Origin of the sequence: Elioraea sp. (assembly GCF_051860475.1) — a bacterium.
In the GTDB taxonomy this organism is placed as follows: Bacteria; Pseudomonadota; Alphaproteobacteria; order Acetobacterales; family Acetobacteraceae; genus Elioraea.
On sequence record NZ_JBHYDW010000005.1, the window covers coordinates 1 to 56,027 of the forward strand.

At 72.5% G+C, this 56,027-nt stretch carries 51 protein-coding genes and 1 tRNA gene; 31 read left to right on the plus strand and 21 right to left on the minus strand.

Translation table 11 applies throughout. The features are described 5' to 3' along the window. From ACTIFU_RS01830 to ACTIFU_RS01840, 3 genes are all read left to right on the plus strand, one after another. The coding region (locus tag ACTIFU_RS01830) for a 3-deoxy-D-manno-octulosonic acid transferase (RefSeq protein WP_439576573.1) at positions 1-1,019 on the plus strand (1,019 nt) is incomplete at its 5' end. Between the two features lie 11 nt (positions 1,020-1,030). Further along, positions 1,031-2,029, plus strand: a complete 999-nt coding sequence (lpxK, locus tag ACTIFU_RS01835; protein ID WP_439576639.1) for a tetraacyldisaccharide 4'-kinase — start codon at positions 1,031-1,033, stop codon at positions 2,027-2,029. A gap of 47 nt (positions 2,030-2,076) precedes the next feature. Continuing rightward, positions 2,077-2,982 carry an LpxL/LpxP family acyltransferase gene (locus ACTIFU_RS01840; protein WP_439576640.1) on the plus strand — a complete coding sequence of 302 codons (906 nt, stop codon included), beginning with the start codon at positions 2,077-2,079 and terminating at the stop codon, positions 2,980-2,982. Here ACTIFU_RS01840 and ACTIFU_RS01845 read toward each other — a convergent pair. From ACTIFU_RS01845 to xseA, 3 genes are read right to left on the minus strand one after another with little or no spacing between them, the layout of a single operon-like run. Beyond that, on the minus strand, positions 2,939-3,961 hold the full coding sequence (locus ACTIFU_RS01845; protein ID WP_439576574.1) for an Acg family FMN-binding oxidoreductase: 1,023 nt from the start codon (positions 3,959-3,961) through the stop codon (positions 2,939-2,941). The genes ACTIFU_RS01840 and ACTIFU_RS01845 overlap by 44 nt on opposite strands. Further along, positions 3,958-4,776, minus strand: a complete 819-nt coding sequence (locus ACTIFU_RS01850; RefSeq protein ID WP_439576575.1) for a M23 family metallopeptidase — start codon at positions 4,774-4,776, stop codon at positions 3,958-3,960. Before ACTIFU_RS01850 ends, ACTIFU_RS01845 begins: the two co-directional genes overlap by 4 nt. Next, complete coding sequence (gene xseA, locus ACTIFU_RS01855) at positions 4,773-6,167, minus strand: exodeoxyribonuclease VII large subunit (RefSeq protein WP_439576576.1); 1,395 nt, start codon at positions 6,165-6,167, stop codon at positions 4,773-4,775. The genes ACTIFU_RS01850 and xseA overlap by 4 nt, the downstream gene beginning before the upstream one ends. A 59-nt stretch (positions 6,168-6,226) precedes the next feature. Here xseA and purD point away from each other — a divergent pair, with 59 nt between their 5' ends. Both purD and ACTIFU_RS01865 read left to right on the plus strand, forming a co-directional pair. Beyond that, the gene (purD, locus tag ACTIFU_RS01860; RefSeq protein WP_439576577.1) at positions 6,227-7,498 is read left to right on the plus strand and encodes a phosphoribosylamine--glycine ligase; all 1,272 of its coding nucleotides are present in this window, start codon (positions 6,227-6,229) and stop codon (positions 7,496-7,498) included. 101 nt (positions 7,499-7,599) lie between these two features. Continuing rightward, complete coding sequence (locus tag ACTIFU_RS01865) at positions 7,600-8,565, plus strand: tripartite tricarboxylate transporter substrate binding protein (protein WP_439576578.1); 966 nt, start codon at positions 7,600-7,602, stop codon at positions 8,563-8,565. A gap of 82 nt (positions 8,566-8,647) precedes the next feature. Here ACTIFU_RS01865 and ACTIFU_RS01870 read toward each other — a convergent pair whose 3' ends face one another. Next, entirely contained in the window at positions 8,648-9,661 is a 1,014-nt protein-coding gene (locus tag ACTIFU_RS01870; protein WP_439576579.1) for an NAD-dependent epimerase/dehydratase family protein, read from the minus strand. A 447-nt stretch (positions 9,662-10,108) separates the two neighbouring features. Between ACTIFU_RS01870 and ACTIFU_RS01875 the strand changes: the two genes are divergently transcribed. Both ACTIFU_RS01875 and ACTIFU_RS01880 read left to right on the plus strand, forming a co-directional pair. Next, positions 10,109-10,531 carry a hypothetical protein gene (locus tag ACTIFU_RS01875; RefSeq protein ID WP_439576580.1) on the plus strand — a complete coding sequence of 141 codons (423 nt, stop codon included), beginning with the start codon at positions 10,109-10,111 and terminating at the stop codon, positions 10,529-10,531. A 3-nt stretch (positions 10,532-10,534) separates the two neighbouring features. Continuing rightward, positions 10,535-10,708, plus strand: coding sequence for a hypothetical protein (locus ACTIFU_RS01880; protein ID WP_439576581.1), 174 nt, complete (start codon positions 10,535-10,537; stop codon positions 10,706-10,708). A 464-nt stretch (positions 10,709-11,172) separates the two neighbouring features. On the opposite strand, the gene ACTIFU_RS01885 is transcribed toward ACTIFU_RS01880, so the two are convergent. After that, a protein-coding gene (locus tag ACTIFU_RS01885; RefSeq protein WP_439576582.1) for an IS630 family transposase occupies positions 11,173-12,119 on the minus strand; the annotation gives its coding sequence in 2 pieces (ribosomal slippage) (positions 11,173-11,783 and positions 11,783-12,119; 948 coding nt in all). Between the two features lie 89 nt (positions 12,120-12,208). Further along, on the minus strand, positions 12,209-12,640 hold the full coding sequence (locus ACTIFU_RS01890; protein WP_439576583.1) for a nucleoside deaminase: 432 nt from the start codon (positions 12,638-12,640) through the stop codon (positions 12,209-12,211). A 59-nt stretch (positions 12,641-12,699) separates the two neighbouring features. Here ACTIFU_RS01890 and ACTIFU_RS01895 point away from each other — a divergent pair, with 59 nt between their 5' ends. From ACTIFU_RS01895 to ACTIFU_RS01920, 6 genes are all read left to right on the plus strand, one after another. Next, the gene (locus tag ACTIFU_RS01895; protein ID WP_439576584.1) at positions 12,700-13,452 is read left to right on the plus strand and encodes a pseudouridine synthase; all 753 of its coding nucleotides are present in this window, start codon (positions 12,700-12,702) and stop codon (positions 13,450-13,452) included. Next, positions 13,452-14,012, plus strand: a complete 561-nt coding sequence (gene rsmD / locus ACTIFU_RS01900) for a 16S rRNA (guanine(966)-N(2))-methyltransferase RsmD (RefSeq protein WP_439576585.1) — start codon at positions 13,452-13,454, stop codon at positions 14,010-14,012. The genes ACTIFU_RS01895 and rsmD overlap by 1 nt, the downstream gene beginning before the upstream one ends. 35 nt (positions 14,013-14,047) lie before the next feature. Then, positions 14,048-14,503 (plus strand): hypothetical protein, encoded by a 456-nt coding sequence (locus tag ACTIFU_RS01905; protein ID WP_439576586.1) that lies wholly within the window; start codon positions 14,048-14,050, stop codon positions 14,501-14,503. 124 nt (positions 14,504-14,627) lie between these two features. Continuing rightward, positions 14,628-15,074: a hypothetical protein gene (locus ACTIFU_RS01910; RefSeq protein WP_439576587.1), complete on the plus strand. Its 447-nt coding sequence runs from the start codon at positions 14,628-14,630 to the stop codon at positions 15,072-15,074. 101 nt (positions 15,075-15,175) lie between these two features. After that, on the plus strand, positions 15,176-15,553 hold the full coding sequence (locus ACTIFU_RS01915; protein ID WP_439576588.1) for a PadR family transcriptional regulator: 378 nt from the start codon (positions 15,176-15,178) through the stop codon (positions 15,551-15,553). Positions 15,554-15,612: 59 nt separating this feature from the next. Next, complete coding sequence (locus ACTIFU_RS01920; protein ID WP_439576589.1) at positions 15,613-17,001, plus strand: FAD-dependent oxidoreductase; 1,389 nt, start codon at positions 15,613-15,615, stop codon at positions 16,999-17,001. Between the two features lie 128 nt (positions 17,002-17,129). Here ACTIFU_RS01920 and ACTIFU_RS01925 read toward each other — a convergent pair whose 3' ends face one another. Next, a complete protein-coding gene (locus ACTIFU_RS01925) occupies positions 17,130-17,783 on the minus strand; it encodes a TetR/AcrR family transcriptional regulator (RefSeq protein WP_439576590.1) in 654 nt (217 codons plus the stop codon). 105 nt (positions 17,784-17,888) lie between these two features. Here ACTIFU_RS01925 and ACTIFU_RS01930 point away from each other — a divergent pair, with 105 nt between their 5' ends. The 3 genes from ACTIFU_RS01930 to ACTIFU_RS01940 are packed head-to-tail and all read left to right on the plus strand — an operon-like array spanning position 17,889 to position 20,758. After that, positions 17,889-19,028 carry an ABC transporter permease gene (locus ACTIFU_RS01930; RefSeq protein ID WP_439576591.1) on the plus strand — a complete coding sequence of 380 codons (1,140 nt, stop codon included), beginning with the start codon at positions 17,889-17,891 and terminating at the stop codon, positions 19,026-19,028. Then, positions 19,025-19,744 (plus strand): ABC transporter ATP-binding protein, encoded by a 720-nt coding sequence (locus tag ACTIFU_RS01935; protein ID WP_439576592.1) that lies wholly within the window; start codon positions 19,025-19,027, stop codon positions 19,742-19,744. Before ACTIFU_RS01930 ends, ACTIFU_RS01935 begins: the two co-directional genes overlap by 4 nt. 3 nt (positions 19,745-19,747) lie before the next feature. After that, positions 19,748-20,758, plus strand: a complete 1,011-nt coding sequence (locus ACTIFU_RS01940) for an efflux RND transporter periplasmic adaptor subunit (protein ID WP_439576593.1) — start codon at positions 19,748-19,750, stop codon at positions 20,756-20,758. Between the two features lies 1 nt (position 20,759). On the opposite strand, the gene ACTIFU_RS01945 is transcribed toward ACTIFU_RS01940, so the two are convergent. Then, positions 20,760-21,533: an ABC transporter ATP-binding protein gene (locus ACTIFU_RS01945; RefSeq protein ID WP_439576594.1), complete on the minus strand. Its 774-nt coding sequence runs from the start codon at positions 21,531-21,533 to the stop codon at positions 20,760-20,762. Positions 21,534-21,628: 95 nt separating this feature from the next. On the opposite strand from ACTIFU_RS01945, the gene ACTIFU_RS01950 reads away from it, so the two are divergent. Both ACTIFU_RS01950 and ACTIFU_RS01955 read left to right on the plus strand, forming a co-directional pair. Then, entirely contained in the window at positions 21,629-22,408 is a 780-nt protein-coding gene (locus tag ACTIFU_RS01950) for an ABC transporter permease (protein WP_439576595.1), read from the plus strand. A gap of 19 nt (positions 22,409-22,427) precedes the next feature. Continuing rightward, entirely contained in the window at positions 22,428-23,438 is a 1,011-nt protein-coding gene (locus tag ACTIFU_RS01955; RefSeq protein ID WP_439576596.1) for an ABC transporter substrate-binding protein, read from the plus strand. A 3-nt stretch (positions 23,439-23,441) separates the two neighbouring features. Here ACTIFU_RS01955 and ACTIFU_RS01960 read toward each other — a convergent pair whose 3' ends face one another. From ACTIFU_RS01960 to ACTIFU_RS01970, 3 genes are all read right to left on the minus strand, one after another. Next, the gene (locus ACTIFU_RS01960) at positions 23,442-29,402 is read right to left on the minus strand and encodes a PAS domain-containing protein (protein ID WP_439576597.1); all 5,961 of its coding nucleotides are present in this window, start codon (positions 29,400-29,402) and stop codon (positions 23,442-23,444) included. After that, positions 29,399-29,839 (minus strand): response regulator, encoded by a 441-nt coding sequence (locus ACTIFU_RS01965; protein ID WP_439576598.1) that lies wholly within the window; start codon positions 29,837-29,839, stop codon positions 29,399-29,401. The genes ACTIFU_RS01960 and ACTIFU_RS01965 overlap by 4 nt, the downstream gene beginning before the upstream one ends. Positions 29,840-29,996: 157 nt before the next feature. Continuing rightward, the gene (locus ACTIFU_RS01970) at positions 29,997-31,574 is read right to left on the minus strand and encodes an acetolactate synthase large subunit (RefSeq protein ID WP_439576599.1); all 1,578 of its coding nucleotides are present in this window, start codon (positions 31,572-31,574) and stop codon (positions 29,997-29,999) included. A gap of 87 nt (positions 31,575-31,661) precedes the next feature. On the opposite strand from ACTIFU_RS01970, the gene ACTIFU_RS01975 reads away from it, so the two are divergent. From ACTIFU_RS01975 to ACTIFU_RS01995, 5 genes are read left to right on the plus strand one after another with little or no spacing between them, the layout of a single operon-like run. Beyond that, positions 31,662-32,141: a hypothetical protein gene (locus ACTIFU_RS01975; protein WP_439576600.1), complete on the plus strand. Its 480-nt coding sequence runs from the start codon at positions 31,662-31,664 to the stop codon at positions 32,139-32,141. A gap of 6 nt (positions 32,142-32,147) precedes the next feature. After that, the gene (locus ACTIFU_RS01980) at positions 32,148-33,950 is read left to right on the plus strand and encodes a heavy metal translocating P-type ATPase (protein ID WP_439576641.1); all 1,803 of its coding nucleotides are present in this window, start codon (positions 32,148-32,150) and stop codon (positions 33,948-33,950) included. After that, positions 33,947-34,582, plus strand: coding sequence for an RluA family pseudouridine synthase (locus tag ACTIFU_RS01985; protein ID WP_439576601.1), 636 nt, complete (start codon positions 33,947-33,949; stop codon positions 34,580-34,582). Before ACTIFU_RS01980 ends, ACTIFU_RS01985 begins: the two co-directional genes overlap by 4 nt. Before the next feature lie 27 nt (positions 34,583-34,609). Beyond that, complete coding sequence (locus ACTIFU_RS01990; RefSeq protein ID WP_439576602.1) at positions 34,610-35,572, plus strand: hydroxymethylglutaryl-CoA lyase; 963 nt, start codon at positions 34,610-34,612, stop codon at positions 35,570-35,572. Continuing rightward, positions 35,569-36,765, plus strand: coding sequence for a CaiB/BaiF CoA transferase family protein (locus ACTIFU_RS01995; protein WP_439576603.1), 1,197 nt, complete (start codon positions 35,569-35,571; stop codon positions 36,763-36,765). Before ACTIFU_RS01990 ends, ACTIFU_RS01995 begins: the two co-directional genes overlap by 4 nt. A gap of 8 nt (positions 36,766-36,773) precedes the next feature. On the opposite strand, the gene ACTIFU_RS02000 is transcribed toward ACTIFU_RS01995, so the two are convergent. The 4 genes from ACTIFU_RS02000 to ACTIFU_RS02015 form a co-directional block, all read right to left on the minus strand. After that, positions 36,774-37,043, minus strand: coding sequence for a phosphate-starvation-inducible PsiE family protein (locus tag ACTIFU_RS02000; protein ID WP_439576604.1), 270 nt, complete (start codon positions 37,041-37,043; stop codon positions 36,774-36,776). Continuing rightward, a complete protein-coding gene (locus ACTIFU_RS02005; RefSeq protein WP_439576605.1) occupies positions 37,040-38,167 on the minus strand; it encodes a S1C family serine protease in 1,128 nt (375 codons plus the stop codon). The genes ACTIFU_RS02000 and ACTIFU_RS02005 overlap by 4 nt, the downstream gene beginning before the upstream one ends. Before the next feature lie 74 nt (positions 38,168-38,241). Next, positions 38,242-38,916, minus strand: a complete 675-nt coding sequence (locus tag ACTIFU_RS02010; protein WP_439576606.1) for a MarC family protein — start codon at positions 38,914-38,916, stop codon at positions 38,242-38,244. Positions 38,917-38,919: 3 nt separating this feature from the next. Then, a complete protein-coding gene (locus tag ACTIFU_RS02015; protein ID WP_439576607.1) occupies positions 38,920-42,168 on the minus strand; it encodes an ATP-binding protein in 3,249 nt (1,082 codons plus the stop codon). A 32-nt stretch (positions 42,169-42,200) separates the two neighbouring features. Here ACTIFU_RS02015 and ACTIFU_RS02020 point away from each other — a divergent pair, with 32 nt between their 5' ends. The 5 genes from ACTIFU_RS02020 (at position 42,201) to ACTIFU_RS02040 (ending at position 47,027) form a co-directional block, all read left to right on the plus strand. Then, positions 42,201-44,276 (plus strand): S8 family serine peptidase, encoded by a 2,076-nt coding sequence (locus ACTIFU_RS02020; RefSeq protein WP_439576608.1) that lies wholly within the window; start codon positions 42,201-42,203, stop codon positions 44,274-44,276. After that, positions 44,273-45,298, plus strand: coding sequence for a radical SAM/SPASM domain-containing protein (locus ACTIFU_RS02025; RefSeq protein WP_439576609.1), 1,026 nt, complete (start codon positions 44,273-44,275; stop codon positions 45,296-45,298). The genes ACTIFU_RS02020 and ACTIFU_RS02025 overlap by 4 nt, the downstream gene beginning before the upstream one ends. Then, positions 45,273-45,572, plus strand: a complete 300-nt coding sequence (locus ACTIFU_RS02030) for a hypothetical protein (protein ID WP_439576610.1) — start codon at positions 45,273-45,275, stop codon at positions 45,570-45,572. Before ACTIFU_RS02025 ends, ACTIFU_RS02030 begins: the two co-directional genes overlap by 26 nt. Further along, entirely contained in the window at positions 45,569-46,141 is a 573-nt protein-coding gene (locus ACTIFU_RS02035; protein WP_439576611.1) for a hypothetical protein, read from the plus strand. The genes ACTIFU_RS02030 and ACTIFU_RS02035 overlap by 4 nt, the downstream gene beginning before the upstream one ends. 154 nt (positions 46,142-46,295) lie before the next feature. Beyond that, positions 46,296-47,027, plus strand: a complete 732-nt coding sequence (locus tag ACTIFU_RS02040) for a hypothetical protein (protein ID WP_439576612.1) — start codon at positions 46,296-46,298, stop codon at positions 47,025-47,027. Between the two features lie 89 nt (positions 47,028-47,116). Here ACTIFU_RS02040 and ACTIFU_RS02045 read toward each other — a convergent pair whose 3' ends face one another. The 4 genes from ACTIFU_RS02045 to dapB all read right to left on the minus strand — a co-directional run bounded on the left by ACTIFU_RS02045 (position 47,117) and on the right by dapB (position 50,969). After that, positions 47,117-48,097, minus strand: coding sequence for a DUF3137 domain-containing protein (locus ACTIFU_RS02045; RefSeq protein ID WP_439576613.1), 981 nt, complete (start codon positions 48,095-48,097; stop codon positions 47,117-47,119). A 46-nt stretch (positions 48,098-48,143) separates the two neighbouring features. Next, positions 48,144-48,866: a tRNA (guanine(46)-N(7))-methyltransferase TrmB gene (gene trmB, locus ACTIFU_RS02050; protein ID WP_439576614.1), complete on the minus strand. Its 723-nt coding sequence runs from the start codon at positions 48,864-48,866 to the stop codon at positions 48,144-48,146. Between the two features lies 1 nt (position 48,867). After that, positions 48,868-50,055, minus strand: a complete 1,188-nt coding sequence (metK, locus tag ACTIFU_RS02055) for a methionine adenosyltransferase (protein ID WP_439576615.1) — start codon at positions 50,053-50,055, stop codon at positions 48,868-48,870. A gap of 116 nt (positions 50,056-50,171) precedes the next feature. Then, positions 50,172-50,969, minus strand: coding sequence for a 4-hydroxy-tetrahydrodipicolinate reductase (gene dapB / locus ACTIFU_RS02060; protein WP_439576616.1), 798 nt, complete (start codon positions 50,967-50,969; stop codon positions 50,172-50,174). Positions 50,970-51,125: 156 nt separating this feature from the next. Between dapB and ACTIFU_RS02065 the strand changes: the two genes are divergently transcribed. Continuing rightward, positions 51,126-52,838: a DUF6311 domain-containing protein gene (locus ACTIFU_RS02065; protein WP_439576617.1), complete on the plus strand. Its 1,713-nt coding sequence runs from the start codon at positions 51,126-51,128 to the stop codon at positions 52,836-52,838. Positions 52,839-52,842: 4 nt separating this feature from the next. On the opposite strand, the gene ACTIFU_RS02070 is transcribed toward ACTIFU_RS02065, so the two are convergent. Beyond that, a complete protein-coding gene (locus ACTIFU_RS02070; RefSeq protein ID WP_439576618.1) occupies positions 52,843-53,028 on the minus strand; it encodes a hypothetical protein in 186 nt (61 codons plus the stop codon). Between the two features lie 181 nt (positions 53,029-53,209). Here ACTIFU_RS02070 and ACTIFU_RS02075 point away from each other — a divergent pair. After that, positions 53,210-53,295, plus strand: a tRNA-Leu gene (locus ACTIFU_RS02075). 213 nt (positions 53,296-53,508) lie between these two features. Beyond that, a complete protein-coding gene (locus ACTIFU_RS02080) occupies positions 53,509-54,483 on the plus strand; it encodes a Bug family tripartite tricarboxylate transporter substrate binding protein (RefSeq protein WP_439576619.1) in 975 nt (324 codons plus the stop codon). Positions 54,484-54,492: 9 nt separating this feature from the next. Here the strand turns inward: ACTIFU_RS02080 and ACTIFU_RS02085 are convergent, their stop codons facing one another. Then, positions 54,493-55,860: an LLM class flavin-dependent oxidoreductase gene (locus ACTIFU_RS02085; protein WP_439576620.1), complete on the minus strand. Its 1,368-nt coding sequence runs from the start codon at positions 55,858-55,860 to the stop codon at positions 54,493-54,495. Positions 55,861-56,027: the final 167 nt, after the last annotated feature.

The window sequence follows — 56,027 nt, forward strand, 5'->3', positions numbered from 1 at the left end:
CGGCGGGGGCCGATCCGGAACGATCCGGCCTGCTGCCGGGGCACCCATGGCTGATCCACCAGTTCGCGCCGCTCGACGTGCCCGGCTGGATCGCGCGGTTCCTCGACCACTGGCGCCCGGACGCGGCCGGCTTCGTCGAGAGCGAGCTCTGGCCGAACGCGCTTGCCGCCCTGCGGCTGCGGAACATTCCGGCCGCGCTGATCAATGCCCGACTCTCGGCGCGCTCCTTCGCGCGCTGGCGGCTCGCGCCGGGCCTCGCGCGGCGCCTGCTCGGCGGCTTCGCGCTGGTGCTACCGCAATCCGACGCCGACGCCGCGCGCCTCGCCCGGCTCGGCGCAACGGTGGAGCCGCCCGGGAACCTCAAGCTCGCCGCGCCGCCCTTGCCGGCCGATCAGGCCGAGCGTGTCCGCCTCGCCGCGCGGCTCGGCGCCGACCCGGTCTGGGTCGCCGCCAGCACCCATGCCGGCGAGGAGTCCCAGGTGCTCGCCGCGCACCGGCGCGCCCTGGCCGCAGTGCCGTCGCTCAGGCTGATCCTCGCCCCGCGCCATCCCGAGCGCGGCGCCGAGGTGGCCGAGGCGGCGGCCGCCGCCGGCTTTGCCGCGCCGCGCCGCAGCACCGGCGCCGACCCCGCGGGCCCGGTCTGGATCGCCGACACGCTGGGCGAGCTCGGGCTCCTGTATCGCCTCGGCCTCGGCGCCTTTGTGGGGGGCTCGCTGATCCCGCGCGGCGGACAGAACCCGCTCGAGCCCGCCCGGCTCGGCCTGCCGGTGGCGTTCGGGCCCGACATGGGCAACTTCGCCGAGCTCGCTGCCATGCTGCGCGCGGCGGGTGCGGCGACCGAGGTCCATGACCCCGACTCCCTCGCCGCCTGGGCCGTGCGGCTGGTGACCGAGCCGGCCTGGCGCGCGGCGTCCGGCCGCGCGGCAGAGGCCTCTGCTGCGTCGCATGCCATGGTGCTGGACCGGATGGCCGCCGGGCTGCTAGGGCTATTGCGGGCAGGGGAGCACACGGAAGGGTAGAGGCAAGGATGCTGCGCGCACCCGAGTTCTGGCGCCCTGGCGGAGGCGGACTGCCCGCCCTCCTCCTGTCCCCCTTCTCGGCCCTCTATGCCGGCGCGACCAAGCGGCGGGTCGCGCGCGAGGGCTGGCAAGCCCCGGTCCCGGTGATCTGCTGCGGCAACGTCACCGCGGGCGGCGCCGGCAAGACCACGGTCGCGATCGACCTGCTCGAGCGGCTGAACCGGCACGGCGTCGAGGCGCACGGCCTGCTGCGCGGCTATGGCGGGCGGCTCAAGGGCCCCGTGCGGGTCGAGCCCGACCGCCACGACAGCCGCGAGGTCGGCGACGAGGCGCTGCTGCTCGCCTCGATCGCGCCGACCTGGGTCTCGGTCGACCGCGCCGCCGGCGCGCGCGAGGCGATCGCCGCGGGCGCACGGGCGATCGTGATGGATGACGGGCTGCAGAACCCCACGCTCGCCAAGTCGTTGTCGCTGCTGGTGGTGGACGGCGGCTTCGGCTTCGGCAACGGCCGCGTGATCCCCGCCGGGCCGCTGCGCGAGCCGGTGGCCGCCGCCGCGTCGCGCGCCCATGCCGCCGTGCTGATCGGCCACGACGAGACCGGCGTGCTGGCCGCCCTGCCGCCCGAGCTGCCGGTGCTGCGCGCGCGGCTGACGCCAGGGCCGGAGACGGCGATGCTGGCCGGACGGCCGGTCTTCGCCTTCGCCGGCATCGCCAATCCGCGCAAGTTCTTCGACACGCTGATCGAGGCCGGGGTGATCGTGGTCGGGCGGCAGAGCTTCGCCGATCACTATCCCTACGACGAGACCGACATCCGCACCCTTCTGAAGGAGGCGGAGGCGCTGCACGCCCTGCCGGTGACCACGCGCAAGGACATCGTGCGCGTGCCGCCGGCGTTCCGCGACCGGATCGCGGTGGCGTCGGTCGGCATCGCCTGGGACGACGAGACGGCGCTCGAGGCGCTGCTCGCGCAGCATTTCCCGGCGCCGGTGCCCGAACCCCTGCCGGCGTGACCGGCGCGGCGCGGCTGCTCCGCCTCCGCTGGCGGGTGGAGGCGGGCATGGTGCGCGCGCTGTTCGCGGCCGTGCGCGCGCTGGGCCCCCGCCGGGCCTCCGATCTGGGCGGCTGGGTGGGGCGCGCGCTCGGCCCGCGCCTGCCGGTCAGCCGGATCGCCGAGGTCAACCTCCGCCTCGCCTTCCCCGACCGCGACGCGGCCTGGCGGCGCGCGACGATCCGGGCGATGTGGGACAATCTCGGCCGGGTCGCCGGCGAGCTGCCGACCCTGCCCGCGCTGATGGAGACGCCGGGCGTGATCGAGGTGGAGGGCGCCGAGCCCTTCGACGCGACGGTGCGGGCAGGCGGCCCGGCGATCCTGTTCTCCGGGCATTTCGCCAACTGGGAGATCATGACGCCCACTGCGGCACGGCGTGGCGCGCGGGTGGCCGTGGTCTATCGCGCGATCGGCAACCCGTTGATCGACACGCTGGTCGCGTCGCTGCGCCAGGCGGCGATCGGCGGGACAGCGCTGATGCTGCCCAAGGGCGCGGCCGCGGCGCGCGCGACGCTCGCGCATTTGCGCGACGGCGGGGTGGTCGGGATGCTGATGGACCAGAAGATGAACGACGGGATCGAGGCGCGGCTGTTCGGGATGCCGGCGATGACCGCGCCTGCGCTCGCGCATCTGGCACTCCGCTTCCGCTGCCCGGTGATCCCCACCCGCGCGGAACGTCTCGGTCCCGCGCGGTTCCGCGTCGTCGTCGAGCCGCCCTTGCCCTTGCCGGACACCGGCGACCGCCACGCTGACATCGCCGCGCTGACCCAGGCGGTGAACGACACGCTGGAGCGCTGGATCCGCGACCGCCCCGCCGAGTGGCTCTGGCTGCACCGCCGCTTCGACAAGGCGCTGTATCGGCGGGGCGGGCTCACACCGGGCGCAGCATCGCGTCGAGCGGCCGACGCAGGCTGAACGGCGCCGCTGCGCCGTAGCCGAGCCGGAGCAGCAGCAGCGCCTGCTCGCCCGGGCCGAGGCCGAGCGCCGCATGCAGGTGCGGACGTAGGTCGCGCACCTCGATCGGCTGGTTGATGTGCGCGTGTCGGATGCCGGCGAGCGTCGCGCGCAGCGCGAGGCGCTGGTAGCAGCGCCCGATCTCGATCCAGGCGGGGATGTCGTCACTGACCGCAACGAACGCGGCGAGCATCGGCGTGGTGGCAAGATGTTCGCTGTCGCGCGCGACCTGCGCCGAGGCGGTCAGGACCACCGGCAGCAGCAGCCGCACCAGCCAGCGCGGCAGGGCGGGCTGGCCGGCCGCGAAGGACGACAACCCGTCGCCGGTCGCGATCGCCTCGCCCGCGGTGCAGCGCACCCACGCGAACAGCTCGGCGCGGAACGCCGGATCGCCGAGCTGCGCGCGGTTGCCCGCGGCGACGAGATCACCGATCGCCCCGCGCACTGCGGCGTCCTCGACCAGCGCGACGCGCACGCCCTCGCCCGTTCCCGCCGCCGCGAGGGCTTTGCGCTGCCCCGGCGCGATCGGGCGTCCGTCGAAGCAGCGGCGCGTGCATTGCCGCTGCGGGATCGCCGCGGCGAGCGTTCCGTCGAGCCCCTCCGCAGCGCGGAAGCTGAGCGTGATCGAGCCGCCGGGCTCGATCCGCATGGCGGTCGCGTGGCCTGCCGCGGCGGCGGCCTGCACGATCGTCTCGGCCGCGCAGCCGAGCGACTTGAACAGGTGCGCATCGTCGGGATCGACCACGGGGCAGCGCCGCGTCAGATCGGGCGCGACCTGAATCATCTCGTCACCAATCCGGAACAGCCAGGGCTGGGTGTTGTGGCTCGACGGCGCGAGCGTGCCGAGCCGGGCGAGCGCGCGCAGGTCGAGCGCGCCGCCGGCCGCCGGCCAGGGGATGGCGCGCTGGCGCGCCGCCTCGGCGTCGTAGGCCGCGCTCACGCCTCCGGCATCGGCGGCAGCGCGGTTTGCGGATCGACCGGCGTGCCGCGCCAGCCGATCTCGAAATGCAGGTGCGGCCCGGTGACGCGGCCGGTGGCGCCGATCGCGCCGATGATCTCGCCCTTCGCCACCCGCTGGCCGACCACAACATCGATGCGCGAGAGGTGCATGTAGGTCGAGCTCACCGCGTGGCCGTGATCGAGCACGATGGTCGAGCCGGGGAAGTACATCTCGGGCTGCGCCAGCCGGACGATGCCCGAGCACGGCGCTGCCACCGGCGTCCCGGTCGGGCGCGCGACATCGACGCCGAAATGCGGCTGGCGCGGCTGGCCGTTGAGGATGCGCCGGCTGCCGAACACGCCGCTGATCCGCCCCGTCACCGGCCAGTCGAAGCCCTGCGCGAAGAACGGCTCGGGCGTGTCGTGGCCGCCGCGTGCGGCGCGCAGCATTTCGCGTTCGCGCGCGATGCGCTCGAGCGTCTCGGGCGGCGGGGTGACCATCGCCGGCGGCAATCCGGTGATCGCCTGCTCGATCCAGCGCCGCCGCGCCACCGCGAGCGTGATCGTCTCGCGCGCCCCGCCCGGCCGGGTGAGCGCGAGCGCGGCCTTCTCCGCCGCATCGCGGCCGAAGCCGAAGGCAAAGGCGCCGGAGGCAGCGACGCGCACCGGCCTGCCGTCGAGCGCGAGCCGGGTGCCCGGGGTGGTCGTTCCGGTGACAAAGGCGCCCTGTTCGGTCCGCCCATCGAGCGTGACCGCGCGCGACGGCGCGGCGAGCAGGCAGAACGGACAGGCGAGAAACAGCCGTCGTGCGATCACAAGAGCGTCTCCTGCGTTGGCGTGTCCTTCGTGCGACGCGGCGGCGTGCCCTCGGCGATCGCACGCGCGTCGCCGTCGGCGAAGCGCAGCCCCAGCCGCTTGCCGGGCGTGACCGCGCGCGACGACGTCACGGCGTGGCCCGCAGCGTCCGTGACGAGGGCGAAGCCGCGCGCGAGCACGGACTGGTACGACACAGAATCGAGCCGCGGGCTCAGCCCACCAAGCCGTGCCTCGGCGGCGGCGAGCGCGCGCGCGACCCGGTCATCGAGCCGGTGGCCGAGCAGGGTCAGCGTCGCGCGCCGCGCCGCGATGGTCTCGCGCGGATGCGGCAGGCGCGCGGCGATTCGGTCCAGCGCGTGGCGCCGGGTCGCAAGCAGCGCGCCGATCGCCGCGTCGAGCCGCGCCGCACGGTCGTCCAGCCGCTGCTGCCCGGCCGAGATCAGCGCCGGCAGGTCGGGGATGAACCGCTCGGCGCGCTCCAGCCTGAGCCGACGTTCGTTGACGATCCGTGCGACGCCCGACGAGGCGCGCGCGCGGAGCTGGTCGAGATGCCGCACCAGATCGACGCGCACCGGCACGGCGAGCTCGGCCGCCGCGGTCGGCGTCGGCGCGCGGAGGTCGGCGGCGAAGTCGATCAGCGTCGTGTCGGTCTCATGGCCGACCGCGCTGATCAGCGGGATCGCGCTCGCGGCGGCGGCGCGCACGACCGCCTCGTCGTTGAACGCCATCAGGTCCTCGAGACTGCCGCCGCCGCGCGCGACGATCAGCAGGTCGGGGCGCGGGATGGCACCGCCCTCGGGCAGGGCATTGAAGCCATGGATCGCCGCCGCGATCTGCTCCGCCGCACCGGTGCCCTGCACGGCCACGGGCCAGACCAGCACCTCGCGCGGGAAGCGGTCGGCGAGGCGGTGCAGGATGTCGCGGATCACCGCGCCGCGCGGCGAGGTGACGATGCCGATCACGCGTGGGATGCGGGGGATCGGCCGCTTGCGCGCGGCGTCGAACAGTCCCTCGGCGGCGAGCGCCTTGCGCAGCGCCTCGATGCGCGCGAGCAGGGCGCCCTCGCCCGCGTATTCCAGCCGCTCGATCTGCAACTGGTAGGTCGAGCGGTCGGCATACGTGGTCAGCTTGCCGGTGGCGATCACCTCGACCCCGTTCTCGGGTACCAGGCCCAACCGCGGCACCGCCGACTTCCAGATCACGGCTGCGAGTTTCGCGTTCTCATCCTTGAGCGAGAGATAGACGTGGCCCGAGGGGTAGCGCTTCAGCTCGGTGATCTCGCCGCGCACGCGGATGCGGCCGAACTCGCCCTCGAGGGTGCGACGGATCGCGGTGGCGAGTTCGGAGACCGCGAACTCGGGCAGGTTGTGGCCGGGCGGGGTGTCTTGCATCTCGCGCCACCATAGGCGAGACGGGCCGCGTCGGCGAAGCGCGGCGGAGGGGGCCTCACGTGAAGGTTCTGCTGGTCGGGTCGGGGGGGCGCGAGCACGCGCTGGCCTGGGCGATCGCGGCCTCGCCGCTGGTGGAGCGGCTCTGGTGCGCGCCGGGCAATCCGGGGATCGCCGGGATCGCGACCTGCGTGGAGATCGCCGCGACCGACATCCCGGCCCTGGTGGCCTTCGCGCGACAGAACGCGGTCGACCTGGTGGTGGTGGGTCCCGAGGCGCCGCTGGTCGCCGGCATCGCCGATGCCTGCGCGGCCGCCGGCATCCCCTGCTTCGGCCCGAGTGCGGCGGCCGCCCGGCTCGAGGGCTCGAAGGCGTTCATGAAGGAGGTCTGCGCCGCCGCCCTGGTGCCGACCGCCCCTTCGGCCACGTTCTCCGACGCCGCAGCCGCGAAGGCGCATGTGCGCGAGGCCGGCGCGCCGATCGTGGTGAAGGCCGACGGTCTCGCCGCCGGCAAGGGCGTGGTGGTGGCGGCGACCGTGGCGGAGGCCGAAGCCGCGATCGACGCCTTCATGGCTGCGCGCATCCACGGCGAGGCTGGGGCCACGGTGGTGATCGAGGCCTGCCTGGTCGGCGAGGAGGTGTCCTTCTTCGCGCTCTGCGATGGCGCGCACGCGGTACCGTTCGGTGCGGCGCAGGACCATAAGCGCGTGGGCGAGGGCGACACGGGGCCGAACACCGGCGGTATGGGGGCCTATGCGCCGCCACCCGCCTTCACGCCGGAGCTGGAACGGGAGGTGATGGCGACCGTCGTGCGACCGACCCTCGCCGAGATGGCGCGGCGCGGCGCGCCCTTCCGTGGCGTCCTGTTCTGCGGGCTCATGCTGACCCAGGCCGGGCCGCGCCTGCTGGAGTTCAACGTGCGCTTCGGCGATCCGGAGTGCCAGGTGCTGATGCTGCGGCTGATGAGCGATCTCGTGCCCGCCTTGCAGGCTTCCTGCGACGGCGTGCTCGATCGCTTCGCGGTTCGTTTCCTGCCCGATGCGGCGATCGCGGTGGTGATGGCGGCGCGCGGGTATCCGGGTACACCGGAGGCGGGAAGCGAGATCCGTGGGCTCGAACGTGCCTCGGCGGTGCCGAATGTGCAGGTGTTCCATGCCGGCACGCGCGCCGAAAACGGGCGGATCGTCGCCGCCGGCGGGCGGGTGCTGACCGTCTGCGCGGCGGGCCGAACGCTCGCCGCGGCGCGCGACGCGGCCTATGCCGCCGTCGATGCCATCGACTGGCCGGAGGGGTTCTGCCGGCGGGATATCGGCCACCGCGCGCTTGGTGGCTGAAGGCCGCCTCCGACAGCGACAAACAGCCTTCCCCGGACCGGACGTGGCTGGCACACTCGCGTGGTTAGGCGCGCCGAGACGCGCCTTCAGGGAGGATAGAGATGACCAGCAGGCTCACCCGCCGTTCCATGCTTGCCCTCGGCGCGGCCGCGCTCGCGACCCCCGCGATCGGCCAGCCCCGCTTCCCCGACCGCCCGGTCCGGCTGATCTGCCCCTGGCCGGCCGGCGGCTCGACCGACGGCCAGATGCGCGCCTTCGCCGAGGCAGCCGCCAGGCATCTCGGCCAGCCGGTGGTGATCGAGAACCGCCCCGGCGCCTCAGGGACGCTCGGCGCGATCGCGATGCGCCAGGCGCGGCCCGACGGCTACACGCTGACCCAGTTCCCGATCACGGTGTTCCGCTTCCCGTTCATGCAGGACAACCCGGCCTGGGATCCGCTGACCGACTTCACCTACGTCACGCATCTCACCGGCTACCTGTTCGGCATCACCGTGCGCGCCGACAGCGAGATCAAGACGTTCCAGGACCTGATCGCCTGGGCCAAGGCGAATCCCGGCCGGCTCAGCTACGGCACGCCGGGCGTGGGCACGACGCTGCACATCACGATGGAGCGGTTGGCCCAGACCGCCGGCGTGGAGCTGCTGCACGTGCCGTTCCGCGGCTTCGCCGACAACTCCGCGAGCCTGCTCGGCGGCAACACCATGGCGCTGGCCGACAGCTCCGCCTGGGCGCCGCTGGTCGAGGCCGGGCGGATGCGCGTGCTGTGCATCTGGACCGCCGAGCGCGTGGCGCGCTTTCCCGATGTGCCGACGCTGCGCGAACTCGGCTACGACATCGTCTCGACCTCGCCCTATGGCGTGGGCGGGCCGAAGGGGATGGACCCCGAGGTCGTGCGTACGCTTGATGCGGCGTTCCTGAAGGCGCTCGACGATCCGCAGCATCTCGACGTGCTGAAGCGGTTCGACATGGTGAAGGTCGCGCTCGACCACGCCGCCTACACGGCGGAGGTGAAGAGGCTGGTCGAGGTTGAAGGCGCGATCGTGCGGCGGCTGGGGCTGAAGGTCTGAGGGCAAGCCGCGTCGCGACCGCAAATGCGCCCGGGCCGTCTCCGATCGATCCGACACGGCCCGGGCGAGCGGCGGGCGTCGTCTACCCGGCCTTCGCCTCGTTGCCGTCGAGCCAGGCGATCAGGCGGCGGAGCCCCTCCTCCATCTCCACTTCGGGCACCCAGCCGATCACCCTGAGCGCCTCCTCGTGGGCGATGCGGAAGGCGCCACCCGAGGTCAGCCGCACCTTGCCCGGCGTGTCGCCCACGAACTCCGGCTCAAGATCGGACCCGGCCAGCCGCGTGACCATGCGCACGAGCTCAAGCGTGGTCACGGGGCGCGGCCCGGAGGCGTTCACCGCGACGTCGCTCGCCTCCGCCTCGAACGCCATCCGGTTCGCGCGCGCGAGGTCGCCGACATAGACGAAGTGCTTGGTCTCCGACCCGTCACCATGGACCTGGGGGCGCTCGCCCCCGCGCACGCGCTCCAGGGTCTCGACGATATAGAGCGCGTTGGCGGCGCGGTTGTGCTGGCGCTCGCCGTAGACGGTGGAATAGCGCAGCACGACGTAGTCGAGGCCGAAGCGCCGCCGGTAGTCGCGGCAGAGCTGTTCGCCGATGATCTTGGTCGCGCCATAGAGCACCGCGGCCGGCGGGGCGCCGACGGAATGGAACGGAGTCGATTCGACGAGCTCGCCCATCACGTTCGGGCCGTAGCCATAGACCGCGTTGGACGAGGCGAACACGACCTTCCTCAGCCGGTTGGCACGCGCCGCCTCCAGCGCGTGCTGCACGCCGCGGATGTTGACGTCGAGCCCGCCCCAGGGGTCGCGGTCCATGTTCAGCGTCATGGAGGCGGCGAGCAGCAGCGCGCCGTCGCAGCCCTCCATCGCGCGCAGCAGGTCCGGCAGGCGCAGCGCGTCGCCGCGCACAATCCGAAGTCGCGGATGGCCGCGGAGATGTGCGATCGCCTGTTCGGAGCCCATGGAGAAGTTGTCGAACAGCACGACCTCGGCCGCGCCGGCATCGAGGAGCTCAGCGGCGGTGGCCGAGCCGACCAGGCTCGCCCCACCGACGATAACGAAGCGGTTTCCGGCAACCGGCAGGGCAGCGGTCATGGTGGGTCGATCCTCCAGTGGCGCGCTAGTGGGGAAAGTCAGACGGAAGAATCTGCCGGCGTGGCGGCGTGCGGTTGCGGAACGCTCATTGTGGGGGGCTCCATCCGTCAGATTCCATCGACTGGTGCCTCCCGCGACATGCTGGTCGGGGAACAGGGTTTCCAGGATGCGCCAATCGGCATCGGTCACGTCACTCGCTTAGCGAAGGCTGTCGCGGCTAGGCGTCGCGGGTGGTTGTGGTCCACATTCGCTGCGAATCGGGCTCGTTCTCGACAATCCGTTGGAATCGGAGTGGGCCGCGCCCACTCAACCTATGTTTGAATAGCGTTCCGAGAGGACCTCCGAGGCCGTGATAAAAGACGTTTCGCCGTAACCCAGCGGCGTAAGGGTGAGGATCACTCTTACGAGTTGACGAGACGAAACAAAGTTTCTTTAGTGGTTGGAGCCATGCTGCAGCGGCGAAAATCCAAGCGGGGTCGTGCCACGATGCGGACGGCGCACGAATATCGTCGCGAGGGCTCATGGTATACGGGCCTAGAACACTACATGACTCCCGAAGAAAACCGGGCAGAGATGGAGGCCATTATTGAGGATCTTGCCACCCTCGTCCAGAGTCATTTTCCTAGGACGGGAAACATTGAGTACGCTATACTCAAGTCACATCTCATCATCGAGCACGCCCTAGTACAGCTTATTCGTGTTTACTCAGTAGTGAATGTCCAGCCGAAGGATATTAGGCTAAGTTTTTCTCAAAAGCTTCAAATCGCAGTGCTGCTGGGCTTCGGGATGAATGACCCTACGCTGCTGCCGACCGTCGAGGCACTGAACAGAGTGCGGAACCAAGTCGCCCACTCGTTCAAGCTCGATTAGGTCATGCTCGATGAGCTACTTCGGGTAAATCACGAAGACTATGACGACTGGGTCGCGAAGGACGACCGCGAGCGGATTCGCGCCCTCAAGTGGATCTGCTGGTACGTCTGCGGGCGCGTGGCCGCTATGGTGGACTTGCACGAGTTTCTGACGCTCGAGCCGAAGCGGGTGCCATAGGGCGAACTCTAGGAAGGGCATACGAACGCCGCACAACGTGCAGGCAGGCCGCTCATGACCCCCGGAGCGCTCATTGCAGAAGCTGGTCCCGCCGCGTTGCAGGCCGGCGGCAACGGTGGGGCCTCGATCAAGCTCACGCTTGCAAGCAAGCCCGGGGCGACATGGCGACTGGAGCGGTGGAAGCCGATCTGGCCCTTTTCTCGGCGGCTAAGAGAGTTGCCGCCGCTCTGACCTAGGCGCTAGAGGAGACACGCGAGCTCGCGAAGGATCTGGACAGCGTGGTCGCCGAGAACGGTTCGCGTACCATCGTGACGCAGACCGTGACCGTCACCGCCGGTCACAGCACGGTCGTCTGGTGGGGAACATCGGATAGAAGCGTCTGCCGGCGTGGTGGCGAGCGGTTGCGGTACGCTCGTTGCGGGGGGACGCTTTCGTCAGATTTCATCCGCTAGAGCCCTTTCCGATCAGTCTGGGTCATATCCTGCTGCGGCGAAGTAGTTGGCGCATTCGTTGGGCGTGAAGGCGTCGATGATGCGGCCGATGGTGTTCCAGAGGCTCTCGATGGTGCGCTCGGCGGCCTTGCGCAGCATGGCTTTCAGCTTGGCGAATGCGTTCTCGATCGGATTGAAGTCGGGGCTGTAGGGCGGGAGGTAGAGCAGGCTCGCGCCGGCAGCCTCGATTGCCGCGCGGACGCCAGCGCCCTTGTGGCTGCCGAGGTTGTCCATGACGACGATGTCGCCTGGCTCCAGCTCGGGGATCAGGATCTGGTCGACGTAGGCCTGGAAGGCGGCACCGTTAATCGGCCCGTCGAGCACCATCGGCGCGACCATGCCCGTGTTGCGTAGCCCGGCGACGAAGGTGGTCGTCTTCCAGTGACCATGCGGGATCGGCGAGCGCAGGCGTTCGCCGCGAGGCGCCCGCCCATGCGTTCGGGCCATCTTCGTCGAGGCCAAGGTCTCGTCGATGAACACCAGGCGGTCGGGGTTGAGATCGGGCTGTCCCTCGAACCACGCCCAGCGCTGCTTCAGGATGGCCGGCCTGTCCTGCTCGGCCGCGTGCGCCGTCTTTTTTTGCGCGTGATCCGGTGCCGGTCGAAGAAGCGCCAGATCGTCCCGATGCCCGCCGCGACACCGGTCCTCGCGAGTTCCGCCTGGATCTCCGGCAGCGTGATGTCGGACTCCTGTTCCAGGAGGCCGAGGATGAAAGCCGCATGGGCCTCCAGGCGTGCCGAGCGCCGGTCGCCTCCGAGAGGGCCGGGCGCGACCGATCCCGCCTTCCGTGCCAAGGCGCACCAGCGGATCGCGCTCGAGGCGCTCACCCCGAACCGCGCCGCCGCAGCGCGGCAGGATGCCCCCGCCGAGACCGCAGCTACCACCCGCTCCCGCAGATCAACCGACAGCGCCTTGGACATGCCTGTCGGCCTCCTCGCCGACAGGCGGCTTGAATCAGACCCGCCCCGCGTCGAGGAAGCATCTTGATTCAATCAGGTCGGATGGCGCTCTAGCGGCGCGCGGCGAAGAAGTTGCGCAGCAGGGCGGCGCAGTCGCTCTCCGCTACGCCACCCACCACCTCCGGCCGGTGGTGCGTCGTGGGCTGGTCGAACAGGCGCGGCCCGTGCTCCACCCCGCCGCCCTTCGGGTCGTAGGCGCCGAACACCACGCGGCGGACGCGGAACAGCGCGATCGCCGCGGCGCACATCGCGCAGGGTTCGAGCGTGACCCACAGATCGCAGTCGGGCAGGCGCGGTGCGCCGCGCGCGGCCGCCGCCGCGCGCAGGGCAAGCAGCTCGGCGTGCGCCGTGGGGTCGGCGAGTTCCTCCCCGCGGTTGCCGGCGCGCGCGAGCACGACCCCGCCCGCGTCGGTCACCACGGCGCCGACCGGCACCTCGCCGCGCGCGCCCGCCGCGCGCGCCTCGTCCAGCGCGAGTGCCATGGGGGAGAAACGCCGCTCCATCCGCGCTACATCATACCGATGACGCACGGGAACAACCGATGAAGCGCGCCGGCACCGGCACCGGCGAGCGGATCGCCAAGTGGCTCGCCCATGCCGGCATCGCCAGCCGGCGCGACGCCGAGACGCTGATCGCCGCGGGGCGCGTGGCGGTGAACGGACGGCGCCTCGCCGATCCCGCCGTGCTGGTCGAGCCCGGCGACACGGTGACGGTGGACAAGGTGCCGGTCGAGCCGCCGGGGCGGGCGCGGCTGTTCCGCTACCACAAGCCGCGCGGGCTGCTGGTCACCGCACGCGACCCGCAGGGGCGGCCCACGGTGTTCGAGCGGCTGCCGCCGGACCTGCCCCGCGTGGTCTCGGTCGGGCGGCTCGACCTCAACAGCGAGGGGCTGCTGCTGCTCACCACCGACGGCGGGCTGGCGCGGCGGCTCGAGCTGCCCGAGCACGGCTGGCTGCGGCGCTACCGCGTGCGCGTGCACGGGCATCCCGAGCCGAAGGCGCTCGCGGTTCTGGCCCAGGGCAGCACCATCGACGGCGTGCGCTACGGCCCGATCGAGGCGGGGCTGGATGCGATCAAGGGCGACAACGCCTGGCTGACGGTCTCGCTGCGAGAGGGCAAGAACCGCGAAGTGCGCTGCGTGATGGAGCATCTCGGCCTGCCGGTGCTGCGGCTGCTCCGCATCTCCTACGGTCCGTTCGTGCTGGGCAAGCTGCCGCGCGGCGCGGTCGAGGAGGTACCGGCCAAGGTGCTGCGCGAGCAGCTCGGACTCGCGCCGCCGAAGCGCCCGCGCTGATGAGGGTGATCGCCGGCGCCTGGCGTGGCCGGCGGCTCGTGGCGCCGGCAGGCGAGGGTACCCGACCGACCGCCGACCGTGCGCGCCAGACCGTGTTCGACGTGCTGTGGCACGCGCCCTGGGCGGGGCGCCAGGTGATCGAAGGCGCGCGGGTGCTCGATGCGTTCGCGGGGTCGGGCGCGATGGGGATCGAGGCGCTGTCGCGCGGCGCGGCCGAGGCGACGTTCCTGGAGAAGGATCCGGCCGCGCTCGCGGCGATCCGGTCGAACCTGCGCGCCTGCCGCGCCGAGGCCCGCGGCCGCGTGGTGCGCGCCGACGCGACCGCGCCGCCGCCGGCCCCCGCGCCCTCGGGTCTCGTCTTCCTCGACCCACCCTACGGCAAGGGGCTGGTGCCGGCCGCCCTGGTTGCTCTCAGCGCGGCGGGCTGGATCGGCCGCGACGCGGTGGTGGTCGCCGAGATGGGCGCCCAGGAGGACCCGGCCCGCCCCGCGGGCTTCGCGATCGCGGACGACCGCGTGATCGGCGCCGCGCGGGTCCTCGTGCTGCGGTGCGACCGTTAAAGGGTACGGTAACCGCTTGCCGGTATGCCCAGGCCATGGGCGATGCGCTTGCCTTCGAAGTCATGATCTGGGCGCCGATCGCCACAAGGCACGGCGGCAAGGGGCGGTGGTTCCTGGTCGGCATGCACGCCTCGGCGATCGACGCCGCGCTCCAGTTCAGCGAGCTGGTCGAGGAGTTCCCGAGCCCGGCGGTGGTGGTGACCCTGGTTGAATCGGTGCTCAATCCGGAGACCGGGCGCTACCACGACCGGATCATCCGCGCGCGCGGCCGCATGCCCGGGATCGACCGGCGCACCATGCGCCAGCTCGACGCCGAGACCCGGCGGATGCTCGCCAAGGCATTCGCGATCGCGAGGGAGCAGCAATGCGAGATCAGCCTGCCGGCGCGCGAGGAGGCGAGGATCGGCCGCCGCGGCCTCGGCCGGACGCTGCTGCTGGCCTCGGGCGCGGCCGTGGTGCTGGCGCTCGCCGCGGCGGTGCCGCATCTCTGATGCAAGCGTCCCCTTCGGCAAGCCGGAACAGGTCTCTGTTTCACGCACGGCCACCCCACCAGCCCCGCGCGCGGCCGCCGCGTCGGTTCATCCAATCGTAACCGGGACGGGCGAGACTCGGCGGATGGCGGACCGGGTCTTCGAGATCCTGCTGCACGCTGAGACCTCCACACGCTTCGGTGCGCGCGGGCGCTGGTATCTCGCCGATGCCAACACGGATCGGCGGGTCGCCGAGCGCATCTTCACCGAGCTCTGCGAGCGCTATCCGCAGGCCGGCATCGCGATCGCGATCGTGCTGTCGGAGCTGAACCGCGAGACCGGCCTCTATCACGACCGCGTGGTGCAGAGCCGCGGCGGCGTGCCGCTGATCAGGCGCGCCGAGGTCCGGCGGCTGACCGAGGAGGCACGGCGCGAGATCGCGCGCGCCCACGCGCCGGAGGCTGCGGCGAAGGACATCGATCTCGGCCGCAGCCAGGCGGGGGCCGTGCCGTCATCCGGCTCGCCCTGGCCCTGGATCGCTGCCGCCTGCTTGGGCATGGCGGTGTTCGCCGCGTTCCGCGGCGGGTTCTGAGGGCGCGCACTCCGCTGAGGCTTGACACATCGACGGTCAAGGCATATGTGCGTCGAATGGCTCGCCCTTCAATGCATACGACCACGACGGATCGCCCGAAGATGGACTACACCGACCCGGCCTATTGGAACGGCATCATCCGGATGAGCCTGTCCAAGTTCTTCATCCTGTGCGTGCTCCACCAGAAACCGATGCATGGCTACGAGCTGGCGCGCGCGGTGGAGCGCACCACCAATGGCTGCTGCGCCCCGACCGAGGGGACGATCTACCCCGTGCTGCGTGAGTTCGAGGACGGCGGCTACGTCACCGTCCAGTCCGCGACCGTCCAGGGGCGGGAGCGCAAGGTCTATGCGCTGACCGACCGCGGGCGCGCGGCGTTCCAGGTGGCGGTGCAGTCGTGGATGGAGGTCACGCGCTGCCTGATCGACTCCGAACGTGTCGCCTGCGCGCCCGGCCAGGGCGCGACGTGCTGCCCATGAGTCCGTTCGCAGGCGCAAATACATCGATGATCGATGCAACGATGGACAAGGATAACGCCATGACCCAGGATCTCCCCGTTGCCGTGATCGGCGCCGGCCCTGTCGGCCTCGCCGCCGCCGCCCGTCTGGTCGAACGCGGCCTGACGCCGCTCGTGGTCGAGCGCGGGGCCTCCGTGGGCGCCGCGCTGCGCGCTTGGGGCCATGTGCGACTGTTCTCGCCCTGGCGCTACACGATCGACGAGGCGGTGCGCGCCCTGCTGGCGCCGACGGGCTGGATCGAGCCTGATCCGGACGCGTTCCCCACCGGCGCCGAGATCGTGCGTGACTACCTCGTCCCGCTCGCTCGCCATCCCGCACTCGCGCCGCACCTGCTCCTCGGCGCCGAGGTCACGGCGATCACCCGCGATGGCCTGGACAAGACGCGTTCCGCCGATCGCGCGGCGCGCCCCTTCCTCGTCCGCTGGCGCGACGCTCGCGGTGGCGAACACACGAGGCGCGTGCGCGCGGTGATCGACGCCTCCGGCACGTGGTTCCAGCCCAACCCGATGGGGGTGGACGGCCAGCCGGTGCCGGGCGAGGCGGTGGTGCACGCCCGCATCGCCTACGGCATCCCCGACGTGCTCGGCGCCGAACGCGACCACTATGCCGGGGCGCGTGTGCTGCTGGTCGGGGGCGGCCACTCCGCGATCAACGCGGCACTCGACCTGCTGCGGCTGCGCGAGCAGGCACCCGGCACCGAACTGATCTGGGCGCTCCGCCGCCGCGCCCTCGACCGGCTCGTCGGCGGGGGCGCGAACGACCAGCTCCCGGCGCGCGGCGCACTCGGCCTCGCCGCCCAGCGCGCGATCGCCGAGGGCGCGCTGACCCTGCTCGCGCCCTTCTCCGCGGCGGCGATCGCGCGGCGCGGCGACGCCGTGGAGGTGGACGGCACCCACGACGGACGCCCGGTCACGCTGACGGCGGACCGGATCATCGTCGCGACCGGGTTCCGGCCCGATCTCACCCCGTTGCGCGAGCTGCGCGTCGCCCTCGATCCCGCGCTCGAGGCGCCGCCCGCGCTGGCACCGCTGATCGACCCGAACCTGCATTCCTGCGGCACCGTACCGCCGCACGGCGCGGCCGAGCTTGCCCACCCTGAGCCCGGGTTCTGGATCGTCGGCGCCAAGTCCTATGGCCGTGCGCCGACCTTCCTGATGATCACCGGCTACGAGCAGGTCCGCTCGGTGGTGGCCGCGATCGCCGGCGACCATGCAGCCGCGCGTGACGTGCGGCTGGTGCTGCCCGAGACGGGTGTCTGCGGCGTCCGCGATGCCGGCGCCACTCCTGCGGGCTGCTGCGGTGGCCCAGCACCTGTCGGGGCCGAGGCGTGCTGCGTCGCCGATCTGGAGGCCAAGCGCCAGGGCGAAGCGGGCTGCGGCTGCGGGGCGTCGGCGTCGCTGGCCGCTTGACCTCATACCAGCCCCCCGGAGGTTTGACCGTCGGCGGGCTGGTATGGGGTTGGTTTCGCGCGCGGCCGCCCCACCAGCCCCGCGCGCGATACCCTCCGCACAAAGGTCAAGCCTTTGTGCTCCGCGTCTCAGGGCGCCGAGAAGCCACGGCTGAGCGCGTCCGCCATGGTGCCGATCAGCGTCTCGCGCGGGCTCCAGGGGAAGTCGGGCTTGGTGATCAGCAGCGAGACGAGGCCGTGGCCTGCCGCCCAGATCGCCTCGGCGACCGCCTGCGGCTCGGCCGGCCGGAACACGCCGAGCGCGATCAGCCGGGCCACCTCCTGTTGCAGCGCGCCGAAGGTCGCCTGGCCGGACGGCGCCACCGGCACGCCCGGCTCGCCGGGCCGGTGACCCGCCACACCCGTGATCGGTGTCATGAAGATCACGCGGTACTCGTCCGGGTGACTGAGTCCCCAGTCGAGATAGGCGGTCATCACCCCGTGCAGCCGCGCGCGCGGATCGGGATCGCCCTCGGCGCGGGCGAGTGCGGCGCGGAACGCGCCGAGCAGGCCGTGGAACAGCTCATCGGCGACGGCGGCCATCAGCGACAGCCGGTCGGGGAAGTAGAGATAGAGCGCGGCCGCGGAGACGCCGGCGAGGCGGGCGACCCGGCGCATGGTCAGCGCCTCGAAGCCCTGGCGCAGCACGATCCGCTTCGCCGCCGCGACCACCTGGCGGCGGCGGTCCTCGGCACTGCGCCGGCGCCGCTTCGCCGGCCGTCTCGGTGCTGCCTTCCCCGGCATCGCGACTCCGTGACCTGAACGATGTTCACTTTAACGGTTGCGCGGTTGCGCGCAAGCCCATACATGAACACCGTTCATATGAACGATGTTCATGGTGAGGTCACGATGATCCGCATCGCACTGCGCATGCTGACGGGCGACACGGCCAAGTATGTCGGGCTGGTGTCCGGCGTCGCCTTCGCGGTGATGCTGATGGCGCAGCAGGCCTCGATCTTCGTCGGTCTGATGCTGCGCACGGCGGCACAGGTGATCGACGTGGTGGACGCGGATCTGTGGGTGATGGACCCGCGCGTGATCTATGTCGAGGAGATCGAGCCGCTGCCGGAGACCGAGCTCTGGCGCGTGCGCGGCGTGGCCGGTGTCGATTGGGCCACACCGTTCTTCAAGGGGCTGACGGTCGCGCGCGCGCCCGACGGGCGGCTCCAGCAGGTGTTCGTGCTCGGTGTGGACGATGCGAGCCTCGCCGGCGGCCCGCCGGTGATGCTGCAGGGCTCGGTCGAGGACCTCCGCCGGCCGGGCGCCATCGTGCTCGACCGGGTCGGTGCGCTCTTCATCTGGCCCGGCGAGCAGCCGATGCCGGGCAAGGTGCTGGAGATGGCCGACCGGCGCGCGACGGTGGTGGGTATTGCCGAAGCGTCCGCCCCGTTCACCACCTTCCCCGTCGTCTACACGCGCTACTCCGAGGCGCTCCGCTTCGCGCCGCCGCCAAGAAAGCCGCTCTCCTACATCCTGGTGCGCGCGCGGGCGGGCGAGGATCTCGGCACGCTTGCGCAACGCATCGAGGCCGAGACGGGCCTCGTCGCGCTGCGCTGGCAGGACTTCGCCTGGCGCACCATCCGCTACTACCTCACGCGCACCGGCATCCCGGTGAACTTCGGCATCACGGTGGCCCTCGGCTTCATCGTCGGCGCCGCCGTGGTCGGCCAGACCTTCATGATCTTCGTGCTCGAGAACCTGCGCCAGTTCGGCGCGCTCAAGGCGATGGGCGTCTCGAACGGCACGCTCCTGCGGATGGTGCTGGCCCAGGCTTTCGCCGTCGCCGCGGTCGGCTACGGCATCGGCATCGGGCTTGCCGCCGTGTTCTTCGAGGTGACCGGGCGCTTCAACGTCGACCTGCGCGGCTTCTTCCTGCCGTGGTGGGTCGCCGCGATCGTCGCCGGTGCGGTGGTGCTGATCATCCTCGTCTCGTCGGTGTTCTCGATCCGCAAGGCGCTCACCCTCGATCCCGCGGTGGTGTTCAAGTGAGCGAAGCGGTCGTCACAGCGCGCGGCGTCTCCAAGGACTTCCCGTCGGGAGACGGCACGATCCGCGTGCTGCACGGCATCGACCTCGCGGTGCGCTCGGGCGAGATGCTGCTGCTGGTCGGGCCGTCCGGCTGCGGCAAGACCACGCTGATCTCGATCCTCGCTGGCATCCTCTCGGCGACCGAGGGCGCGATCGACGTGCTCGGCCAGGACGTGCGGCACCTGAAACCATCGGCCGCGGCGAAGTTCCGCCGCGAAACGGTCGGCTTCATCTTCCAGCAGTACAACCTGCTGCCGAGCCTGACCGCGGCCGAGAACGCCGCGATCCCGTTGGTGGTGCGCGGCGAGCGGCTCGATCGCGCGACGCGGAAGGCGCGGGTCGTGCTGGAGGGGCTCGGCATGGGTGCGCATGCCGACAAGCCGCCGAAGCAGCTCTCGGGCGGGCAGATGCAGCGCGTCGCGATCGCGCGCGCGCTGGTGCACGAGCCGCCCTTCATCGTCTGTGACGAGCCGACCGCGGCGCTGGATGCCGCCTCGGGCCATGAGGCGATGCGGCAGCTGCGCGAGACCGCCGTGCGGCCCGGCCGCGCGGTGGTGGTCGTGACGCATGATCCGCGCGTGTACGGCTTCGCCGACCGCATCGCGCGGATGGAGGACGGGCGGATCGTCGAACTCGCCGAGGACGCGGACGCGATCCGCCGCATGACGGAGCATTGAGCGATGGCCCGACGCAGCCCGTTCCGCTTCACCCTGCCGCTGCTCGCGCTCGCGGGTATGGTGTTCGCCGCCTGGTCGATCGCCTCGCAGCCCGGCACGCCGCCGCGCGCCGAGCCGCCCTCTGCGCCGCCGCGCAACCCGTTCCCCACGGCAGTGGCGGGGCTCGGCGAGGTCGAGCCCGTCTCGGAAACGATCGCGATCGGCACCGATCTCGCGGGCCTGATCGCTGCGGTGCACGTCCGCCCGGGCGAGCGGGTCGCCGCGGGTGCGCCACTCCTCTCGCTCGACGATCGACGCCTGCGCGCTGTCGTGGCCGAAGCCGAGGCCGCACTGATCGCCGCGCGCGCGAGCCGTGACGAGGCCGAGGCCAGCCTGGTCAGCGCCGAAGCCGAGCGTCGCCGGGCTCGGCTCGACGCCGAGCGCTACCGGACCCTCTCGCGTGGCGAGGTCGCGGCCAGCCGCCAACGCGTCGAGTCCGCGGATGCGGACGCGCGCAAGGCCGAGGCGACCGTCGCGCTCGCCCGTGCGCGCATCGCCGCCGCCGAGGCCGCCGCGCAGCAGGCGGACGCGGCGCTGACCCGCGCCCGCGTCGACCTCGACAAGACCGTCCTGCGCGCCCCCATCGCCGGCACGGTGTTGCGCCTCAACGCCCGGCCGGGCGAGTACGCGCAGCCGGGTGCGGCGGAGTCGCTGATCGTGTTCGGTGACGTCTCGGTGCTGCATGTGCGCGTGCAGGTGGACGAGACGGATGCGCCCCGCCTGCGCGCCTCGGGCAGCGCGGTCGCGTTCCTGCGCGGTGACGGCACGCAATCGGCCGAGCTTGCCTTCGTGCGGATCGAGCCGCTCGCTCGCCCCAAGCGGTTCCTCTCCAACGCACCGGGCGAGCGGGTGGACACGCGCGTGGTCGAGGCGATCTACCGTCTTGTGCCGGACGCGCTGCCGGTGCAGGTCGGTCAGATGCTCGACGTATTCGTCGAGGCCGCACCACGCGCGGCGGCAGTGGCCGCGCGGTAGCTCAGCCGAGACCGAGCAACGCGTAGATCCGCCGTGCGTACTCGCCGAACTCTTGCGTCGTCTTCATCGCGAGCGTGCGGGGCCGGGGCAGCGTCACCGCAATGTCGTCGGCCATGCGCGCGGGCCCCGCGGTCAGCACCACCACCCGGTCGCCGAGGAACACCGCCTCGGCAATGCCGTGGGTGACGAACAGGATCGTTGCCCCCGTCTCGGCGCGGATGCGCAGCAGTTCGAGGTTCATCCGCTCGCGCGTCAGCGCATCGAGCGCGCCGAACGGCTCGTCCATCAGCAGCAGCTTCGGTCCGTGGATCAGCGCACGCGCGATCGCCGCGCGCTGCTGCATCCCGCCCGACAGCTCGGCCGGGTACTTGTCCTCGGTGCCCGCCAGCCCGACCAGCGAGAGGAGCGCGCACGCACGCTCGCGCGCGGCGCGCGCCGGCAGGCCGAGGATCTCGGCCGGCAGCAGCACGTTGCCCAGCACCGTGCGCCACTTCAGCAGCAGCGCCTGCTGGAACACCATGCCGATGTCGCGGGCGGGATCGAACGCGGTTCCGGGCGCGCCGATCGTCACCTCGCCGCCGTCGTGCCCATGCAGCCCGGCGACGATCTTGAGCAGCGTGGTCTTGCCGCAACCGGAAGGGCCCACCAGCGAGACGAGCTCGCCCGCGTGCACGTCGAAGCTTGCCTCCGACACCGCGAGATGCTCCACCCCGCCGGCGCGGTAGATCTTGCGCACGTCGCGCAGCCGGATCAGCGGCGGCCCGGTCTCCCCCATGGCGGCAGTCTCGCGGGCGGGCGCGTCGCCGACAAGCCGCATTGCCCGCCGACCGCCTGCGCGCTAGCGTCACGCGACCGAAAGGGAGAGGAGCCTTGCTCGCGCAGGTGTGGCGGATCGCGTCGTGGTACCTGCCGAGCGCGCTGGCGCTGACCGCGCTGTTCCTGGCCTGGCATTTCGGCGTCGTGCTCTCGGGGGTGAAGGTGTTCATCCTGCCGGGTCCGCTCGATGCGCTCGCCGCACTCGCCGATGCGCGCTACCAATGGGGCACCAACCTGGAGGCGACGCTGCTCGCGGTGGCGGGCTCGTTCGTCGCCTCGGCCGTGCTCGGCGTCCTGCTCGCGGTGGTCGTCGTCTGGCACCCGGTGCTGGAGCGCACCGTGCTGCCGCTGCTGGTGCTGTTCAACACCCTGCCGAAGATCGCGCTCGCGCCGGTGTTCCTGCTCTGGCTCGGCTACGGAATCGTGCCGAACATCGTGATCGGCGTGACGGTCGCGTTCTTCCCGGTCGTGATCAGCACTGCGGCCGGGCTGAAGGCAGTGGAGCCCGATCTGCTCGACCTGGTGCGGGTGATGCGCGCGGGCAAGCTGACCGTGCTCCGGCGCATCCGCTTCCCCTCGGCGCTGCCCTACATCTTCGCGGGCCTCAAGATGAACGCCTCGATGTCGGTGGTGGGCGCGATCGTCGGCGAGTTCGTCGCCTCGGAGCGCGGGCTCGGCGCGGTGATCCTCGCCGCGGGCGTCACGCTCGACACCGCGGGCATCTTCGCCTCGCTGATCCTGATCTCGGTGGTGGGGCTCGGCGCCTATGCGCTGGTGGTCGTGGCCGAACGGCTCGCGATGCCCTGGGAGCACCGCCGCCCGGCCACAGCCTGAACACGGGAAAGGAAACGCCATGACCACACGCCGTACCCTGATCCGCGCAACAGCACTCGGCGCGCTCGCCGCCCCGGTCGTCGGCCGGGCGGGCTTCGCGCAGCCACGCAAGGTGACGCTGCAGCTCAACTGGTTCCCCTCGGGCGATCACAGCGCCCTGTTCCTCGCCAGGTCGCGCGGCTGGTACGCCGAGGCCGGGATCGACCTCGCCATCCAGCGCGGCCAGGGCTCGGCCGACACGGTGCAGCGGGTCGAGATCGGCCAGGCGGAGTTCGGCCAGGCCGACACACCGACCATCATCACCGGCGTGGGCCGCGGCGCCTCGCTCCAGGTGATCGGAATCGTGCTCGACAAGGCCGGCAACAACGCGTTCTTCCGCAAGGACAGCGGCATCGCGAAACCTGCCGATCTCGCCGGCAAGAAGGTCGCGCTGCCGCCGGGCGATTCCCACCGCGTGCTCTGGCCGGCCTTCGCGCGCGCCAACGGGCTGAACCCGGAGGCGATCACCATGGTGAACGTGCGCCCGGAGGGAAAGCAGGCCGCGGTCGCAACCGGCCAGACCGAGGTCAGCTTCGATCAGTACACGGGCTACCCGCTGTGGGAGAAGACGCTCGGCAAGGGCAATGTCGGCAACCTGCTCTGGGCCGACTACGGGCTGCAGCTCTACGGCTTCGCCTACTTCGCCAAGCCGGAGTTCCTGGCCGCGAATGGCGCGCTCGCACGCGGGTTCCTGGCTGCCACCTATCGCGGTTGGGCGGCCGCGCAGGCCGATCCGCGCGCGGCGGTCGAGGCGCTCGCCAATGACGTCGGCGCGGGGATCGACCGGACCGCATTGCTCGAGGCGATGCCGTATGTGATGGACCTTGCGATCACCGAACGCGCGCGCGCGAACGGCATCGGCTGGATCGACGAGGCGCTGATGGCGAAGACGATCGAGATCACCCTGACGGCGCAGACGCTGCCGAACACGCCGACCGCAGCGGCGATCGGCACGAACGCCTTCAACCCCAAGGTGATGCCGGCAGCCTAGCGGCTACTGCACCGTCGCTGCCGTCTGCGCCGCGCGCAGCGCAGCGGCCAGCACATCGAGCAGGTCGGCGCGGGTGAACGGCTTGCGCAGCTGCGGCACGACGACATCCTCGGATGCCGTGTCGTCGAAGCCCGTCATCAGCACCGCCGGCAGGCCGGGGCGGAGGGCACACGCCTCGGCCACAAGCGCGTGGCCGTCGAGCCGGCCGGGCATGCGGATGTCGCTCAGCAGCAGGTCGACGCGCACGCCGTAGCGCAGCAGCGCCATCGCGGACTCGCCATCCGCGACCGCATTCACGTCCATGCCGGCCTCGCGGCAGATCCGCTCGATCAGGGCGCGCAGTGGCGCCTCGTCCTCGACCACCAGCACCCGCGCCCCGGCGAGCACGCCGTGATCGGCCGAGCGGATCTCGCCCGGCACGCCCTCCTCCTCCGCGACCGGCAGCCAGACCGTGACTGTGGTGCCGGCCCCTTCGGTGCTGTCGATCCGCACCTCGCCGCCCGACTGGCGCGCGAAGCCGTACACCATCGCGAGCCCCAGCCCGGTGCCCTTGCCCGCGCCCTTGGTGGTGAAGAACGGCTCGAAGGCGCGCGCCAGCACCTCCGGGGACATGCCGTGCCCCTCGTCCTCGACCGTCAGGCGCACATGCGGCGCAAGGACAAGCCCGACCGAGTCGGCCTCCTCGGGCGAGGCGCGTGCCGCGCGGATCGTGACCTGGCCGCCCTCGGGCATCGCATCGCGCGCGTTCAGCACCAGGTTCACCAGCGAGGTCTCGAGCTGCGCGGCATCCGCGAGGGCGGCGGGCGTGTCAGGGGCCACCTCGGTGCGCAGCACGATCCGCCCGCCGAGCGCGCGGCGCAGCAGCGCATCGAGCCCGCCGATGAGCGGCCCGAGCGGCACCGCCGCCGGACGCAGCGACTGGCGCTGGGCGAACGCGAGCAGGCCGCGCGTCAGCTTCGCGCCCTGGCCGACCGCATGGAGCGCCGCATCGGTCAGCTCCTGCGGCTCACCCTCCGCGGCGAGCTCGCGGACCAGTTCGAGGTTGAGCCCGATCACCGAGAGCAGGTTGTTGACGTCGTGCGCGATCCCGCCGGTCAGCTCGCCCAGCGCGTTGAGCCGCTGGGCACGCTCCAGCCGCTCCTCCTGCTCGACGCGCTCGGTGACGTCGGTGGAGATGCCGACCAGCGCCACCTTCGTGCCGTCGGCCGCGCGCTCCAGCCCGACGGTCGAGCTGCGATGGCGGATCGCGCCGTCCGGCCGGCGGATGCGATAGGTCATGCTGGCCTGCTCGCCGGTCGCCGCGACACGATCCAGCGTGGCCCGCACGAGCTTCTGGTCCTCGTCCGGCATCAGCGCCAGCACGGTCGCGACGGAGGCGGTGAAGGTCCTGGGGTCTGCGCCGATCTGGTCGTAGATCGCGTCGCTCAGCTCGAACGCGTCGCCGCCGATCGGCAGGCGCCAGAAGCCGAGCCCGGCCACGCGGCCGGCCTCGGCGAGCTGGCGCTGCTGGCGGTCGAGCCGCGCGCGCGCCTCGATCTCGGCGGTGACGTCCTGGGCGATGCCGTAGACCGTGACGACGCCGTCCGCGCCGCGCTCGATCCCGACGGAATCGCGGATCCAGCGCCATGACCCTTCGGGGCGGCGGATCCGGATGGTGATGGTCTGGTTCTCGCCGGTCGCATGCAGCCGCGTGCGCGCCTCCTGCCACTGCGCCACGTCATCGGGATGCATGCGGTCGCGGATCAGCGCCAGCGTCGGCACGACGCTGCCGGGCTCGAGCGAGTAGTAGCGGTACACCTCGTCCGACCAGACGATCGTCTCCTCGTCCAGACGGCGGCGCCAGAAGCCGAGCCGCGCGACGCGTCCGGCATCGGCCAGCAGCTTGTCGCGCTGGCGCAACTGCTCGGCCGCCTCGACCTCCTCGGTCACGTCCTGCGACAGGCCGGTGACGGCAAGCTTCGGCCCGTCGGGCGCGCGTTCGAGCCCGGCGACGATACGCAGCCACCGGACCGTGCCGTCGGGGCGGCAGACACGGAATGTCACCGTCTCGCTCGCGCCGGTCTCGACGATGCGCCGACCGGCATCCTCGACGCGGCCGACGTCCTCCGGGTGCATCATCGCGCGGAACGCCGAGACGTCGAGCGGGCCGCTGTCCGGGGGCAGGCCGAACTGGCGCAGCTTCTCCTCGGTCGCGACCATCTGGGTGCCATCGAGCGCGCGGCGGTAGAAGCCGATATGCGCGACGCGGCCGACCTCGCGCAGCCGGCGCGCCTGCTCGGCGATCTGCTCGCGCGCCTTGACCTCCTCGGTCACGTCCTGCGCCACGCCGACGACCGCGATCGGCGTTCCGTCGGGCTGTCGCTCCAGGCCGGACACGACACGGCGCCAACGCACCCGCCCGTCCGGACGGATGATCCGGTAGGTATCGGTGCCGGCCTCGCCCTGCTCGTCGATCCGTCGGACCGCCTCATCGAACTCGGGCCGGTCGTCCGGGTGCACCATGGCGCGGACAGCCGCCACGGTGGGCACGAACTGCGCCGGCTCGACACCGAAGTCGCGGTAGATCTCATCGGTCCAGACGGACGGGCTACCGTCCAGCACGCGGCGGAAGAAGCCGATCCGACCGACCCGGCGCGCGGCATCGAGGAAGCGCTGCTGGCGTTCGAGCTGCTCGCGCCGCTCGACCTCCTCGGTGACGTCCTGGCTCACGCCGACCAGACCGACCGGCTTGCCGTCCGGCCCGCGTTCGATCGCGGCCGTGGCGCGTCGCCAGCGCACCTGTCCGTCGGGGCGGATGATGCGGTACGTGACCGTGCCGCTCTCGCCGACCGCCTGCAGTCGCGCCACCGCGCCGTCCATGATCGGGTGGTCGTCGGGGTGCATCATCGCGCGCACGGCGGCGCGCGTGGGCGTGAAGCTGGCCGGATCGACGCCGTAGCCGGCGTAGATCTCCTCGGTCCAGGTGTAGGTGTCGCTCTCGATCGCGCGCCAGTAGAACCCGACATGGCCGACGCGGCGCGCCGCGTCGAGGTAGCGCCGCTGGCGCTCGCGCTGCTCGCGCCCCTCGACCTCCTGCGTGACGTCCTGGGTGACGCCGATCAGGCCGATCGGCACGCCGTCGGCATTGCGCTCCAGCCCGCTGACCGTGCGGCGCCAGCGCAGCGTGCCGTCGGGCCGGATGATGCGGAAGGCGGTCGTGCGGCTCTCACCGGTGCGGCGCACGTGCTGGCCGCCTTCGAGCACCGCCGCGCGGTCGTCCGGATGGATCAGCGCGAACACGTTGGCGCGCGTCGGGTCGAACGTCGCCGGGTCGAGGCCGTACTCGGCGTAGAGCCCGTCGGTCCAGGTGTAGCGCTCGCCATCGAGGGGCAGGCGCCAGTAGTTCAGCCGGCCGATCCGCCGCGCGGCCTCGAGGAACTGCTGCTGGCGCTCCACCTGCTCGCGCGCCTCGACCTCCGCGGTCACGTCCTGGAACAGCCCCGAGATCGCGGCGGGCGAGCCATCGAGCGCACGCTCAAGGCCGATCGTCGCGCGCAGGCGCCTGAGCGCGCCGTCGGGCCGGATGATCCGGTAGGTCAGGGTGGCGGACTCGCCCTCCTCGATGACCCGCCGCACGGCCTTCTCCTGTGCGGCGAGGTCCTCGGCATGCACCAGCCCCCTGAGGCTGGTCAGATCGAGCGGCGAACCGGGTCGCAGCCCGTGCTGGGCGAGGAACTCGGCGGTGCAGTCGATCGCGCCGGTGGTGATGTCGCGGCGGTAGAAGCCGATCCTCGCGGCCCGACCCGCCTCGGCGATCTGGCGCTCCTGGCGCGCGAGCTGCTCGGTGGCCAGCCGCTGCTCGGTGATGTCCTGGCTGATTCCGGAGACCGCAATGGGCTCGCCGTCGGGACCGTGCTCGATCGCGATCGAGACCCAGCGGAAGCGGACCTCGCCGTCAGGCCGGCGGATGCGGTAGACGACGCTGCCAGGTTCGCCGGACTGCCACACACGCTCCGCCGCCGCGCGGGTGGCATCGCGGTCCTCGGGCAGAATCCGTTCATACAGCGCATCGAGTGTGGGCACGAAGCTCTCGCGCGTCTCGCCCATCTGCCAATAGACCGCGTCGGTCCATTCCAGGACGTCCGACCCCTTGCGCAGGCGCCAGAATCCGAGCCCGGCGACGCGCCCGGCCTCGGCGAGCTGGAGCTGCTGCTGGGTCAGCGCCGCGTGCATCTGCTGGCGGTCGGTGATGTCCTGGCTGACGCCGGCGAGTGCGACGATCCGGCCCGCCTCGTCACGCTCCGCGCCGGTGAGGGACCAGCGTACGCGCAGCGCGCCGTCTCCCCGGCGGAACCGGTAGACGTAGGACTCGCTCTCGCCGGTCTGGCGCACGCGGCGGATCGTCGCCTCGACCTGAGCCCGGTCCTCCGGCTCGATCATCGGCAGGATCGAGGCGAGCCGCGGCTCGAAGGTCAGCGGATCGACGCCGTACTGGCGGTAGCTCTCCTCGCTCCACTCGAACAGGTCCGAGTCCGCGGGCAGGCGCCAGAACGCGAGACCGGAGAGCCGCACCGCGTCGGCGATCTGGCGCTCCTGCCGGCTCAGCCGCTCGCGTGCCGCGTGGATTTCCGTGACGTCGGTGATCGCGCCGTAGACCGGACCGTCGCCGTTCGGCCCCGGCAGCTGGATCGCGCGGTCCTCGACCCAGCGGACCGAGCCGTCCGCCCCGATGACGCGGTACTCGTGGCGCCAGCCAACGTTCAGGTCGGCGGTGCGGTATGACGCCTTCAGCCCCTCGCGGTCGTCCGGGTGCACGACGGTCTTGCGCCAGGCGTTCGGCTCGGCCTCGAGCTCCGCGATCGATCGGCCGGTGAGGCGCTCGGCGAAGTCGCCGCGATACTCGGTGCGCGCCTGCGCGCCGCGGCGGACCCAGAGGCCGATGCCGAGGCTGTCGGCGATCGCGCTGGTCTCGCGCTCGCGCAACGCGAGATCGGCGAGCGCGGAGTCGAGCCGCCCGATCGTGCGCGACAGCCGTACGGCGAGCAGCAGCAGCGCCACCGCGAGAATGGTGCCGGCGAGACCGACCGGCACGGCGACCCGCGCCCAGGCGCCGACCACCGAGGCGCGCGTGATCCCGGTGAGCACGATCGCCCGGCCCCGGTCGGCGACATGCCAGGCGGCGAGCAGCGGCTCGCCGCCCGGAATGCCCACGGTCCGGAACCGGCCGGACACGGGCGGCGGATCGGCGCCGGTAAGCTCGGGCGGCAGCGCGATCGTTCCCGCCTCGCCCGGCACTCCCTCGGGCAGCGGACGCTGTTCCAGCACGACCCGATCGTCGCGCAGCAGCAGCACGACCACGTTGTCCGGCAGGTCCATCGCCGGCAGCAGGCCGCGTGTCTCGAAGGTCGGCAGGATCGCGGCGACCACGCCCGCGAAGCCTCCGGCGGCATCGAGCAGCGGGCGGCTCAGGGCGATGATCGCCCGGTCGGCAATATTGCCGAGCCGGCCCAGATAGGGGGGGCTGATCGACAGCCGCGCGGATGGCTCGGCCGCGATGGGCGCGAACAGGGGGCGGTCGGCAAGATTGGCGCGCTCGGTCCTCGCGGGCGGCACACGCGAGGTCGCGACCAGCCACCCCGCCTGGTCGAGCACCACGAACGCGTTGGTGTCCCGGCTGAGGTCGCGCGCTTCCACCAGGGCGGCGTGCACTGCCTCGCGGTAGCTCGGCTCGTCGAGGCGCTCCGGGGCGATCCGCGCCGCGAGGCCCATCAGCGCGAAGTCGATCCCCTCGACGCGGCGCGACACCGCCTCGGCGGTGCCGGCGGCGAGGATGCGCGCCCGGTTTTCCGACGCGTCGAGCTCATGCTGGAGGTTCTGCCCGAGCAGCACCGCGACCCCGGCCAGCAGCCCCGCCGCCAGGGCGGCCGCCCCCAGGGGAAGGGCGTTCGCGAGCCGCCGCGCCGGCCTCTCCAAGTCGCGCGTCACGACGCCGGCGGGAGCCCCGACGCCTGCTGGAGGAAGCTGCGCAGCGCCGCGGCGGCGAACGGCTTGGGCTGCGTCATCACCCGCTTGAGCCCGCTGCGCTCGGCGGTCTGCAGGGCGAGCCGCAGCAGCGTGTCGCCGTAGCCGGACATGATCAGCACGGGCGAGTCCGGGGCGGCGGCGCCGAGCCGGCCGAGCACGTCCAGGCCGCTGCCCTCCGCCAGCATGCAGTCCACGATCACGGCGTCCGGCTGCATGGACTCCAGCGCATCGACGAACTGCGCCGTATCGACGCAGGCATGAACGACCCAGCCCTCGGCCTGGGCGACGGTCGCGACCACGCGGGCGAGCGCGGGATTGTCCTCGAGCAGCAGCAGATGCACGGCCGCTCGGTCGGCTGCGGTGGGCTGCGGAGGCGTGTCGCTCGTCGGACTCGTCATCACCGAATCACCATTGAAACAGACCCGCCAGTATCGGCCATGGCGTGCACCTCAGCCAAACGACATCTACGCGAGTCTGCTATGGCAGCGCAACTTTTGCGCGAGCGTCTGCGCGCAGCCGCGTGTCGTGGCCGGGCCGCGCGGAGAGTGTTTCGGCTCAGGGGACCAGCAGCTCGATCAGGAATGGTCCCTTCCGGCCCATCGCCCCACGCAGCAGGTCGGCGAGCGCATCCAGATCAGGGGCGACCGCGCCCTCCACCCCCATGCCCTCGGCGATCTTCACCCAGTCGATGTCCGGGTTGCCGAGATCGAGCATGTCGAGCGCGGTGCGGCCGGGATTGGCGCCGACATGCATCAGCTCGTGGCGCAGGATCGCGTATTTGCGGTTCGAGAAGATGACGATGCAGGTGTCGCAGCGCTCACGCGCCATGGTCCAGAGCGCCTGCACCGTGTACATGCCGCTGCCGTCCGCCTGCAGCCCGATCACCTTGCGGTCAGGGCAGGCGATCGCGGCGCCGAGCACGAGCGGCAGGCCCTCGCCGATCGAGCCGCCGGTGAGCTGAAGCCAGTCATGTGGCGGCGCGCTGTGGGTGGCGGCGAAGAATCCGCGGCCGGTGGTCACCCCCTCATCGACGATGATCGCGCCCTCGGGCATCAGCGCACCCACCGTCGCCGCGATCCCCTCGGGGGTGATCGCGCCGCCCGGTGCGCGCGGCCGCTCGCCGCCGTTCGGCGCAGGCGGGGCGACGCCGGCGGCGACGTCCTCGGCGAGCGCCTCGATCGCACCCAGCACGTCCTGGTCGGGCCGCGCCAGCACGTGCACCGCCGAGCCCTCGGGCAGCAGCGAGCCGGGCTTGCCGGGATAGGCGAAGAACGCGACCGGGTGCTTGGCGCCGACCAGGATGCAGGCCTCGTAGGCGGCGAGCCTCGCCAGCGCCATGTCGACCGGGTAGGGCACGCGCTCGATCGGGTAGCGGCCCTGGCCGCGCGCTGTGCGGGCGTTCGACATCTGCGCCAGCACGCCGCAGCCGGTCGCGGCGGCGATCCGGTACGCCGCACGCTGGCCCGCCTCGGTCAGCGCCGGGCCGGCGAGCAGCAGCAGCACCTTCGCGCCCTTGGCCCGCAGCGCCCGCGCCGCGGTCTCGAGCTGCTGCGGCGCCGGCGCGAGGCGCGGCGGCACGGGCAGCGGCGCGGCCGGGCCGGCGGAGGGCTCCCAGGCGGTGTCGGCGGGCAGGATCAGGGTGGCGATCTGGCCCGGCGCGGCGCGCGCGGCCTGCACCGCGGCCGCCCCATCGGCGGCGATGCCGCGCGACGACTGGCCGTAGCGCACCCAGTCGCTGAACGGCCGCGCGACGCCCTCCACATCCGCGGTGAGCGGCGCGTCCCACCGGCGGTGATAGGTTGCGTGGTCGCCGACGATGTTCACCATCGGGCTGCGCGCGCGCCGGGCATTTTGGATGTTCGAGAGCGCGTTGGCGAGGCCGGGGCCGCAGTGCAGCAGGGTGCAGGCGGGCTTCTCCGCCATCCGCGCATAGGCGTCGGCTGCCCCCGTCACCACCCCCTCGAACAGGCCGAGCACGCAGCGCATGCCGGGGATGCGGTCCAGCGCTGCGACGAAATGCATCTCCGAAGTGCCCGGATTGGCGAAGCAGGTGTCCACGCCGCTGTCCAGCAGCGTCTGCACCAGGCTCTCCGCGCCGTTCATGGTCTCCGCCCGCGCCTGCGTCCCGTCCATGGCTCCCTCCCTCGCGTCCGGCGCGAACCGGCCACAGGGTTTGCGTCGGGTCAAGGCGGCGCGGCGGGAATGCGCCATGATGGCGGCGTGGGAACGGAGCTGAACCGGCGCAACGCGCTGCTGGCCTGGGTCGCACTCGGGCTCGCGCTCGGCACGTCGCTGGCGGTCGCGGACCAGGCGGTCGCCGCGCGGCTCGTCTGGTCGGCGGCGGCGCTGCCGGTGGCGCTGCATGTCGGGCTCGCCGCCGCGCGCGCGCTGGCCGGCGGGCGCATGGGCGTCGATGTGATCGCGCTCGCCGCCATCCTCGGCGCGGTCGCGCTCGACGAGGCCGCCGCCGCCGCGGTGGTCGCGCTGATGGTCGCCGGCGGCGAGGCGCTGGAGGACTGGGCGCAGGGCCGCGCGAAGCGGTCGCTGACCGCGCTCGCCGCGCGCGCGCCGCGGCGGGCGGCCCGGCTGACCGACGACACGGTCGAGGAGATCGACGCCGCGGCGATCCGCCCGGGCGAGGAGCTGCGCAGCGGCGCGGTCAACGCCGGGGCCGCGTTCCGAATGCGCGCGACCGCCTAGGCGGCGCTGGACGAGAGCGCGCTCACCGGCGAGCCGCTGCCGCGCCGGCTGCGCCCGGGCGAGGAGCTGCGCAGCGGCGCGGTCAACGCCGGGGCCGCGTTCCGAATGCGCGCGACCGCCTCGGCCGGGGCCAGCACCTACGCCGCGATCGTGCGGCTGGCCGAGCAGGCGGCAGCCTCGCGCGCGCCGCTGACGCGGCTGGCGGACCGTTTCGCCGTGCTGTTCATCGCCGTCACCGCGGTCGTGTCGGGACTGGCCTGGGCGCTCTCGGGCGATCCGGTGCGGGCGCTTGCAGTGCTGGTCGTCGCGACCCCGTGCCCGCTCATCTTGGCCGCGCCGATCGCGCTCGTCGCCGGCGTCGGCCGGGCGGCGGCCCGCGGCATCGTGGTGAAGGGCGCGGGCGTGATCGAGCGCCTCGCGCGCATCCGTGTGGTGCTGTTCGACAAGACCGGCACGCTGACGCCCGGCCGGCCGCGTCTCGCCGCGATCGAGACGGTGCCGACGCTCCGGCGCGAGGCCGCGCTCAGGCTCGCCGCCTCGCTCGCCCAGGGCTCCACGCATCCGGTCTCGGCCGCGCTGGTGGCGGCAGCGCGCGAGCGGGGCCTCGCCGTGCCGGCGCCCGAGGCGGCCGCCGAGAGCGCCGGCGGCGGGCTCTCCGGCCACGTCGAGGGGCAGGCGGTGCTGCTCGGCTCCGAGGGGTTCCTGCGCGCGCGCGGCGTGGTTCCGCCCGAATCGCTGGCGATAGCGGCCTCGCTCGCGGTCGCGGGCAGCGTGGCCTGGCTCGCCACCGGCAGCCGGATGGTCGCGGCGTTCGTGATGGCGGACGGGCTGCGCCCCGAGGTGCGTCGCGCGGTGCGCCGGCTGCGGGCGCTGGGGGTCGAGCGGATCGGACTAGTGACCGGCGACCGCGCCGAGGCCGCGGCCGCGGTCGCGGCGGTGCTGCGGCTCGACGCGGTCCATGCCGGCTGCTCGCCGGAGGGCAAGATCGCCGCGGTGCACGAGGAGCGTGCGCGCGGATCCGTGGCGATGGTGGGCGACGGCGTGAACGACGCGCCCGCGCTCGCCGCCGCCGATGTCGGCATCGCCATGGGCGCGCACGGCACGGCCGCCGCGGCCGAGGCGGCAGACGCGGTGCTGCTGGTCGATCGGGTGGATCGCGCGGTCGAGGCGATCGCGATCGCGCGCCGGTCGCGAACGATCGCGGTCCGGGCGATCGTGCTGGGCATGGCGTTGTCGGGGGTGGCGATGGGCTTCGCCGCGTTCGGATACCTGCCGCCGCTGATCGGCGCCCTGGTGCAGGAGGGGATCGACGTCGTGGCGATCCTGTTCGCCTTGACCGCGCTGCGGCCCGGGCACGACGACGGCGCGCCCGCGCCGCTGCCCGACGAGGCCGGACTCGCCGACCGCGTGTCGGAGCATGCCGGGCTCCGCCGGCTCGCCGAGCGCATCCGCGAGGGGGCGGAGGCGGTCGGCGACGGTCCGGGGTCGCTCGGCGCCCTGGCGTCGCTGGAAGCCGCCCTGCGCGCCGAGCTGCTGCCGCACCAGGCGGAGGAAGAGGAGGCGCTCTATCCGGCGGCCGCGCGCCGTCTGGGCGGTCGCGATCCGATGGGGCCGCTCATCCGGATGCATGCCGAGATCGAGGCGCTGTGCCGCAGGCTGGCGACGTTGCTGCGCCTCGCCGAGCAGCAGGATGGGTGGAACGGCGCCTCGGCCGAGCTGCGACGCACCCTGTTCGCGCTGGAGGCGCTGATCACGCTGCATCTCGCCGCCGAGGAGGAGGCGCTGGCAGAGCTTGCGGCGGAGCGATGACCCCTGCCGTGCTGTATCGCGACGACGCGGTGCTGGTGATCGACAAGCCGGCCGGGCTGCCGGTGCATCGCGGCCCGCGCGGAGGTCCAAGCGTCGAGGACTGGCTGGAGGCGCTGCGCTTCGGCAAGCGGCGCCTGCCGCAGCCCGCGCACCGGCTGGACGCCGACACGGCGGGGTGTCTTGTGCTGGGGCGGACCAAGCCGGCGCTGGCAGCGTTGGGGCGGGCGTTCGCCGAGGGCGCGGTGGAGAAGGTCTACTGGGCCGTCGTGCGCGGCGGCCCGACGGCGGAGACCGGCGAGATCGCCCTGCCACTCGCGAAACGGAGCAGCCGTGGTTCCGGCTGGCGCATGGTGGTCGATCCGGCCGGCGCGCCGGCGCGGACGGCATGGCGCGTGCTCGGCCGGGGCGACGGCCGGACCTGGCTCGAGCTCCGCCCGCGCACCGGGCGGACACACCAGCTGCGCGTGCACTGCGCGGCAACCGGCTGGCCGATCCTCGGCGATCCGGTCTACGGCGTCGCCGCGCCCGGCGGCCTCGCGCTGCTGGCACGCGCCGTCTCGATCCCCGCGCTGGGCGTGCGGGCCGAGGCACCCGTGCCGGACCGGATGCGGGCGCTCGGCGTTGGGATGTAGCCACAGTTTGATTGGGGTGAAGGACCAATGGCCCTTCCCCCCAAAACCCCCTATCCCTTCGACATCCACTCCGGCCAGGGTCACCGCATGGACCGTGACATCATCATCTGCGAGGTCGGGCCCCGCGATGGGCTGCAGAACGCCAGGACCATCATGGCGACGGCCGACAAGCACCGCTGGATCGCCGCCCTCGCCGCCGCCGGCCTGCCCGAGATCGAAGTCGGCTCGTTCGTCCGGCCCGATCTCGTGCCGCAGCTCGCCGACACCGCCGACGTGGTCGCCCAGGCGCTGACCATCCCGGGCATCGTCGTCGTCGCGCTGGTGCCGAACGCCAAGGGAGCGGAACGCGCGATCGCCGCCGGCGCACACAAGCTCACCGTGCCGGTCTCGGCCTCGCGCGCGCACAGCCTGTCCAACGTCCGCATGGAGCCGCTCCAGGCGGTCGATCAGGTTCGCCGCATCATCGAGCTCGCCCGCGCCGCCCCGCACCGCCCCGCGGTCGAGGTCGGCATCTCCACTGCCTTCGGCTGCTCCATGCAGGGCGAAGTGCCGGAGGATGACGTGATCCGTCTTGCCGAGGCGCTGGTCGAGGCCGGGGCCGAGGATCTCTGTCTGTCCGACACCGTCGGCATGGCAAACCCGCGCCAGGTGAAACAGCTGATCGGGCGCACGCGCGCCGCCGTCGGCGACCGGCTCGGCGCGCTTCATCTGCACGACACGCGCGGGCGCGCGCTCGCCAACGCGCTCGCCGGCTACGAGGCCGGCATCCGTGCCTATGACGGCGCGCTCGCGGGCCTGGGCGGCTGCCCCTTCGCCCCGGGAGCGTCCGGCAACGCCGCGACCGAGGATCTCGTCTGGATGTTCGAGGAGATGGGCGTGCGCACGGGGGTGGATCTCGACGGCCTGCTCCGCGCACGCACGATGCTGGCCGAGGCGCTGCCGGGCGAGGCGCTGCACGGGCACCTGCACCAGGTGAAGCGCGCGGCATGACCGCACCGCTGCCGCTTGAGGGCATCCGCGTCGTCGAGATGACCCACATGGTGATGGGGCCGACCTGCGGCCTCGTGCTCGCGGATCTCGGCGCCGACGTGATCAAGGTCGAGCCGATCGAGGGCGACAACACGCGCCGGCTGGTGGGCGCCGGCGCGGGGTTCTTCCCGATCTCGAACCGCAACAAGCGCAGCATCGCGACCGACCTGAAGGATGGGCGCGGGCGCGCGGCGATCCTGAAGCTGGTCGCGAGCGCCGACGTGTTCAGCGAGAACTTCCGTCCCGGCGCGCTCGACAAACTCGGCTTCGGCTGGGAGGCGCTGTCGGCGCTGAACCCGAGGCTGATCTACGTCTCGCACAAGGGGTTCCAGGACGGGCCCTACGCGCACCGCGTCGCGCTTGACGAGGTGGTGCAGATGATGGGCGGGCTCGCCTGGATGACCGGGCCGCCCGGCCAGCCGCTGCGCGCGGGGGCGTCGGTGAACGACATCATGGGCGGCATGTTCGGCGCGATCGGCATCCTCGCCGCGCTGAACGAGCGCCACCGCACCGGACGCGGGCGGCACATCGTCGCCTCGCTGTTCGAGAACACGGTGATGCTGGTGGCGCAGCACATGGCGCAGCACGCGATCACCGGCGAGCCCTTGAAGCCGATGTCGGTGCGCGTCGCCGCCTGGGGCGTCTATGACATCATCGCCACCGCCGACAGCGAGCGCGTGTTCGTCGGCGTCGTCACGGATACGCAATGGGCTGTGTTCTGCCGCGACTTCGGCTTCGCCGATCTCGCCGCCGATGCGCGCATCGCCACCAACACCGGGCGCGTGCAGAACCGCGACTGGCTGATCCCCGAACTCCAGAGGCGGCTCGGCGCGTTCGACGCGGCGACGCTGTCGGCGCGGTTCGAGGCGATGGGCCTGCCCTTCGCGCCGATCGCGCGGCCGGAGCAGCTCTTCGACGACCCGCACCTGAACGCCTCGGGCGGGCTGTTGCCGATCTCGCTGCCGGACGGGCGCACGGCGAAGCTGCCGGCCCTGCCGATCGCGATCGACGGCGAGCGGCCGGGCGTGCGGCGCGATGCGCCGAAGGTCGGCGAGCACGGGCGCGAGGTGCTGGCCGAGGCCGGGCTCGCCGCGCCCGAGATCGACGCGCTGGTCGCCGACGGCGTGGTGCGGATCGGCGAGGGCTGGCGCTGATCGCCCTGTCAGCCGCCGTCCTCGCGGCCGAACCGCTCGCGCTGATCCTGATCGCGCACCAGCCAGCACACGATGCCGAGCGCCAGGATCGCCGCCGCGAGCGCGAACACCTTCGCCGGCTCCGTCTCGTTCAGGTCGAGGATGATGACCTTCCGCACCACGACGATCGCGGCGATCGGCGCGGTGAGGACCAGGATGACCGCGTGCTCGAACGTCTCGTAGAGGCCGAGGCTCTGCCACCGCGCATGGCCGCCAAGCGGCCTCTTGTCCTCGCTCATCGTCCCGCCTCCAGGACGACGGTAAGCTCCAGTCGCCTGCCCTCGCGTAGGATGGTCAGCATCACCTCCCGGCCTGGCGCTGCGCGGTCGAGCGCATTGAGCAGATCGGCCACGCGCGGCACCGGCCTGCCGTCGACGGCGACGATCACGTCGCCCGGCTCGAAGGCGCCGTCGCGGCCGAGCCGGGCCGGGCGAATGCCTGCGCGCGCCGCCGGCGAGCCGCGCTCGACCTCGATCACGAACACGCCCTCGACGCCGAAACGCTGCGCCAGCGCGGCGTTGAGCTGATGCTCGACACGGATGCCGAGCGCAGGGCGCACATAGCGGCCAGTGGCGATCAGCTGCGGCACGACGCGATTGACGGTATCGACCGGCACGGCGAAGCCGATCCCGGCGGAGGCCCCCGAGGGGCTGAAGATCGCGGTGTTCACGCCGATCAGCCGGCCCGCCGAGTCGAGCAGCGGCCCGCCCGAGTTGCCGGGATTGATCGCCGCGTCGGTCTGGATCAGCTCCTCGACCACCCCGCCCGCATCGGTCGGCAGCTCGCGGTTCAGCGCCGAGACGATCCCCGTGGTCAGCGTCCAGTCCAGCCCGAACGGGTTGCCGATCGCGAACACCTTCTGGCCCACCCTCAGATCGTGGCTGGTGCCCACGGGCAGGGGCGGTGGGCGGTCGGCGCCGACGCCGATGCGCAGCACGGCGAGATCATGCGCCGGGCTCGTGCCCACCAGAGAGGCAGCGAAGGCGCGCCCGTCGGCAAGGCGCACCGTCGCCCCGGTGGCACCGGCGACCACGTGGTGGTTGGTGACCACATGGCCGAGCCGGTCCCACACGAAGCCCGAGCCGGTGCCGCGCGGAACCTGAAGGGCGTTGCGCGTCCAGGGGTCCACGACCCGCTGCACCGTGGCGATGAACACCACCGAATCGCGCGCGCCCTCGAACAGCGCGATCGTGGCATGCTCGTCGGCGGCGAGATCCCCGCGCGGGGTGACCGTGCGCGGCTCGGCACGGGAGGCGAGCAGCTCGATCCGCAACAGCGGTGCCGCGTGCCAGGCGGCGATCAGCACCAGCCCTGCCGCCGTTGCCGCGAGCAGGCGCAAGGCGAAGCGGTCGGGGGAAGGCATCGTCGGTCGTCTCCCTGCCGGTCGGAAGCCATGCCGCCGCATCCAAGGCCAGAGCGCCGCCCTGCGGTGCAGCCTCAGCCAGGCGCACGCGCGGCCATGATCGGCGTCAGCACGTCGGTCACGCCGGCGATCAGGATCTGCACCCCCACCGCGAGCAGCAGGAACGCGGCGAGCCGACTCAGCACGCGCGAGCCGGTGTGGCCAAGCCAGCCAGCGATCCGCGGCGCGTAGCGATAGGCGCCGAGGATGGTCGCGGCCATCGCCAGCGCGGCGAGGCTGGCGCCGGCGGCGAACGCGAGCAGCCCATGCTCCAGTTGCGGCCGCGTCGCGCCGAGCGCGATGCACACCGCGATCGTGCCGGGCCCCGTGGTGAAGGGCAGGGTCAGCGGGAAGAACGCGGCATCGTCGCCGATCGCGCGTGAGGTCGCCTCGTCGCGCTTGCGCTCCTCGCGCTTCTCGGGTGCGGACAGCAGGTTGAACGCCCAGAGCGACAGCACCAGCCCACCGGCGATCCGCACCGCGGCCAGGCTGATGCCGAAGAAGCCGAGGATGAACGACCCGCCCCACATCGCCACCAGCATCACGATCAGCGAGTAGGTCGCCACTTTCCGCGCGAGCCGCGCGAGCGCACGGTCATCCAGCCCGGCGGTCGCCTCGTTGAAGATGAACGCACCCGCGATCGGGTTCACGATCGAGAACAGCGCGGGATAGACCAGCAGGAAGGTCTCGAGGAGGGCGCTCGGCAGCATGCGTCACACCATCGGTACGAGCGCGCGCGCGACCAGCAGGTCGCGCAGCGCCGGGTCGGCCCCCTCCGCGATCAGCCGCGCCAGCATCGCGCCGAGCCGAGCGGCGACCCCCTGGTCTTCGCGCGCCGCCTCGGTCAGCGCGCGCAGCGCCCAGAGCCCGGCGCCGCGTGCCGCCGCCCGGTCAGCGATCGCCTCGGCTGGCTCTTCCAGCGGCAGCCCTGCGGCGCGGCGCGCGACCAGCGCCAGTCGCGCGATCTCGGGCGAGTAGAGCGCGACACCGGTCGCCGCGGCGATCTTCCCGGCCTCCTCCAGCAGCCCGAGCGCGGCATGCGGCCGCCCCTCGTCCAGCCGCGCCTCGGCCGCAAGCCCCAGCGCGTAGGGGACGAGCTGCAACGCTCCCGTGGCGCGGTACGCCGCGACCGCGGTCTCGATTCGCTCGGCCCGTTCCGACGGTGCCGCCTCGATCGCGCCGGCCGCGATCACCGCGCACCAGGCCGACCAGTAGGGGAAGCCGTGCTGGGCGGAGATGCGCAGCACCTCCTCGGCGCGTTCGGCCGCGCTCACGCGGTCGCGCGCAATGAGCCGGCGCAGCCCGTCCACCGCCAGCACATGCGCGAGCGTGTGCGGGTGCGCGATGCGCCGCGCGTGCGCCTCAGCCTCCACGGCATGGCTGTCGGACGCGGCGAGGTGCCCGCCGATCATCTGGCTCCAGGCGAGATGCGACAGCACCACCCCGGCCGGGTCCGATCCGTAGGCGAAGCGGTGATGCTCGTGCCGCGCCGCATCGTAGCGGGTCAGGACTTCGGTGTAGTGGCGGTCCGCCTCCGTGTGCTCGCCGCGCAGCAGATGCGCGAGCCCGAGCACGCGGTGCACCTGGATCAGCCGGTCCTCGTCGCGCGCGATGCCGAGCATGCGCTGGCCGAGTGCCAGCGCGCGCGGGATCTCGCCGCGCACCATCGAGTANGTGTTGAGACCCCAGAGGGCGGCGAACATCGACGGGTGGTCGGCCTCGCCCACTGCCTCGAGGATCGCAACCGCCTCGGCATAGGCCGCCTCAAGCTCCGGCGCGGCGTTGCCCTTCACCGCCAGCTCCTGCCCGCCGATCCGGATCAGCAGCTCGGCGCGGCGCAGCGACTGCGGTCCCCCCGGCAGGCGCCGCACCAGCCCCTCGGCGTGGCAGAGCAGCCGGAGTGCATCAGCGTTCGCCGACTGTGTCGCCGCGCGGTCGCCCGCGCGCGTCCACCAGGTGATCGCCTCGTCGATCTCCCCCGCCGCCTCCAGGTGCTGCGCGGGCAGTTCCGGCCGTGCCTCGACCAGCGGGCGGAACTCGGCGAGCAGCAGCCCGGCGACGCGCGCATGCACCGCGCGGCGCCGCGCGCGCAAGAGCGAGTGGTAGGCGGCATCGCGCACCAGGGCGTGGTGGAAGCTGTGCGTGGCGCCGGCGGCCGCGGTCTCGTGCACCAGCCCCGCGGCGACCAGCGCCTCGACCGCCTCGGCCACCGTCGCAGCGTCGAGCTCCAGCACGCGCGCGAGCAGCGGGACGGCGAACTCGCGCCCGATCACCGCCGCGACCTGGGCCACCGGCCGCGCCTCGCCGAGCGCATCGAGCCGCGCGAGCAGCGAGTCGTTGAGCGACGAGGCGCGGCTCAGGATCTCCGCCCCGCCGCCGCGCGCCTTCGCCTCGCGCCAGAGCTGCACCAGCTCCTCGGCGAACAGCGGATTGCCCTCCGCGCGTTCGGCGATCAGCCCGCGCGCCGCGGCGTCAAGCGCACCGTCCGGGTCGAGATTGGCGACCAGACCCTCGATCGCGCCCGCACGCAGCGGCGCGAGCGCGATCATGCCGTCGCGCCCGAGCGAGGGCGGTGGCTCGAACCCCTGCGATCGGGCGGTCAGCACCAGCAGCACGGGCAGGCGGCGCGCCTCCTCGGCCAGCGCCGCGATCACCGCGCGCGAGGTATCGTCCGCCCAGTGCGCGTCCTCGATCGCGATCGTCACCGGCCGGCGGGCACCGGCTGCGCGCACGAGCGACAGCACCGCGAGCGCGACCCGGCGCAGGCGCTCGGCGGCACCGATCCCCGGCAGTGCCGGCAGTGGCGCATGCGGATCGATCAGCGGACGCAACAGGGCGGCCGCCTCGTCCTCGATGCCGCCGTCGCGCGTCAGGGCTTCGAGTCGCGCCGCCGGGTCCGCTGCGCCGAGCACCGCGCGCACCAGGTCGCGCACCGGCAGGAGCGGGTTGGTCGCGCCCTCGGGCTGGCAGAACGCGGCGTGCCAGAGCCCGCCCATCGCCGCGACCGTGCGTCGCAGGTGACCGATCAGCGCCGACTTGCCGATGCCGGGCTCGCCCACCAGCGCCAGCGCCGCGCCCTTGCCGGCGGAGGCATCGCGCCAGCGCTGATCGAGCAGCGTCTGCTCGTGCTCACGGCCGTACAGCCGATCGGCCCTTAGCGGGCGCGCACGGCCGACACCAAGGATCGGACCAGCAATACGATAGAGTGTGACGCGCGTGGTGTGTCCGGGCGCCTCCATCTCGCCAGCCGGGACGAACGCGAATCGATGCGCGGCGAGTGCCTGCACGGCCGCCGTGGTGACGATGCTGTCGGGCTCGGCGCGGCCCTGCAGGCGCGCGGCGAGGTTGGGGGCGTCGCCGACGATGTCGGCCTCGGCGCGCGGGTCGTGCGCGCCGAGCCGGCCGACCACCACGATCCCGGCCTCGATGCCGATCCGGACCGAGATGCGCTGGCCCTGCGCCAGCCCCGCGGCGTTCAGCGCGTCCATCGCGTCGAGCACGGCGAGACAGCCCGAGACCGCGCGCGCGGTGTCGTCCTCGCGCGCGCGGGGGAATCCCCAGTAAGCGAGGATGCCATCGCCGAGGAAGCGGGCGATGTAGCCGCCATGCGCCTCGATCGCGGCACCGGCCGCGCGCCGATAGGCGACGATCAGCTCGCTCATGTCTTCGGGGTCGAGCATGGCGGCAAGGCGGGACGAGCCGACCATGTCGATGAAGGCGACCGTGACCTGTCGCCGCTCGGCCTCGTCTTGCGGCAGCCAAGCGGAGCCTGCGGGCAGGCCGAAAGATGAAGGTACATCCGAGGTCATCAGTGCACTGTGATCCAGATCACACGGACGCCCCCTGCGCAACCGTAGCGTGACAAGGCTAGCGTGACATGGGGCGGCGGTTCGGCTGCGTCGCTCTCGACCGCATCGCGCGGATCGACGCGCCGTCGCGGCCGGACCAGGATCGTGCCGCATCGACGGCGCTCGGGCCAGGGGGATCGCGTCGCGTGACCGACGACATTGTCAAGCTTCCCCCGGACGCGGGCGTTTCGCCGGATCTGCGCATCGATCCGCACGTGCTGCACGACATGCTGCGGCGGCGCCGCAAAGGCCGCCGCCGCTGGATCGCGGAGGTCGCGGATCCTGCCGCTGCCGGCAAGCGGGTCGCGGCCCTCGGGGCGCGGCTGCGTGGGCGACGCTGGCAGGCCGAACTCCGGATCGATCGCGGCGAGGATGCGCGCGGGCAGGTCGCCGAGGTCGCGCGCGAGGCGGGCAGCGAGCTGGTCGCGCTGCGCGAGCCGCGCCCGGTCGCGCCACCCCAGGAGGGACGCGCACGGCCGACGCCGGCACTGCCTCAGGATGCGTGGGTCCCCGAGCGCGTGGCCGGGCTCGACGGGTCGGGGATCGCGGTCGGCGTGGTCGATTTCGGGTTCCGGTTCGATCACGTGACGTTCAGGAAGCGCGATGGACGCTCGCGCATCGCCTGGCTCTGGGACCAGAATCCGGCCGGGCGCGGGCCCGACCCGCTGGACGTGCTGCCCGGCCATCCATTCAGCGCGGGCTACGGGGTCGTGCACGGCCGCGCCGAGATCGAGCGCTGGATCGCCGCGGGCGTCGCCCCCTACGACCCCGAGGCGCACTACTACGACCCCGCGCTGCTGGCACTCGGACTGCACGGCACGCATGTCGCCTCGCTGGCGGCCGGCTCGCCGTTCCCGATCACCGACGCGCTCGGCACCCGGCGCGCGTTCGCCGGCGTCGCCCCGTGTGCCGATCTGTATCTGGTGCAGCTCGGCGTCACGCAGTCGGACTTCATCGAGCCGAGCGTGCCGGCCGCGCTCGCGGACGACCGCGCGCCGCCCACGCCGCGCGCGCTGAGCGACAACACACGGCTGTGCGATGCCGTGCACTGGATCATCGCGCGTGCGATCGCCGATGGCCGCAAGGGCGTGGTGATCAATCTCAGTCTCGCCACCCATGCCGGCGCGCATGACGGCCGCTCGATGGTCGAGAGCGAGATCGATCGGCTGATCGAGGCGGTGGAGAACGGCGGCGCGTCGATGCCGATGATCGCGGTCGTGATCTGCGCCGGCAATGCAGGCGATGCCCGCGCGCACGCGGCCGTGCCGCTCTCGCCCGGCACGACCGGGCAATTCGGCTGGGAGATCCAGCCGACCGACCGGGACCTCTCCGAGATCGAGCTCTGGCACGATCCGGATGCGACCATCGAGGTCACGCTGCACGCGCCCCCTGCCCTGGAGCGTGCCGGCTTCGGCCCCTGGCCGCTCGTACCCACCGACGGCGTGCCCGGGCGCTGGCTGCGCGGCCCCGCGGCCGACCCCGGGGCCTTCGGCTGGTGGACCAACACGAAGCACCACGCGCGCGCGCGGCCCGCCTGCATCGGCGTGCGCATCGATCCGTCGGTCGGCGAGAGCGCGGACGGCGCGCGCAGGCTCGACGGCGTCTGGAGCTTCGTGCTGCGCCACGCCGGCGGCCCGCCCGCCGAGCTGCACGCCTGGGCCGAGCGCGAGCACGGTCCTGCGCCGGCGCGGATCACCGCGCCGCCCTCCGCCCTGCGCAGCGCCTATGCGCGATCGACGCTCGGCTCGCTGTGCTGCGGCCGGCACAGCATCGTCGTCGGCGCCGCATTCCAGGCGCCGAGCTCACCGCTCGGCTTCCGGCCGTCCGCCAATTCCGGCGCCGGGCCGCGGCCATGGCTGCCGCCGCCGCTGGACTGGTCCGAAACCGACGATCCGGCCCGGCCGCATCTCTGCGCCGTCGGCATCGCCGCGGCCGGCGCAGGCGGACGCACGAGGCAGGACGCGGTGGTGATGGACGGCACAAGCCAGGCCGCGCCGCAGGTCGCTGGCGCCATCGCGCTGCTGATGCAGGCGGCCCCGGCCGGACGGCGGCTCTCAGCCGGTGCGCTGCGCGACGCGCTGATCGCGTCGGCGCGCGTGCGGCCGCTGCACGATCCCGCCTCGAGCACCGATCGCGCCGGCGCCGAACGGGCAGGCGCAGGGCTGCTCAACGCCGCCGGCGCGGTGGCGCTGATCGCGGCGGCGGACACGCGGCCGGCATGAGCGCCCCCGCGATGCGCGGCGGCGCGCCCTGGATGGCGCGGCCGATGAAGCTGACGCTCTGCCTGACCGCGCGCTGCCCGCTCGCCTGCAGCACCTGCTATGCCGATTGCGGCGCGCGGTCCGCCGCCGATGAGCTCGACACGGCGACCTGGCTGCGGCTGATCGACCAGCTCGCCGCGGCGGGTGTCATCAACGTGTTCGTCGAGGGGGGCGAGCCGCTCGCGCGCGAGGATGCCGAGACCATCCTCGCGCATGCCGCCGCACGGATGTTCACCACCCTGCGCACCCATGCGGTGACGATCGACGACGCAACCGCGATGCGGCTTGCCGCGATCGGCATCGGCCGCGTCTATGTCGATCTGCTGGGTGCCGATGCCGCGACCCATGATGCGATGGTCGGCGTGCCAGGCAGCTTCGGCGCCGCGCTCGCCGGGATCGCGGCGCTGCGCCGGCACGGCGTGCCGGTGTCGATCCTGATGATCCTGTGCCGGCCGAACGCCGCCGAGCTGCCAGCCCTCGCGCGGCGTGCGGCCGCGTCCGGCGCGGACGAGCTCGGCGTGCTGCGCCTCTATCCACTCGGCCGTGCACGCCGGCACTGGACCGAGCTCGCGCTGTCGCTGCCCGAGCAGATGGACGCGATTCGCACCGTTGCCGCCGCGCTGCCGCCGGGGCTCCGGCTGATGCAGTCCTGGCACCCGAACGACGCCAATTGCTGCTGGCAGAACGCCGCGATCGACCCCTACGGCCACGCGATCGGCTGCCCCTACCTGCGCGAGTATGTCGACTACGGCGACCTCCGCGCCACGCCCTGGCTCGAGACCTGGAACCACCCGCTCTATCGGCGCTTGCGCGCCGGCGAGGTCGAAGGGCACTGTCCCGACTGCGCATCGAGCCAGCTCACCCGCGGCGGCTGCCGCGCCACCGCGTACGCCTTCCACGGGCGCTGGGACGCGCCCGATCCGTTCTGCGAAACGATGAACGAGGGAACCGATCTCCGTGTTCTGCCCGACCGACCGCTTTGAACACGCTCCCGGCATCGTGCTGCGGCCGATGCCGGAATGGGGCCTCGCCTACGCCTATACGCCACTGCGCCCCGCGCTGACCGAGCTCAACACCACCACCTGGCTGATCGCGGCGCTGTGCGAGGGCACGACGCTGGCCGAGCTGGAAGCCGCCTTCGCCGACACTGTCCGACGCGTCGCCGGCGACAACGCGGCGCGCGACACGCTGCATCGCGGCCTCGCCATGCTGGTGGAGGCCGGCATCATCGCCCGTACCGAGGAGACCGCTCGATGAGCGACCGCACCCGCACGCTGCTGTATCTCCGCGCGCTGATCGACGCGGACGGGCGTCTGCCCGAGCCTGCCCTCGAACCCGTGCGCCTCTCCGTGCGCACGGCCGGCAGCATCCCGCCCAAGGCGGTGATGGCGGCAGCGGGCTACATCGTCGTGGTCTGGACCTGGCGCATCAAGCCGACCGTCACCCGCACGGAGATCGAGGAGTGGGAAACCGGTCATGCCGAGGAACTCGACGTCGCCGAGAACCAGCCCCAGCCGATGTCCGGGCCCGGCGGCAGCGTGACCGATGCCGAGAGCGGGGCGGTGCCATCGCGGCGCAAGCTCGCGTACCACGGCACCGTGCTGGCGCGGCGCAGCGTGTTTGCCCCGCCCGGGCGCACCCTTCAGACGCTCTGGGGCGCCTGGGGCGAGGGGCGGGTCTGGCTCGAATCGGTGCTCAGCAAGGCGCCGGATGCCGTCACGCCCGAATGGCTGCAGCCGATCGCACGCACCGTGGTCGATCTGCGCACCCGGCTGATGGACGGGGACCCCGATGTGACCGTGATCGACCCGTCGCTGCCGCTGTAGGACGGGCAACCTGGGGCAAGGACCGCTACCAGGCCCCATCGCGGGCAGCCGCGATGGGGTCCGATGCCCGTCCCCCACACGCCCCATGCCATGTCCTGTGCAGCCAGCGCGCATGTGATTCGCGCGACCGCGTCCGCTTTGCGATGGCGGTCCCGTGGACAGTTCCAGCTGGCGGCGCATCTATGCGGTCTGCGAGCGGACCGGGCCCGGGTTCTGGGACGAGCCGGTCAACGCGCTCACCAATGCCGCGTTTCTGATCGCGGCGTGGCTGGCGTGGCGGCGCTGGCGCGCGGCGGGCGCGGATGACTGGGCGGTCGCGGCGCTGATCGGGGTCACCGCGGCGATCGGCGTCGGCAGCTTCCTGTTTCACACCTTCGCGACGCGCTGGGCCCTGACTGCCGACGTGGTGCCGATCCAGGTCTTCATCGGCGGATACCTGGTGCTGGCGTTGCGACGGTTCCTGCGTGTGCCGTGGCTCGCGATGCCCATCGCGTTCCTGGTCTGTTGGCTGATCGTCGATCAGTGGCGCGGCCTGGTGCCGTGGGAATGGGGCTGGCGCTGGCGCAGCTACGGGGCGGCGCTGGTGCTGCTGGTCACGGTCGGCACGCTGACCGTGCTGCGCGGGCTCGCGCTGGAGGCGCGATCGATCCGCCTCGGCCTGCATCTGCTGGGCGCGGCCGCACTGTTCACCGTCTCGATGATCGCCGCGACCAACGACCGCGCGGTGTGTCACATCCTGCCGATCGGCCTGCACCCCGTGTGGCACATCCTCAACGGCGCGACCTTGTATTGGCTCCTCCACGTCGCCATCGCCGCGCGTGACGTTCAAGGGATAGGGGGTGTGGGGGAAAGTGCCGCGGGCCCTTTCCCCCCCCGAAGTTCCTAGAGCGGCTTCCGCAAGAGTGGAACTCGCTCTGGGAGTCTTTTGCGAGCATCTTCACGCGCACGGCTGAGTCCAGCCGTGTGCGATCTGCTCTAACCCCCCTTCAACGTCTCGATGAGCCGGTGCACCATCAGGATCTCGTCCATGACCCCATGCGCATCGATGCGCAGGCGGCGGACGCTCCGGAACAGCCCGCCAACCTTGAACTGATCGCCACGCCGGGGCAGCAGCAGCAGGAACTGGTCGATGTCGAAGGCGGCATCGATTCCCTTGCGGCCGGCAGAGGCGGCCAGCATCGCCATCACGGAGACGAACTGCGGCGTGACGATCTCTGCCGCTTTGTCGCCATCGCTGGTCCAGAGCGAGAGATGGCGCGCGAACGCCTCGTCGGGGATGTCGATCCGCTGCATCCCCTCAAGCTCGCCATCGCTGAGCCGCCACGGCGTGCCGAACCTGCGCCGCTGCCCGCGGATCAGGATCGGCACCAGGATCGCCCGCGGGGTGGCGATCATGAACATCAGGCCGCGGAAGATCGTGCGCGTGCGCGTCGAGCTCCGCCGATTGCTCCCGGTGCCGCTGACGCTCCGCGTCACCATCTTCAGGTGCAGCTCCATCATGACGAAGGCGACGCCGTCATGCGTGCCCTGGAACACGTCGTCGATGTCGAGCGTGTTGTAGGGGGCGACGAGCTTGGCGCGTCTGAGCCGCCCGACCTCGCCGCTGCGGACATTCTCATGGTGCGTGATCCCGCCGATCGCCTCGCACACCACGGGTGTCACGACGTCGCGGGCCGCCTTGCGGTAGAGGTGGGCGAGGTAGAAGGCGACGCCCGGGCCGATCACCGCGGCGTGCAGGCCGAAGAAGATCGCGAAGGGATCGCCGATCTCGAACGAGATCCAGGCGAGCGCGGGCCCGCCGAGCCCTGCAAGCAGCGCCCAGAGCCGATAGCGGCGCTGCTTGCCGCGCAATTCGGCGAGCTTGGGCGCGACGTGCTCGTTCAGCAGCGCGTCGAGCCGCTCGTGGCGTGCCGCATCCGCGGCGCCGGGGTCCCGGTCAGCCCCTGCGTCCGTCATCGGATCATTCTGCCGTGCCAAGGGACGCGCTGTCGAGCGCGCACGGTCAGGCGTGGCGGATCAGGCTCCAGTAGCGCGGGCGGCGGGCCTCGCGCAGCGCCTTCGCTTCGTAGCGCGTGGGCGGCCAGCCGGCGGGCCGGGCATCCTCGACAGTGACGACCTCGAACAGGCTTTGCGCCGCAAACGTCTCGCTGATCCAGGCCTGATAGGTCGGGTCGTCCGAGGCGATTCGCCACTCCGCGCCGGGCGCGAGCGCGCGCGCGACCTCCCCCAGCAGCGCCGGGTGGACGAAGCGGCGGCGGGCGTGGCGCGCCTTCGGCCAGGGGTCGGGAAACATCAGGAACAGCCGCGCGATCGACGCGGTAGGCAGCAGGCGGAGCAAGGCGCGCGCATCCCCGGGCCACAGCAGCAGGTTGGGGGGCGGCAGGCCCGTCGCCTCCTCGCCCTCGGCGACGTAGCGGCCGAGCAACGACACGAGCCCGTTCTCGAACACCTCCGCGGCGATGAGGCCGATATCGGGATGTGCCTGCACGAGCGCGGCGGTGTGCTCGCCCGAGCCGAAGCCGACCTCGAGCCAGACCTCGCGCACCGGCGCGCGGAAGGCGGCGCGCGGATCGCCGGCCTGGCCCGCGGTCAGCCGCGCGCGCGGCAGGGTCTCCTCGATCAGCCTCTGCTGGCGCGGGCGGAGCGCATGGCCGCGCCGCCGCCCGTAGAGCCGCTCGACCGGCGGGCGGTCGAGCTTCTTCGACCGATCCGCCGGGACGATCACGTCACCGCCCGAAGGCGGCCTTCAAGACCGGGACGAGGTCGGTCCGCTCCCAGGTGAAGGTGCCCTTCTCGTCGTCCGGCTCCCGGCCGAAATGACCGTAGGCCGAGGTCGGCACGTAGATCGGCCGGTTCATGTGCAGGTGCTCACGGATGCCGCGCGGCGAGAGGTTCACGTGCTCCTGCACCACCTTGGCGAGCTTCACCTCGTCGATGTCCTTGCCCGTACCCTGCAGGTCGAAATAGACCGAGAGCGGTTTGGAGACGCCGATCGCGTAGCTCACCTGGATGGTGCAGCGCTCGGCGAGCCCCGCGGCGACCACGTTCTTCGCGAGGTAGCGGCACATATAGGCGGCGGAACGATCCACCTTGGTCGGGTCCTTGCCCGAGAACGCGCCACCGCCATGCGGGCAGGCGCCGCCATAGGTGTCGACGATGATCTTGCGGCCCGTGAGCCCGCAGTCGCCGTCCGGCCCGCCGATCACGAACTTGCCGGTCGGGTTCACGTAGAACTCGCCTTCCGGGCACATCCAGCCCTTGGGCAGCGAGGACTCCACGATCGGCCACAGCATGCGCTTGATCTGCGACTGCTCCATGCCCTCGACATGCTGGGTGGACACGACGATCGAGGTCGCCTTCACCGGCTTGCCGTCCACGTACATCAGCGTGACCTGGCTTTTGACGTCGGGCAGCAGCCCCTCGACCATCGGGTCCTTGTTGTGCCGCATCTCCGCCATCCGGCGCAGGATCAGGTGCGCGTAGTGGATCGGCGCCGGCATCAGGTGCTCGGTCTCGGTGCAGGCATAGCCGAACATGATGCCCTGATCGCCCGCGCCCTCGTCCTTGTTGCCGATTGCGTCCACGCCCTGGGCGATGTCGGCGGACTGGGCGTGCAGGTGGCAGACGATCTCGGCGTCCTTCCACGAGAACCCGGCCTGGTCGTAGCCGATGTCGCGCACCGCGAGGCGCGCGAGATGCATCAGGTGCTCGTGGGTGAGGTGGTCGGGGCCGCGCACCTCGCCGGCCAGCACGATCCGGTTGGTGGTGACGAGCGTCTCGCAGGCCACGCGCGCATAGGGGTCGGCGGCCAGGAAGGCATCGACGATGGTGTCGCTGATCCGGTCGGCGACCTTGTCCGGGTGGCCCTCCGACACGGACTCGGAGGTGAAGAGATACTCGCCCTTCGCGCGCATGGCCTTAATCGTCCTCTTGTCGCGTGGAGTCGGTTGTCGGGGGGCTGTCGGCGGCGCGGGGTTTGGCAAGGAACGGAGGCGGGGTCAAGGCAAGCGGGTGCGCGGCAGGGTGCGCCTCAGCGCAGACCGAGCACGTCCTCCATGCCATAGAGACCCGGCGGCTTGGGCCCGAGCCAGAGTGCCGCGCGCACCGCGCCCTCGGCATAGACGCGCCGGTCGAAGCTGCGATGCCCGATCGTCAGGTGCTCGGTCTCGGCGGCGAAGATCGCGCTGTGCTCGCCGACCACCTGGCCGCCGCGCAGCGCGGCGAACCCGATCGCGCCGTCGCGCCGCTTCCCGGTGTGACCGTGCCGGCCGGACTCAATGTTGTCCTCGAGCGTGATCCCGCGCCCGGACGCCGCGGCGCGGCCCATCGCGATCGCGGTGCCCGAGGGTGCGTCGATCTTCTGGCGATGGTGCATCTCGACGATCTCGATGTCGTAGTCCGGCCCCAGCGCCTCGGCCGCCCGGCGCACCAGCGCTAGCAGCAGCGCTACCCCCGCCGAGAAGTTCGCGGCATAGACGATCGGCACGCCGCGCGCGGTCTCGGCGATCGCGCGCTCCTGGTCGAGGCTGAGGCCCGAGGTGCCGATCACCAGCGCCGTGCGATGGCGTGCGGCGAGATCGAGATGGGTCGCGAGCGCCGCGGGGTTGGTGAAGTCGATCACTGCGTCGGAGGCCTCGAACACAGCCTCGGGCTGGTCCGTTGCGCCGATGCCCTTCGCGCCGATGCCGGCCAGCATGCCGAGATCGGCGCCGACCTTGCCGCCCGGCCGCACCGTGCCGCCGGTGAGCGTCGCATCCTCGCGCCCGGCGACCACGTGGATCAGCAGCCGTCCCATGCGTCCACCCACGCCGGCGATGCCGATCCTCATCCGATCCTCCCCTTGCGTCGTCGCGGGCGGCACCGTGCGGGCGAGGGCGCGCGCGGTCAATCGGCGGCGTGGCGCGAAGGCGCACCACACAGGCGCTTGAGCACGCGCTCCGCCGGCTGGTCAGGGCGGCGGCGCGGTGCAACCGTCCCGACGCGCATGCCGCGAGACGCCACGGAGCCCCCCCTCACAGCGCCGGACCCCGCCGAGGGGACGCGACGCCGCGCCGTAGTCGGCGGCCTCCTCGCCGCCCTGATCGGCTGCGTCGTGGTCTGGGCGGTGTTCGGCGGCCACATCCTCCCGCCTACGCATACGGGCTGGATGCTCTCGGGCCGGATCGGTCCGGACCCGGTGCAGTACTGGCTCGGCTACACCTTCTTCAAGCGGACAGGCTGGACAGTCCCGCCGGGGCTGAACCCGGGCTGGGGATTGGAGGTCAGTTCCTCGATCTTCTACGCCGACGCGATCCCGCTGCTCGCGTTCCTGTTCAAGGCGCTCGATCCGCTGATCGAGGTGCCGCAGTACTGGGGGCTCTGGCTCTATGCCTGCGGCGTGCTGCAGGCGGTGCTCGCGTGGCGGCTGATCGGGCTCGGCACAGGCGCGATGCTGCCGCGGCTCGCCGGGGCGGCACTGTTCGTGCTGCAGCCGGCGCTGCTGCATCGGATGGGCGGTCATTTCGCGCTCGGCGGTCAGTTCGTGCTGCTCGCCGGGCTGTGGCTCTGCCTCACCCGCGGCCGTGGGTGGCGGCCGATCACCGCCTGGGTGGCACTGGTGGTCGGGACGGCGCTGATCCACGCCTATCTGCTGGTGATGGTCGGCGGCCTTTGGGTCGCGGCCGCGCTCGCGCGCGCGGCCGACCCGGAGCGGCGCTCGGCAGTGCTCGCCGAGGCGCTGGCGGTGCCAGCCGCTGGCCTGGCGGGGCTCTGGTCGGCGGGCTTCTTCGTGCTGACGGACGGGTTCGGCGGCACCTGGGGCGGCTACGGGCAGATGCAGCTCGACCTGCTCGCCCCGTTCGATCCCTCGTACTGGGGACGGTTCCTGCCCGATCTGCCGGCGCCCGACCATCTTGAAGTCGGAACGTCCTATGCCGGGCTCGGCAGCCTGCTGCTGCTGGCCGCCGGCGCGCTCGCCTGGGCCGCGCGGCCACGCGCGTTCCTGCGCGCGCACTGGCCGCTGCTGCTGGCGCTGGCCGCCATGCTGGCGCTCGCGGTGACGCACCGGGTGTCGATCGGCGGGCGCGAATTCGTGCTGTTCGAACTGCCGGAGGCGGTGCTGCGCTACGCCGATGCGCTGCGTGCCTCGGAACGGTTCCTCTGGCCGGTTGCCTATGCCGCGCTGCTCGCCGCCGCGCTGACGCTGATCCGCGTGCTCGGCGGGCGCCGCGCCGGGCTCGTTCTGGCGATGCTGGTCGCGGTGCAGATCGCCGATCTCCGGCCGGGCTTCGCGCGGCTCGCGTACTTCTTCACGCCCGAGCCGGCGGCCGTGCCGCTGCGGCTCAGCGATCCGTTCTGGACCGAGGCGGCCGGCCGTTACACACGCATTCGCGTGGTGCCGAACCGCAACCAGGCGGCGTGGTGGGAGGAGGTCGCGGTCTATGCCGCGACCATGGGCCTTGAGACGGACGCGGTCTATCTCGCCCGGCTCGACCCGCGCCGCGTCGCGCGCCTGAACGCGGCGATGGCCGAGCGCCTGCGCACCGGGCGCTTTGAGCCCTGCACGCTCTACGTGCTCGGCGATGCAGGCGCAATCGCGCTGGCGCGCGCGCGCCGTGATCCCGAACGCGACCTGCTGGAGGTGATCGATCTCGTCGTCGTGCTGGCGCCGGGGTGGTGGGCACCCGACACCACGGACGCGCCGGACTGCGTCGGCTGAACGGTCAGGACCTGGCGTTCCGCTCGGCCAGCGCAGTGGCGAGATCGAGCCGTGCGGCCAGCCGCCGGCGCGCCGAGCCGATCGCCTCGGCCGTCAGCCGCTCCCTGCCCCAGCCGTTCACCTTCCACGGTTTGCAGAGCTTGCAGCAGGCCCGGCGGTTGCGCGCCCGCCCGCGCTTGTGGTGCGCCATGAAGGCCGTCCCCGCAAAGATACATTTCGGCGCCCGATAACGGACTCGCGCGGCGAGACCAAGGCGGAGATGCGGGAGCCGTTTCCGACAGGGCGGAAACGGCTCCAGGCCTCTCTTGCGCGCATCTTCACGCACACGGCTGATTCCAGCCGTGTGCGATCTGCTCTAGGCTGAGCGTTCCGCGGGCGTGGCGGAACTGGCAGACGCAGCGGACTTAAAATCCGCGTCCCTCGGGAATTGTGGGTTCGACTCCCACCGCCCGCACCATCGCGCGCCCCCCTCCGACACGCCGACCGGCAGCGAGCCTCCGGATACGCCACCGATCCCCTCTCCGCGACACAGCGCACGGAGAAATCCCGCCCAGCGATCTCGCTCAGCGAAGGAGAAAAATCTTCTGTTTGACGTGCTCAAGGAGCTCAACGAGAGTATTTTTTACTATTGTCAGGCGCCCCTGGCGCGCACCATCGCAGGAACACGCCCATGTCCCTCCGCCGCCGCACGCTCCTCGCCGCCGCCGCGCTCCTCGCCGCTCCCTCGGTTCGCGCCCAGAACAGATGGCCGAGCCGGCCCGTGCGCATCATCGTGCCCTGGCCGCCCGGCGGCGGCGTCGACGTGCTCGCGCGCGTGCTCCAGCCCGCGCTCGCGGCGCGGCTCGGTCAGACCGTGGTGGTCGAGAACATCGGCGGCGGCTCCGGGCGGCTCGGCACCCAGGCGGCCGCCCGCGCGACGCCGGACGGCTACACGGTGCTGCTCGCCAACGACACCTTCGCCGCCACCGAGGCTCTGCCGCTGCAAGGCGCGCCGAGCCTGCGCAACGCGCTGACGCCGGTGACGCTCGCGATTTCCGCGCCGCAGGGCTTCTTTACCCATCCGCGCTCGGGCCTCGCGACCATTGAGGACTTCGCGCGGGAAGCGCGTGCGCGTCCGGGCGCGCTCAATGTCGGCATCACCGGCATCGGCACGTCGCAGCATTTCGTCAGCGAATTGCTGCTGCGCGCGGCCGGCGGACTGCGCGTCGAGCACGTGCCCTATCGTGGCGGCGGGCCGCTGCTCGCCGACCTCGCGGCCGGCACGATCGATGTTGGCGTCGTCACCTTCGCTGCTGCCGTCGCCCAGGCGCGCGCGGGCCAGCTCGTGCCGCTCGCCGTCACGACCGCCACCCGCACGCGAGACTTCCCCGCGGTGCCGACCGCGGCCGAGACGATCGCGCCCGGCTTCGTGCAGACCACCTGGCAGGGGCTGTTCGCGCCCGCCGGCACGCCGGAGGCGATCCGCGCGACGCTGCATGACGCCGCGGCCGGCGCGCTCGCCGATCCGGTCATGACCGCGCGGCTCGGCCCGCTCGGCTTCGAGCCGGTCGGCGCCAACGGCGCGGCCTTCGCCCGTCTGCTCGACGAGACGATCGCGACCTTTGCCGACATCGCCCGCGCGCGCGGCATCGTCGCGACCGGCTGAGCCGCGGCGCTATCCGGGCCGGACCCGGTAGCAAGCGGCCGGGTGCGTGTCGGCGACGCGCGCCCGGCCGAACAGCTTCTCGCGCAGCGTGCCCGGACGGTGCGCGCGCTTCACCCGCCCGCGACGTTGGAGTTCCGGAACCAGCAGCGCGGCGATCCGTTCGAAGGTCTCCGGGAACACCACCGACGACAGGTTGAGACCATCCACGCCCGTCCGATCGACCCAGTCCTCGATCGCATCCGCCACCTCCGCCGCCGAGCCGACCAGCACCGGTGCGACCCCGCCGATCGCGACGAACTCGGCGACCTCGCGCACGGTCCAGCGCCGCGTCGGGTCGCCGCGCGCGGTGACGTTCTCGAGGGCGGTGCGCATGGCATCGCTCTCGATGTGGCGCACCTCCTGGTCGGGCTCGAACGCGCCGAAATCGAGCCCGGTCCAGCCGGACATCAGCACGAGCGCGCCCTCGCCGCTCGCGTGCCGGCGGTACTCGGCCTCCAGCGCGCGCGCCTCGCCAGCGGTCTCCGCGACGATCACGGTGAGCGCGCTGAACACCTTGAGGTCGTCGCCCGCGCGGCCGGCCGCCACGGCAGCCTCGCGCAGCGCGGCCACGCGCGGGGCGATCACCGGCACAGACGGGCCGGAGACGAAGACGCACTCGGCATGGCGGCCGGCAAAGGCGCGTCCCGCGCGCGACGTGCCGGCCTGATACAGAAGGGGCGTGCGCTGCGGTGACGGCTCGCACAGATGGATGCCCTTGGCGTGGAAATGCGGCCCCGCGTGGCGGATCGTGTGCACCCGCGCGGGGTCGGCAAACACGCCGCTGGCGCGGTCGCGGATCGCCGCGCCCTCCTCCCACGACCCTTCCCAGAACCTGTAGGCAAGCGCCATGAAGTCCTCGGCGAGGTCGTAGCGCTCGTCATGCGCCGCCATCTCCGCACCCATCGCGCGCGCGGCACTCGCCAGATACCCAGTGACGATGTTCCAGCCGATCCGCCCCTCGGTGAGGTGATCGAGGGTCGAGAACCGACGGGCAAGCTGGTAGGGCGTGTCCCAGCTCAGGTTGGCGGTCACGCCGAAACCGAGATGGCGCGTGACATGCGCCATGGCGGAGACCAGCAGCAGCGGATCGTTGATCGGCAGCTGCACGGCGTGGCGGAGCGCGCCGTCCGGCCCGCCGCGATGGACGTCGTACACGCCCAGCACGTCGGCCAGGAACAGCCCGTCGAACAGCCCGCGTTCCAGCGTCTCGGCGAGCCCGGTCCAGGTCGCGAGCCGGTGATACTCGGTGCTGCGGTCGCGCGGATGGGTCCAGAGCCCGGGCGAGACGTGGCCCACCGTGTTCATGGAGAAGGCGTTGAGCAGGATCTCGCGCGGCATGGACCGACGATGGCTGAACATGCCGGGCGACGCAAAGCCGGGACCGGCCGCGCGCGCTTCGCCTCATGGTTGTCCCGAACCTGGCACTATGGCAGGAAGTCGGCCTCGCGACTGACACCAGGCCGCGCAGCGGTCCTGGTGCCCTCCATCCCGCGATGAGGTGTAGT

Bases quoted from the DNA above. Each gene is read 5' to 3' on its own strand.
- ACTIFU_RS01840 (WP_439576640.1), top strand. From the start codon at position 2,077: ATGGTGCGCGCGCTGTTCGCGGCCGTGCGCGCGCTGGGCCCCCGCCGG.
- xseA (WP_439576576.1), bottom strand. From the start codon at position 6,167: ATGCAAGACACCCCGCCCGGCCACAACCTGCCCGAGTTCGCGGTCTCC.
- ACTIFU_RS01865 (WP_439576578.1), top strand. From the start codon at position 7,600: ATGACCAGCAGGCTCACCCGCCGTTCCATGCTTGCCCTCGGCGCGGCC.
- ACTIFU_RS01870 (WP_439576579.1), bottom strand. From the start codon at position 9,661: ATGACCGCTGCCCTGCCGGTTGCCGGAAACCGCTTCGTTATCGTCGGT.
- ACTIFU_RS01875 (WP_439576580.1), top strand. From the start codon at position 10,109: ATGCTGCAGCGGCGAAAATCCAAGCGGGGTCGTGCCACGATGCGGACG.
- ACTIFU_RS01880 (WP_439576581.1), top strand. From the start codon at position 10,535: ATGCTCGATGAGCTACTTCGGGTAAATCACGAAGACTATGACGACTGG.
- ACTIFU_RS01890 (WP_439576583.1), bottom strand. From the start codon at position 12,640: ATGGCACTCGCGCTGGACGAGGCGCGCGCGGCGGGCGCGCGCGGCGAG.
- ACTIFU_RS01895 (WP_439576584.1), top strand. From the start codon at position 12,700: ATGAAGCGCGCCGGCACCGGCACCGGCGAGCGGATCGCCAAGTGGCTC.
- rsmD (WP_439576585.1), top strand. From the start codon at position 13,452: ATGAGGGTGATCGCCGGCGCCTGGCGTGGCCGGCGGCTCGTGGCGCCG.
- ACTIFU_RS01905 (WP_439576586.1), top strand. From the start codon at position 14,048: ATGGGCGATGCGCTTGCCTTCGAAGTCATGATCTGGGCGCCGATCGCC.
- ACTIFU_RS01910 (WP_439576587.1), top strand. From the start codon at position 14,628: ATGGCGGACCGGGTCTTCGAGATCCTGCTGCACGCTGAGACCTCCACA.
- ACTIFU_RS01915 (WP_439576588.1), top strand. From the start codon at position 15,176: ATGGACTACACCGACCCGGCCTATTGGAACGGCATCATCCGGATGAGC.
- ACTIFU_RS01920 (WP_439576589.1), top strand. From the start codon at position 15,613: ATGACCCAGGATCTCCCCGTTGCCGTGATCGGCGCCGGCCCTGTCGGC.
- ACTIFU_RS01925 (WP_439576590.1), bottom strand. From the start codon at position 17,783: ATGCCGGGGAAGGCAGCACCGAGACGGCCGGCGAAGCGGCGCCGGCGC.
- ACTIFU_RS01930 (WP_439576591.1), top strand. From the start codon at position 17,889: ATGATCCGCATCGCACTGCGCATGCTGACGGGCGACACGGCCAAGTAT.
- ACTIFU_RS01940 (WP_439576593.1), top strand. From the start codon at position 19,748: ATGGCCCGACGCAGCCCGTTCCGCTTCACCCTGCCGCTGCTCGCGCTC.
- ACTIFU_RS01945 (WP_439576594.1), bottom strand. From the start codon at position 21,533: ATGGGGGAGACCGGGCCGCCGCTGATCCGGCTGCGCGACGTGCGCAAG.
- ACTIFU_RS01955 (WP_439576596.1), top strand. From the start codon at position 22,428: ATGACCACACGCCGTACCCTGATCCGCGCAACAGCACTCGGCGCGCTC.
- ACTIFU_RS01965 (WP_439576598.1), bottom strand. From the start codon at position 29,839: ATGACGAGTCCGACGAGCGACACGCCTCCGCAGCCCACCGCAGCCGAC.
- ACTIFU_RS01970 (WP_439576599.1), bottom strand. From the start codon at position 31,574: ATGGACGGGACGCAGGCGCGGGCGGAGACCATGAACGGCGCGGAGAGC.
- ACTIFU_RS01985 (WP_439576601.1), top strand. From the start codon at position 33,947: ATGACCCCTGCCGTGCTGTATCGCGACGACGCGGTGCTGGTGATCGAC.
- ACTIFU_RS01990 (WP_439576602.1), top strand. From the start codon at position 34,610: ATGGCCCTTCCCCCCAAAACCCCCTATCCCTTCGACATCCACTCCGGC.
- ACTIFU_RS01995 (WP_439576603.1), top strand. From the start codon at position 35,569: ATGACCGCACCGCTGCCGCTTGAGGGCATCCGCGTCGTCGAGATGACC.
- ACTIFU_RS02000 (WP_439576604.1), bottom strand. From the start codon at position 37,043: ATGAGCGAGGACAAGAGGCCGCTTGGCGGCCATGCGCGGTGGCAGAGC.
- ACTIFU_RS02005 (WP_439576605.1), bottom strand. From the start codon at position 38,167: ATGCCTTCCCCCGACCGCTTCGCCTTGCGCCTGCTCGCGGCAACGGCG.
- ACTIFU_RS02010 (WP_439576606.1), bottom strand. From the start codon at position 38,916: ATGCTGCCGAGCGCCCTCCTCGAGACCTTCCTGCTGGTCTATCCCGCG.
- ACTIFU_RS02025 (WP_439576609.1), top strand. From the start codon at position 44,273: ATGAGCGCCCCCGCGATGCGCGGCGGCGCGCCCTGGATGGCGCGGCCG.
- ACTIFU_RS02035 (WP_439576611.1), top strand. From the start codon at position 45,569: ATGAGCGACCGCACCCGCACGCTGCTGTATCTCCGCGCGCTGATCGAC.
- ACTIFU_RS02045 (WP_439576613.1), bottom strand. From the start codon at position 48,097: ATGACGGACGCAGGGGCTGACCGGGACCCCGGCGCCGCGGATGCGGCA.
- metK (WP_439576615.1), bottom strand. From the start codon at position 50,055: ATGCGCGCGAAGGGCGAGTATCTCTTCACCTCCGAGTCCGTGTCGGAG.
- dapB (WP_439576616.1), bottom strand. From the start codon at position 50,969: ATGAGGATCGGCATCGCCGGCGTGGGTGGACGCATGGGACGGCTGCTG.
- ACTIFU_RS02065 (WP_439576617.1), top strand. From the start codon at position 51,126: ATGCCGCGAGACGCCACGGAGCCCCCCCTCACAGCGCCGGACCCCGCC.
- ACTIFU_RS02070 (WP_439576618.1), bottom strand. From the start codon at position 53,028: ATGGCGCACCACAAGCGCGGGCGGGCGCGCAACCGCCGGGCCTGCTGC.
- ACTIFU_RS02080 (WP_439576619.1), top strand. From the start codon at position 53,509: ATGTCCCTCCGCCGCCGCACGCTCCTCGCCGCCGCCGCGCTCCTCGCC.
- ACTIFU_RS02085 (WP_439576620.1), bottom strand. From the start codon at position 55,860: ATGCCGCGCGAGATCCTGCTCAACGCCTTCTCCATGAACACGGTGGGC.